The sequence below is a fragment of the Nonomuraea marmarensis genome (assembly GCF_043197025.1).
Taxonomy (GTDB): domain Bacteria; phylum Actinomycetota; class Actinomycetes; order Streptosporangiales; family Streptosporangiaceae; genus Nonomuraea; species Nonomuraea marmarensis.
The window spans coordinates 1-56665 of record NZ_JBICRM010000010.1 but is presented as its reverse complement, the minus strand read 5'-3'; the positions used below and the strand labels follow the sequence as shown (position 1 = coordinate 56665).

Sequence of the window (56665 nt, the reverse complement as noted above, 5' to 3'; positions counted from 1 at the left end):
AACCCACCACCAAGCCGACGGCGATCGCCAGGAGCGCACGGTTGCGCAGGCGGCGAAAGCGCGGTTGTTGCAGCAGGCTACGCACGGACGCGCGCTCGACGGGCGCGTACGTGGAGGTGGGCGCCGAAGGCTTCGCGGCGGCGGTCTGCTCACTTTCTGGCCGGTCGCTCACCCAGATTGGTGACGCGTTGTGACCGTCTTCTCGCTGGATGTCGGAGTCCACGTAACTCACCGTAGCTCGGAGATCGGATCGATTCCTAGTGTTGCCCTGTCCATAGTTTTATGGCCCAGCTCATCGTGTTCCACGCGTGTTTTCAGGGTATGTCTTACGTTCTCTAGAGATCCGCACGCCCGATCCCCGCAAAAGATCTTAACCTGGTGCCGGCCGGGGCTCGACCCCGCCTGTCTGGCGGGGACATTTCCGAAGAGGCCTGGCGGACACTCCCAGAGGGGTCTGGCCGGACCAGCCAACGAGGATTACGTTCTTGTTGTGAACAGCGCGGCGGAGATTCTGCTCTTTCTCATCGGCGTGTCCTTGGGGCTGTTCGTGCTGATCAGCCTGTTGGTCATGGTGCCGGGGCGCGGCGCGGCACGCCGGATCGAGTCGGGCCCGGTGTGGCTGGGCGGGCCGTCCAGGAGCGAGCGTGGCGTAAGCACGTCGGGCCTGGTGCTGGCCGACCGGGTGGCGCACTGGGCGGACATTCCCGAGCACGACTGGGTGGCGGCGGCCGAGACGGCGGAGCCCGGCAGGCGCGTCGGCGGGGCTTCGGCGGGATGGTGAGGTGACGATGCGAGGACTGACCACCGCACAGGCTGACGACGTCAGGAAGGCCCTGCTCACCGCCGAACGGCGGAGCGGGCTGAGGTTCGGCCTGTTCCTCGGGGAGCCGGTGGGCGCACGGCGCCATTTCGCCGAACGCCTGCATGCCGCCCTGGGCGAGGAGGCCGACAACGCCGTGGTCGTCTTCGTGGACGTCACGGGCCGGGCCCTGGAGATCGTCACGGGCGAGAGCGCCAAGCGGCGGCTGACGGACAGCGCGTGCCGCCTGACGGCGATGTCGATGGCGACGGCGTTCAGCGTGGGGGACCTGGTGGGCGGCCTCCTGTACGGCATCGCCGCCCTCGGCGAACAAGCCACCGCCCGCCGCTGACCGCACCCGCCCGGTTCGGACGGTAGGTCAGAGCCGTTCGAGGAGGCCGGCGATGTGTTCGCTGACTCCACCGATCAAGGTAGCGGGCTCGATCGGCGCGGCGGCGATCGCCGAGAACAGCGCGGGCAGCCCCGGCAGCGGGAACCCGTCGTCCTTCAGCGCCGACGAGCCGACCGCGTTCTTGTCGAGCCCCGCCCGGCTGCGTTCCCAGGCGTCCAGCACTTCCTCCGGCGACGGCACCCCGAACCCGTGTCCCACCGGAGCCGCGTGGCGCAGCCGTACGAGAGGGGTTTCGGCGAAGGCCAGCGCCGTGCGGGCGCGCAGTTGGAGGTCGGCGCGCGGCTCCGGCGAGATCCAGTCCATGGCCGTGCACGGGTTGCGGCACGTGGCGACGCAGACGCCGAGCGCGCCGGCCACCTGGCTGTGCTGCCGGTCGAAGTACGCGCGCCAGCCCTCGGCCGGCTCCGTCGACACGCGCAACGTCCGGTTGGTGGCGGACTGTTCGGACTTGGTGTGGTCGCACTCACGATCGCCGATCACACCGAACCGGCTCCCCGTCGCACTCAGCCCGTCGGGCCACCGGGCAGGATCCCCGGCGTGCCCGAGGTGGGGCTCGAAGGCCAGCAGCGGGAGGTATTCGCTGGCGATGTGCACCGCCGCGATCATCGTGCTCAGCTCGCGCCGGTGCCACCGTACGGCGATCACTTCCAGCAGCAGCCCGTACGCGGGCCGCAGCGACTCGAGCGCCCCCCGCGGCTGCTCGCGCGGCGTCTGCGGCATGTGGCAGGCCCGCGCGCGCCGCCGCAGGTCGGAGGGCACGCCCTTCGCCTCGGCAGCGAAGTCCTCGGCATCGAGCGAGAGCAGCCGCTGCCCGAACTCGCACACCTCGGCGATCTCCGTCGCCGGTGCGAGCGCACCGAGGTCGGCGAAGGCGTAGCGGCGGGCAAGGGCGATGAGCAGGTCCCGAGTCGTATCCACGCGATGACTTTCTCACGATCGGCGAGCAGTTGAGCACATTGGGCCCACTATGCGCAGCGGCTCGGACGCACTACGGGCATGGGGCCCGGATGCACTGGATGTCGCTGGTCGGCTTGCCGACGGTGGGCTCCGAAGTGGGCTCCTCGGGGCCCGGCGTGGTCGGCTCTTCGGTGGGCGGATCCGGCTCCGAGGTGGTGGGTGTGGCGCTGGGCGTCCTGGTCGGCGCGGTGGTGGCCGTCGCGCTGGGGCTCGGCACGCGCGTGGCGCGCGTCGGCCGCGTGCTGGGCACCCGCTTGGTCGGCGACGCGGACGGCTTCCTGGCGGTGGCCGACGGCGTGGGGGAGGCCGTAACGGCGGTCTCACTGACCGTCGGCGCCACCTCGCTGGTCGTGGGCTCGGCCGGGCGCAACCACACCGAGCCCGCCACGGCCGCCGACACGACCACGGCGGCGGCCATGGTGAGCACCGCCCGCAGCGTACGGCGCCGCCGCGGCGTGGGCAGCGTGCCGGGGGAGGCCATCGCCTTGCGCGCGGCCTCGGCCATCTGCGCGGCCGTCGCCCAGCGCGCGTCGGGCGTCTTCTCCAGCGCCCGCGCCACCACCTGCCGCGGCCCCGGGGGCACGTCGTCAGGCAGGCGTGGGATGGGGGAGTTGAGGTGCTTGAAGATGATCTGTACGGGGGTGTCGCCCTGGAATGGCAACTGCCCGGTCAGGCACTCGTAGGCCACCACGCCCAGGGCGTAGACGTCGACCGCGGGCGTCACGTCACTGGAGGTGGCCATCTCGGGAGCGCAGTAGCCGGCCGAGCAGAGCATCGTGCCCGTGGCCGTGAGGTGACCGGCGGACGCCGAGTGGGCGATGCCGAAGTCGGTGAGCGCCACGCCTCCGTCCGGCCTGATCATGAGGTTTGCCGGCTTGACGTCGCGGTGGACGATGCCCTGCGCGTGCGCCGCGGCCAGCGCGTCGCCGACCTCCGCGACCAGCCGCATGGTGGCCGCGGAGCCGAGCGGGCCGCGTCGCAGGACGCGGTCGAGCGACTCGCCCCGCACGTATTCCATGACCAGGAAGCTCACCTGGCGGCCTTCGACCTCGCAGACGCCGTAGTCGTAGACGTCGACCACGCCGGGATGCCTGAGGGTGGCCATGGCCCTGGCTTCGTTCTGGAAGCGCTGGGTGAACTTGGGGTTTTCGGTGAGCGCGGGCATGAGCACCTTGACCGCGACCGCCCGCCCGAGCACCGTGTCGTCGGCACGCCACACCTCGCCCATGCCGCCGCCGCCGAGGCGGTCGGACAGCACGTAGCGGTCGTTGAGGGTGGTCCCCGCGCCTAGCACGTCCTTGAGGCTAACACCGCAGCCCAGATGCAATCGCCAAGTCGCTCAATCGGCGAAATCGGCGAAAACGGGGGAGAGGCGCGGCCAGTGCTCGGCCGTACAGAGGACGGGCGGGCGGTCGAGTGCGGTGGCGGGCAGCGTCACCTCCCGCCCGCCGGGCAGGGCGGCTCCGGTCCAGACGTCGACCCACTCACCTTCAGGGAGGTAAACCGTAACCTCCGAAATATCAGGCTCTGTCACGGGGGCGACGAGCAGCGCGTCGCCGAGCTTGTACTGGAGGGGATGCCGCCAGACGTTCGGATCGTGCGGGTGGTCGAAGAACAGGCCGCGCATGAGCGGTTTGCCGCCGATGGCCGCGCGGGCCTGCTCGGCCAGGTACGGCACCAGCCGCTCCCGCAGCTCGACCAGCCGCCTGAACACCGGGATGACCCGCTCGTCACCGGTTTGAGCGGCGATGTTCCATGGCGTGCGATCCCTGATGGGCGTGCGATGGTGGTTGAACTCGGAGTGGTACTGCATGATCGGCATGAACGCCGAAGCCCCCGCCGCCCGCAGATACAGCTCCGCGCCCGGCACCTCGCCGGAGAACCCGGCCAGGTCCCAGCCCCAATAGACGATCCCGCAGGCGGAAGCGGTGATCCCGGCCCTGATCGACGACCTGAACGCCTCCCACGTCGAATCCTCGTCTCCCGCCCAGAACGCGCCGTGCGGCTGCGACCCGGTGAACCCCGCCCGGCTGAACGTCACCGGCGGCTTGCCGCACGACCGGAGCAGATCGCCGAAGGCCCGGGCGTAGTGGACGGGGAACAGCCCGTTGCCCGCCGCGCCGTCGCGCCCGTCGGCGTAGCGCAGGTCGTGGCCCCAGGCGTGCTCGCCGCCGTCCGTCTTGAACCCGTCGATGCCCACCTCCTCGACCAGGTAGCGCCGCTTGGCCGTCCACCAGTCGCGTACCTCCTGGGCGGACAGGTCGGGCATGAGCGCGAGCGGGAACCACCAGCCCCGGTTGCGGTAGGGCCGGCCGTCGGGCTCGCGCACTCCGTAGCCGCGTTCGACGAGTTGCCTGGCGTCCACGGCGGCCTGGTGCCGGGGATGGGGGCGCGTCTTCTGCAGCGGGATCTGCCAGAGCAGCACCTTGACGTCCCTGCGGTGCAGTTCGTCCACCATGCCCTTGGGGTCGGGCCAGGGCCCGTCCTGCGGGAAGGTGTAGTCGGCCAGCCGGTGCGGCTCCTCGGACTGCTGGTATTCCGCCCCTCTGAACGCCGTGAACGTCGTCTCGTCGCTCCACGCCTCGATGACCAGTGCGCCCAGGGGGATGCCGTGCTCGCGGTGCCGGTCCATCTCGGCCAGCACCCGCTCCTGCGTGTTCCACTCGTTGCCGCTGGCCCACAGCCGGAACACCCACGACGGCAGCTCGGCCGGCCGCCCGACGTCGCCGAGGAAGCCTTGCAGGACGTCGGCGGGCCCGTCGCCGTCGTAGAACCGCACGCCCAGCTCGCCGCCCGGCCCGACCTCCGCCTCGATCAGCACCCTGCCGGGCTCGGACGCCCCGACGTCGTACCAGGTGCGCCGCGAGGTCTCCACGTGCCACCCCCAGCTCGCCGCCCCGCCCACGACCAGCGCGAACGGCATCGGCAGGTACGTGCGCCCGTGCCGCCCCTGCCCCTTGTACTGCTCGAACACGACCGCGTCGAGCTCCCGGCCGCGCTGGTCCACGGCGTCGAACCGCTCGCCGAACCCGACCGCGTGCTCGTCCGGCCCGAGCGCCACCTCGAACCGCACCCGCAGCACGCCGTCACCGTCGGCCAGCCACCGCACGCTCCCCGGCACGACCCGGTCGGCGCCGCCGACGTTCAGCTTCCCGCCGACGTCCGACCACCTCGCCGCCGACACCTCGAACCACCTGCTGGTACGGCTCGCGCCATCGGTCATGGAGGCACGAAAGCGGTAGGCGTAGCGGTGCCCGGCACGCAGAACGGGCGTTCGCACACTCCAGGACCCGGCGGCGGCCCGAGCGGCTCGCGCCTGAGCAGTGGCGAGATGCCCCCCGCCGACTCCCGCACCTGCACTGGCATTGGCACCCGCACCTGCACCCGCATCCGTGTCGCGCCTGGCCAGCGGCAGTTCGACCGGTGCGCCCTCGTCGGCGGTCCACTCGCACACCACCGCCACGACGTTCGCCGAGGCCCGGACCCGCAGCTCCACCGCCTCCCCGTCCATTGGTCTGGCGGGCACCCGCTGGTCCTCGGTCGTGGCGTAGGGGTGCCCCGACCCGTGCGGCCGATGCCGGATCATGCCCGCACCCCCAGTTCGCCGGCCAGGATCAGGTACATCCCGTGCGACCACAACAGCGGCGTCGCCACGGGTCCCCAGCGGTCCAGCCACTCCTGGAGCCGTTCGGGAGCCAGCAGCAGGTCGGACACCTGCTCGGGCAGGTCCCCGTCGGGCGTCGCCTGCGCGGCCATCCACTCCAGGTAGCGCAGGGCTTCGTCAGGCCGCCCGGCCCTGGCGTGGTTCCAGCCGAGGAACCCGGCCAGCAAAACCCACCGCCCCCCGCCGTAGAAGGTGTCGGCGAGGTAGCGGTGCACGCCGCCGTCCCTGGCGAGCTGCCGTTCGACCGCGGTCACCGTCGCCGCCCCGACCGGGTGACCGGCCGGGTAGAGCCCGAACGGCTCCACGCACGCGAGCAGGTCGGCGTCCACGGCCTCACTGCCGAGCCACTTGGTCAACCGCCCGGAGACCAGCCCCTCGCGCTCCACCAGCGCCGCGATGCCCTCGACCGCCTCGGCGGCCGCCGCCGACTCCGGCGCGCTCAGCGCCCCGAGAGCGAGGGCTGCGCCCAGGCCGGCGTGGATCGCGCCGAGCGTGGCCACGTGCCGCTGCTCGACGTGCTCCTCCCACCAGTCGTAGCAGGGCAGGTGCCAGAACGCCGTCAGGTAACGGGCTGCGGTTCTGACGCCCTTCTCCGGCACCGCACTCCCGTGCCTCACAGCGTGCTCGCGCAGCGCCCAGAGCCACGTTCCGTACCCGTCGAGCTGGAAGTCCCACCAGTCGTCGTTCCCGTCCGCCCCGTCCAGGGTGAAGCGGGTCGGCAACATCTCGGCGACCGGGATGACCTCACCCCGGGCGGCCCGCGAGACGAGCGTGTCCACCTGCCCCGCCCGGTCCCCGACCACGCGGGCGCTCCAGGCGTGGAAGGCGTCCGCCCCGGCCACGTCACCGTGCCTGCTCACCCCCTCGGCGATGAACGCCCCGTCCCGCAACCACGAGTAGCCGCGGTAGGCGGAGAAGGTGGGCGAGGCCGGATAGGCCCCGGTGGGGGACTGCAAGCTCTTGATCACGTCGAGGCTGTGCGCGACGAGGGACAACGAATCTCTCCTGAGTACGTAGATATGGCTAGCCGAGCAGGGCGTCGACGTCGGAGGCGGCGGCCTTGAGCGCGTCCTCGACGGATTGGCGCCCGGCGGCGGCCTCGCCGAGCTGCTTGGTCACCGCGTCCTGCATCTCCTGCTGGCGCTTGATGACCGGCGGCAGCGCGATCGACTCCAGCGAGTCGAACACGGCCTGCCGGTTCGCCGGCTTCGGGTCCTTGAGGTAGCCGGAGAGCACCTGCTGGTCGGAGACCGGCGGCAACTCCCAGGACGACTCGATGCGGGTGGTGGCGGCGGTGCCGGAGGAGGACAGGAAGCGGGCCCATGCCCAGGCCTCCTTGCCGTGCTTGGTGGTGGCGGAGGCGGCCACGGCGTTGTGGAAGACCGCGCTGGCCTTGTTGGCGTCGCCGGGCTCGACGACCACGTCCCACTCGAACGGCACGTCCTTCAGCCCCGCGAACTGCCAGATGCCGTTGTGCCACATGGCGAGCTTGCCGGACTTGAAGAGGTTCGTGTCGTAGTCGGCGGTGCCGCCGATCTCGGCCTCGGTGGGCATCGTCTTGCCCACCTTGGAGACCAGCCACTCGGCGGCCTTGACCCCCGCCGGGCTGTTGAACGTGGACTTCTTGCCGTCGGCCGACAGGAACTCGCCGCCCGCCTGCTTGAGCGTCTTGTAGAACTCGAAGAACTGCACCGGCTGGAAGTCGCCGTACACGCCCTTCTTCTTGTCCGTCAGCTTGGCGGCCGCGGCCTGCTCGTCGGCCCACGTCCAGTCCGCGGTCGGCTCGGCCACCCCGGCCTGCTTGAGCAGGTCCTTGTTGTACAGGAGCACGACCGTGGAGAAGGAGGCGGGCAGGGCGTACTGCTTGCCGTCGCGGTTGAACGCGTTGAGGGACTCCTTGGCGTACACCGAGGTGTCGCCGTCGCCCGCCACCGTGCCGAGGTCGAGGAGGGATCCGGCGCTGGCGTAGGTGACGAAGTTCTCGTAGTTGAGCTCGAACGCGTCGGGCGCGGTGCCGCCGGCGATGCTGGTCTGGAGCTTGGTGAAGTACTCGTCGAAGGGGGCGGTCTCGACGACCACGTCCACCTTCGGGTTCTCCTTCTCGAAGGCCTTCTCGATCTTGTCGAGATCCTTGACGTGGTCGGGGGCCGCCGAGAACGTGAAGTACCGCAGGGTGATCTTGCCGTCATCGCTGGTCGTGCCCCTCGTGGCGGAGCCCTGGGAGCAGGCGGTGGCGAGCAGTGCGACGGCTACGACGGTGGCGATGGGGAAATGTCTGGACATGGGGGGATTCCTTTACTTGAGCCCGCTCTGCGCGACGCTGGCGATGACGTGCTTCTGCGCGAAGACGTAGAGGATGAGGATCGGTACGACGCTGATCACCGAGCCCGCCATGACCACGTCCCATTCGGTGGTGAACTGGCCGTGCAGCGTGGCCAGGCCCAGCGGGAGCGTCATGAACTCGGGTGACTTGATGATGATCAGCGGCCAGAGGTAGCTGTTCCAGCTGGCCATGAAACCGAAGATGGCGAACGTGGCCAGCGCGGGGCGGATGAGCGGCAGCACCACGTACAGGAAGATCCTGAAATGTCCGGCCCCGTCCAGCACGGCCGCCTCGTCGAACTCCCGCGGCACCTGGTTGATCGCCTGCCGCAGCAGGAAGACCCCGAACGCCGAGGCGATGGTCGGCGCGAGCAACGCGAAGTACGTGTCCACGAGCCCGAACGTGCGCATCTCGATGAACAGCGGCACGACCAGCACCGGCAGCGGCATCATCAGCGTCGCCAGGTAGACCGCGAACAACGCGCCCCTGCCGGGGAACGGCAGCCGGGCGAACGCGTAGGCCGCCATCGCGCTCGTGACGAGTTGCAACGTGGTCGAGGCGGCGCCGATCCAGGCGCTGTTGAGCACGATCCGCCAGAACGGCAGCGTCTCCAGGAGCTTGCCGTACGCGTCCAGGCCGGCGCCGTCGGGCGTGAAGTCGGGCGGCACGGCCAGCACCGCGTCGCTCGGCGTGATCGAGGTGATCACCGCCCAGGCGAACGGGAACAACATCACCAGCGCGCCCAGGCCGACCAGCAGGTAGCGGAGTGCTTTACCCATAAGTCACCCACCGCCTCTGGCCGCGGATCTGCACGATCGTCACCAGCAGGACGAGGGCGAACAGCAGCCAGGACAACGCCGAGGCGGCGCCGGCCCTGCCGTACCTGAACGTGAGGTCGTAGATCTGCGACACGACGACCTGCGTCGCCCCGCCGGGACCGCCACCTGTCATGATCTTGACCTGGTCGAAGACCTGGAAGCCGTTGATCAGCGAGATCACGACCACGAAGAAGGTCGAAGGGGACAGCAGCGGCAGCGTGATGTGCCGGAACCTGCGCCACGCCGTGGCGCCGTCCACCATCGCCGCCTCCTGGTACTCGCGGGGGATCGCCTGCAGGCCCGCCAGCAGGATGATCATCACGAAGCCCAGGTCCTTCCAGGCCGAGGCGAGGATGATCGACGGCATCGCCCAGTCCGGATCGGTCCACCAGCCGGGACCGCTGACCCCGATCAGGCCCAGCGCCCAGTTGACGATGCCGCTGGCCGGGTTGAGCAGCCACTTCCACATCAGCGCGACGACCACCCAGCTGGTGATCACCGGCAGGAAGTACACGCCGCGCAGCAGGCTGCGGCCCCGCATCGCCCGGTTGAGCAGCACGGCCAGGCCGAGCCCGCCCAGGTAGACCAGCGGCAGGTAGCCGGCGATGAAGTAGAGCGTGTGCAGGAACGCGGCCCTGGTCTCGGGATCGCCGATCAGCTCGGCGTAGTTGCCCAGGCCGACCCACCGCATCTCGGTGATCAGGTCCCACTCGTGCAGGCTGGTCCAGAGCGAGCCGATCATGGGGATGAGCGTGTAGAGCGTCAGCGGGACGAGGCTGGGCAGCAGGAACACCGCCACGGTCCCGGCGTACCGCCAGCCTTTGCGCGGCCTGACCCGCCTCTGCGTGGCCCGCGCCTCGGGCGGGGCCGCGGTGAGCGTCATCTGCTCGGCTCCTCGCTGGTACGGCGGCTCACGGCTGGGCCCCGATGAGGCGGGCGCGCACCAGGCGGCCCTGCTCCCCCGCGGCCCCCGCGGCGTCGAACGGGGTGGCCAGCACGAGGGCTGCCGCCCCCTGGGCCCAGCTGGTGTCGTCCCAGCTCTCCACCTCGACCGAGATGTCGCGCCTGCCCGGGTAGAGCTGCGCCCTGAGCGCCGGCTCGAAGCCGTCCCGCCACAACGGCCAGTCGGCCGTGCCCTCGCCGAGCACGACCACGACCTCGGGGTCCACGACGTTGATCAGCCCGGCGGTGGCCCGCCCCAGGATCGCGCCCGCCTGGGCGAACACCGCCCGCGCCACTGGATCCCCGTCCGCGCCGGCCCGCCCGAGCGCGGCCACCGCGCCCAGCGGATCGCGCTGGTCGCCGCCGTCAGGCGCGCCGCCATCACGTGTGTCCCCATCACGTGCGGTGGCGTCCTGTGCGGCCGCGAGCAGGCCCGCGGAGCCGACGAACGCCTCCAGGCATCCCCGGGCGCCGCACCCGCACTCCGGCCCGTCCGGATCCACCGGCAGATGGCCGAACTCGCCCGCGCCGCCCCTCGCCCCCCGGTAAACCCGCCCGTCCGCGACGATCGCCGCGCCGACGCCGCGCCCGATGGTCACCACGAGGAAGTCCCGGTGCGTACGCCCCCGCCCGTACAGCCGTTCGGCCGCCGCCAGCGCGTTCACGTCGTTCTCGACCAGCACGGGCAGCGCGAGCCGCCGTCGCAGCCGTTCGCCGACCGGCATGGCCTGCCAGCCGAGCGTCGGCGCGTTCACCGTGCCCACCGCCTGGTCGTCCACGCTGCCCGGCACCCCGACCCCGACCCCCAGCAGCGGCGGGACCTCCTCACCGGCCGAGCTGCTCGACACCACCGACTCGACCGCGGCGGCCAGCTCGTCGAGCGCGTCCCGCGCGGAGGGGTCGAACGGCAGCTCCCACGACCCCAGCACCTCCCCGTCGAGCCGCACGTCGACGATCACCAGGTGATCGGCCGTCACCTTCACGCCCAGCGCCCGCCCGGCGCTCCCCACGAGCCCGAGCCGCTGCGCCGGCCGCCCGCCACGCGACGGCTTGAGGTCGAGCTCCGCCAGCATCCCGTGGCTCATGAGCTCGCGGGTGAGCTGCGTGACGGTGGCCGGGCTGAGGTCGAGCTCACGGGCGATCTCGCTCCTGCTCAGCGGCCCGACCGTGCCCAGCAGGGCCAGGATCGCCGTTCTGGTGAGGTCGCCGCGGTCAGTGCCTGCCATGAATGAGGACTTTCTTTAGACATAAAGTTAGTCCCGAAAGAATGAGCCCGGAGTGACCCGGCTGTCAAGACCCGGAAACCTCCGGGAAACGCGAGAGGCCCCCGCCAGGTGTGGCGGGGGCCTCTGAAAGGCGAACGTCAGGCGGACTCGGCGTCCTTCTCCCGGTTGCGCAGCGCGCGGCTGACGCCGTCCGCGCCCTCCAGGATCAGCCGGCGCAGCGCCTGCGGCGGCTGGGACTCGGCCAGGTAGTCCTGCGCGGCCTGCACGGTCTCATGCTCGATGAGCAGCGCGGGGAAGCACCCCACCGCGAAGCTCCCGGCCTGGTCGAACGTCCACTTCTCGTAGAGCGGCCCCACCACCTCGAAGTACTTCTCCCGGAACGGCGCCAGCAACTCGGGATGGCGCGGATCCTGGAACCCGCCGATCGTCGTACGCGCGATGTGGTTGGCCAGCTCGCCCCCCACGATCCGCTCCCAGGCGGCGGCCTTGGCCTCGGCCGTCGGGATCGCGGCCCGGCACTGCGCCGCCGACCGCTCACCCGTCGCCGTGGGGTCGCGCTCCAGCTCCGCGTCGATGTCGGCCTCGGCCAGCCTGCCCCCGGACACCAGCGCGTGCACCAGCGTCCAGCGCAGGTCGGCGTCCACGGTCAGCCCCTCGGGCACCGCCGAGCCGTTCAGGATGCCCTCAAGCAGCGCCAGGTCCTCCGCGGAGATGGCCACCGGCGCGAACGCCTGCAGGAAGGCCAGCTGCCGGTCCGAACCCGCCGCGGCCGAGCCGAGCAGCGAGCGCAGCTCCGCGGCCAGCAGCGCCAGGCCCTCGGGCTGCCACGCGGGATCTGCGTACTGCTGCACGGCCATGCGCGCCTGCCGCAGCACCGTCTGCAGGACCGTGATGTCGGAGACCGTGCCCGCACCCGAGACGACCAGCCTGACGTAGTCGCGCGTGGACATCTCGCCGTCGCGGGTCATGTCCCAGGCCGCCGACCAGCACAGGGCGCGCGGCAGCGAGTCGGCGAACTTGGCGATGCCGCCGTTGACCAGCGTACGCAGCGAGTCCTCGTCGAGGCGGATCTTGGCGTAGGTCAGGTCGTCGTCGTTGAGCAGCACCAGGTCCGGCTGCTCCGCATCGGCGAGCTCCGCCACGTTCGTACGGGCGCCGACCACGTCCAGCTCGACCCGCCTGGTCCGGGTCAGCACGCCGTCGGCCAGCGAGTAGAGGCCGATCGCGACCCGGTGCGAGCGCAGCGTCGGGTAGTCGGCGGGCGCCTCCTGCAGCACCTCGAAACTCGTGAACCGGCCCTCGGACACCTCGAAGGAGGGCCGCAGCGTGTTGACCCAGGAGGTCTCCAGCCACTCCTTCGACCAAGAGGACAGGTCGCGCCCCGAGGTCCGCTCCAGAGCGTTGAGCAGGTCCTTCAGCTCGGTGTTGCCCCAGGCGTGCTCGGCGAAGTAGTCCCGCACGCCGGCCAGGAAGTTGTCCAGGCCGACGTAGGCCACGAGCTGCTTGAGCACCGAGGCGCCCTTGGCGTACGTGATGCCGTCGAAGTTGACCTCGACCGCCTGCATGTCCGGGATGTCCGCGGCGATGGGGTGCGTGGAGGGGAGCTGGTCCTGACGGTAGGCCCAGGCCTTCTCCACGTTCGCGAACGTGGTCCACGCCTTGCCCCACCGGGTGACCTCGGCCTGGGCGAGCACGGACATGTAGGTGGCGAACGACTCGTTCAGCCACAGGTCGTCCCACCAGCGCATGGTGACCAGGTCGCCGAACCACATGTGCGCCATCTCGTGCAGGATCGTCTCCGCGCGCCGCTCGACCACCGCGTCGGTGACCCGGGAGCGGAAGACGTAGTCCTCCAGGTAGGTCACGCAGCCCGCGTTCTCCATGGCGCCGGCGTTGAACTCGGGCACGAAGAGCTGGTCGTACTTGCCGAACGGGTAGCGCACCCCGAACACCCGGTGGAAGAAGTCGAAGCCCTGCCGGGTGACCTCGAGGATGTTGCCGGCGTCGAGGTGCTCGGCCAGCGAGGCCCGGCAGTAGATGCCCAGCGGAATGCCGTCGTGCTCCGAGGTCACCTTGTGATAGGGCCCTGCCACCAATGCAGTGATATAGGTCGACATGACGGGCGTGGCGGGGAACTCCCAGCGCTTGGCTCCCGGCCCCTGCTCCGCCGCATCGGAGGCCTGGGCGTTGGAGACGACCTCCCAGTCGCCGGGGGCCAGCACGGTGAGCTGGAACGTGGCCTTGAGGTCGGGCTGGTCGAAACAGGCGTACATGCGGTGCGCGTCGGCCGTCTCGAACTGGCTGTGCAGGTAGACCCGCTGGTCCACCGGGTCGACGAAGCGGTGCAGGCCCTCGCCCGTGCGCATGTAGGCGCAGCCGGCGTCCACCCGCAGCACGTTGGACTCGGCCAGCGAGGGGAGCGGGAAGCGCCCCTTGTCGCCGTCGTAGCCGCCCACGTCGAGGTCCTCGCCGTTGAGCGTGACCCGGCGCACCTGCGCGCCGTGCAGGTCGATGAACGTGGACGCCCCCGGGCGCGTGCTGGTGAAGCGGACCGTCGTGACGCTCTCGAAGCGCTCGTCTCCCTCCGTCAGGTCGAGTGCGACCTCGTACGACTCGACGTTCAACAGCCGGGCGCGCTCGCGAGCCTCGTCCCGGGTCAGGTTGCCTGCCAAGTTGCGCTCCTTTTCAGCACTTCGTCGGGGTTGTCCGTATCCTGCCATGCCGGGAATAGGACCCGAACCCCCTCAGGTTATGGCCAGACGTGACTCAAAAGATTCCCGTGGACCTGTGGTTCGATCCTGCCTGCCCATTTGCGTGGGTAACGTCACGATGGCTGCTCGAAGTCGAGAAGGTTCGGCCCATCGAGCCCCGCTGGCGCATCATGTCGCTCTCGGTCCTCAACGAGGACAAGGATGTCCCGGACGAATACCGTCAGGGCATCGCCAAGGCCATGAAGACCGTCAGGGTGGTGGCCGCGGCCGCCGCCAAGCACGGCGACCAGGCCGTCGGTCCCCTCTACACCGAGCTCGGCACGCGCCTGCACAACGAGGGCCTGGGCAAGGAGCCCGAGCGTCAGCGCGAGACCATCGAGGCCGCGCTCGAGGCCGCGGGGCTCGACAAGAGTCTCGCCGACGCCATGGAGTCCGAGGAGTACGACGAGGCCATCCGCGCCTCGCACAACGAGGGCATCGACCTCGTCGGCCAGGAGGTGGGCACGCCGGTCATCCGCGTCGGCGCCAACGCCTTCTTCGGACCCGTGATCACCAAGATCATCAGGGGTGAGGACGCGGGCAAGCTCTGGGACGGCGTGCTGGCCGTCACCGCGTTCGACGACTTCTTCGAGTTGAAGCGCTCCCGTACCAAGAGGCCGCAGTTCGACTGACCAATCGTCGTACTCTGGCTGAAAGAAGACCCGTGGCGGTGGAGAAGGCTCATCCCCACTCGGGATGAGCCCTCGCATGCCACCAGGGGCGCTGACAGGATGGTGGCTATGCGTCAGCTGTATATCGGCGGCTCCTGGACCGCTTCGGCGTCGGAGGAGCCCATCGAGGTCGCCAACCCGGCCACGGAAGAGATCATCGACCGAGTTCCCGCAGGCTCTCCCGACGATGTCGAGGCAGCCGCCACCGCCGCTCGAAGAGCCTTCCCAGCCTGGTCGGAGACGGCTGCCGCGGAGCGCGGCAAGCTCCTCGGCGACGCGGCGGAGCTGCTGAAACAGCGCTCCGACGAGATCGCCAAGACCATCGCGACCGACATGGGCTCGCCGCTGGGCTTCGCGCTCAAGGTGCAGACGCTCATGCCCGCCACCGTCCTGTCCTCCTACGCCCGGCTCGCCGAGAGCCACCCCCGTGAGTCGCGCGTCGGCAACTCGCTGGTGGTCAAGGAACCCGTCGGGGTGGTCGCCGCGATCACGCCGTGGAACTACCCGCTGCACCAGATCATCTGCAAGGTCGGTCCCGCGCTGGCCGCCGGGTGCACCGTCGTGCTCAAGCCGAGCGAGGTGGCGCCGCTGGCGGCGTACGCGCTGGCGCAGATCTTCGACGAGGTGGGCCTGCCCCCCGGAGTGTTCAACCTGGTCAGCGGGCGTGGCCCGGTCGTCGGCGAGGCCATGGCCGCCCACCCCGAGGTGGACATGGTCTCCTTCACCGGCTCCACGGCCGCGGGCCGCAGGGTCGCCTCGCTCGCGGCCGAGTCCGTCAAGAGAGTCGCGCTCGAACTCGGGGGCAAGTCGGCGAATATCATCCTTCCCGACGCCGACCTGGCCCTGGCCGTCAAGGTCGGCGTGGCCAACTGCTTCGTCAACGCCGGCCAGACCTGCTCGGCGTGGACCCGCATGATCGTCCACCGCGACCAGTACGACGACGCCGTCCGCCTGGCTGTCGAAGCGGCACGCGGCTACACCGTCGGCGACCCCTTCGACGAGTCGACCAGGATCGGCCCGCTGGTGTCGGCGACCCAGCGCGAGCGCGTGATCCACTACATCAACCGGGGCCAGGAAGAGGGCGCCAGGCTGGTGGCGGGCGGCACGGAGCGGCCGCACGAGCGGGGCTACTACGTGGAGCCCACGGTGTTCGCGGGGGTGGAGCCGGGGATGACGATCGAGCGGGAGGAGATCTTCGGGCCGGTCCTGTCGCTGATCCCGTACACGAGCGAGGACAAGGCCGTCCAGATCGCCAACGACACCAAATACGGCCTGGCCGGCGCCGTCTGGGCGGGCACCGAGGAGCGCGCGCTCGCGGTCGCCCGCAGGCTGCGCACCGGCCAGGTCGCCGTCAACGGCGGCAGGTTCAACCCGCTGGCGCCCTTCGGCGGCTACAAGCAGTCGGGGGTGGGCCGCGAGCTCGGCGAATACGGGCTGGAGGAGTTCCTCGAGATCAAGGCCCTGCAGCTGTAGCCCTAGATGATCATCCCGCCGGTGGCGTTGACGTTGTGCCCGGTGACCCACCGCCCGTCCGGGCCCGCCAGGAAGGCGACCACGGCGGCGATGTCGTCGGGCCGGCCCAGCCGCTGCAGCGCGGTGAACGCCGGCGTCCGCTCCAGTGCCTCCGGCGGGTTGGCGCCGCGCAACATGTCGGTGTCGGTGGCGCCGGAGGAGACCACGTTCGCGGTGATCCCGCGCCCGCCCAGCTCCCGCGCCGCGACCTTGGCGAACTGCTCCATGGCCGCCTTGCTGCCGCAGTAGAGAGCCAGGGTCGGCGCGGGCACCTGGGTGTTGAGCGTGGAGATGCTGATGATCCGCCCGCCGTCGCGCATCACCCGCCCCGCCCACTGCGTGGCCAGGAACACGGCCCGCGTGTTCACCGCGAACACCCGCTCGTAGTCCTCGTCGGTGACGTCGGCGATGAGCTTCTGCGCCTCGGCGGTCGCGGCGTTGTTGACGAGGATGTCCAGCCCGGGCAGCCGCGCCTCCGCCTCGGCGAACAACCGCTCCAGATCCGCCTTGCTCGCCAGATCAGCCTGTACGGCCCGCGCCCCGGTCTCCTTGGCGACCTGCTGGGCCGCCTCGGCGGAGTGCTCGTAACAGAAGACGACCTCGGCCCCGTCGCCGGTCAGTCGCTCCACGATGGCCTTTCCGATGCCCCTGGAGCCTCCGGTGACCAGTGCGCCCTTTCCTGAAAGTACGCTCATACGGCTCAACCTATGCTCTCAGCATGATCTTGCGGGCTTCGTTCCTGGGCAGGCGGTCGACATAGAGCTTGCCGTCGAGGTGCTCGGTCTCGTGCTGGAAGCACCGCGCCAGCGAGCCGCGGGCCTTGATCCGCACCGGCCGCTCCAGCCGGTCGAGCCCCTCGACGGTCACGCCCGCGGCCCGGGCGACCGGGGCGTAGATCGGCCGGCTCGTCTGCTTGTCCGGCACCGACAGGCAGCCCTCCTCGTCGAGCACCTCCTCGGGGTCGTCGACGGTCAGCCGCGGATTGACCAGGTGGCCCTTGCGCCCGTTGATGTCGTAGACGAACAGCCGCCGCGACACGCCGATCTGCGGGCCGGCCAGCCCCACGCCGTCGACCGCGTACATCGCCTGGAACATCTCGTCGATCAGCCGGCGCAGCTCGCGGTCGAAGTCCGTCACGGGCTCGGCGGGCGTGCGCAGGACCGGATCGCCGATGACGCGGATCTCACGCATGGATCTCTACTTTCGTAAGGACTGGAGAACGGTAGGAGTCCTTACTCTAGCCAGCGAGCCCGATCGGCGGCGCTGTGGAAGACTGGGCAGGTGCGTGTCTACATCGGTGCCGACCATGCCGGCTATGAGCTCAAAAACCACCTCGTGTCCTGGCTGAAGGATCATGGTCACGAGGTGACCGACTGCGGTCCCTTCGTCTACGACGCCGAGGACGACTATCCCGCGTTCGTGTTGCGGGCCGCCGAGGGCGTCGCGGGAGACCCGGGCAGCCTGGGGATCGTGATCGGCGGCTCCGGCAACGGCGAGCAGATCGCGGCCAACAAGGTGCGCGGCATCCGCGCGGCCCTGGCCTGGAGCGAGGAGACGGCCGGCCTGGCGCGCGAGCACAACAACGCCAACGTGGTCAGCGTCGGCGCCCGCATGCACTCCACCGAGGACGCCACCCGGTTCGTGGAGGTCTTCCTGACCACGTCCTTCTCCGGCAGCGAACGCCACAGCAGGCGCATCGCGCAGCTGGCCACCTACGAGACGATCGGCCAGCTGCCCTCGCTTCCTTAGCCCTTGCGCTTGGGGTCGCGTCTGGGCATCTCGTCGCGCAGGGGCCGCCGGTCAGCGGCCTCCTGCTGCTCCTTCGACGGCTTCGACACGTCGCGGGCACGCATCGCGACGGTCGCGGTGATCTGCAGGCTTTGCAGCGCCATGCCTCCGACCCTACGCCTAGAACGTCAGGCCCGCCCACGGCTTCGGGCTCCACGACAGGGCGGTGGCCAGCGAGCGCACCGCGCCGGGCGAGTGCTCGCGCAGCAGGCCCGCCGCCAGCGACTCCAGGAGCAGGCCGTCGCCCAGGTACGCCGAGCCGAGCGCGTTCACCGGGACCGTCAGGTCGGGCTGGTCCTCGACGGGCTTGCACTCCGCGCCCGTCGGGTCGGCGGTGAGCCGCCAGCGCCTGGCGTTCCACGGGCACACGTCGTCCTCGACCTCGATCACCACGTCCACGGCCGCCGAATAGGCCCGCGAGGTCAGCGCCCGGTCCACCTCGACCAGGCGTACCCAGAGCTCGTCCGACCAACTGGCGCGCAACTGGCGCTGGTCGGCCAGCAGCGCGATCAGCGGGTCGTCCACCGGCCTGGTGCCCGCGTCGATCTTGGAGACCAGGTCGCGGTCCAGCAGGCTGCGCCAGAGCAGGGCGTAGGCCGCGGGGTCGGCCGCCTCCAGCTCGTAGAGCTTCAGCTCCCCGTCGGGGACGCCGTTGCCGTCCCAGGACGACTTGATGCGGAACAGGGCGTAGCCGCGCACTCCGGCGCCGTCCTCGGCGAGCACCGAGCGCAGCGGCCCGGCCCCGCGCTGGTCGGCCTCCTCGTCGGCCAGCACGCCGTCCCACGCGTGCGGCTTACGCTCGTAGCGTCCCGGGCGCCGGGTCACGACGGTGGCGAACAGCTTCTCCAGATCCGCCCGTACGTCGGCGGGCTTGGCCACCCTGAGCCTGAGCGACGGGTCCTGGGGGGCGTTCGCGACGAAGGCCGAGGCGTGTTTGTTGATGCGGAACGACAACTCGTGCGCGGCCCTGCCGTACCCGTACCTGCTGTAGATCGGCGCTTCCGAGGCGTAGAGGGCGGCGACGGACTCGCCGCGCTCGCGGATGTCGGCGAGTTGCCTGCGCATGAGCGCGGACAGCACGCCGCGGCGGCGGTGCGATGGCAGCACGCTGACGCTCGTCACGCCCCCGACCGGGAGCTGCCCGCCGGGAACCGTCATGGTGAGGCTGAGTACGGCGGTGACGCCCGCGATGTCGTCGCCGTCGAACGCGGCGAGCGTGCGGTCGAACTCGGTTTCGGCCTTGAACCGGGCTCCCTGCTGTGGATGCGGCGTCCAGCCGAACCCTTCTTCGAGGACCCGGAGGAAGGCCGGCCACTCGGATTCGTCAATCGGGCGGATCGGATACGTCATCCGTCCACGGTAGGAGCGGGCAAAGGGGGAGGGCCACCCATTATCCGTGCTTAATGATCAAGGCGTTGGTCAAGTGGGCTGCCCAAACACGGGTCAGACCGATACAGTCAGGCGCATCATGAGTTCCCGTCCGGCGCCGCTGATCCCGCCACGGGTCCGCGCGGTCCTGGTGCGGGTGCCGTTTCTCGTCTCTGCTGTCCGATTTGTCCGCAGGGGGCCGCTGGCCCGCGACCGCAACCTGCTCATCACGCTGGCCGCGCTCGCGCTCGTCATCGGGTTCCTGGCCGCGAAGGTCTCGACCGAGTGGTTCTCGCCCTCGCTGCTCATCCTGGTCACCCTGCTCGGCGGGCTCCAGCTACGGCTGGCCAGCCTGGTCAAGCTGCTGGTGGCGGTGGGCGCCGCGCTCGGCTATATAGCGATCACGCTGGGCCTGGGCCGCATCGGGCTCGGGCTCACCGTGACGATCGGCTTCACCACCGTGCTCGCCGTCCTCATGGCCCGCACCAGGGGCAAGCTGGGCGTGCAGGGGCTGCGCGGCGACGCGATGCTGCTGGAGTTGCGCGACCGGCTCAAGAGCCAGGGCGAGTTGCCCCCGCTGCCCAAGGACTGGGGCGGCAAGGTGGTGCTCAAGCAGGCGGGCGGGTCCTCGTTCGGCGGCGACTTCCTGGTCTCCATGCGCGACGGCGACTCCGTCGAGATCGCCCTGGTCGACGTGTCGGGCAAAGGGGTCGACGCGGGCACCAGGGCGCTGCTGCTGTCCGGCACGTTCGGCGGGCTGCTCGGCTCGGTCGACGACTTCCTGCCCGCCTGCAACGCCTACCTGCACCGCCAGCGTGGCGACGAGGGCTTCGTGACGGCGGTGCACGTGCGCCTCGACCTGGCGACGGGTGACTACACGATCACCTCGGCCGGGCATCCGCCGGTGGTGAAGCTCGACGCGGGCACCGGCAACTGGCAGGTCGCCTCCGCCAAGGGCGTGGTCCTCGGCGTGGTGCCCGACCTGCACTGCGAGCCCGACAGCGGCACCCTGCGCAAGGGCGACGCGCTGCTGCTCTACACCGACGGCCTGATCGAGCAGCCCGGCCGCGACATCGACGCCGGGCTCGACCGGCTGCTCGGGGAGGCCGAGCGGCTGCTGCCCTCCGGGTTCCGCGACGGGGCGAGGGCGCTGGTCAACGCCATGTCCTCCGGGCACAACGACGACTGCGCGCTGGTGTTGATCTGGCGCCCATAGTGACGTTTCACACGGGTCGGGTCGTGATTTCCGTCACTGGCAGCGGGCTCTGACCTGCTGAGATCCTCTAGGGGTTCGGGCCCCGGCGGAGCGGCGCGGCTCCACCGGGGCCCGTCACGCTCAGAGCCACCCGCTGTCGCTGGCGATGCGCACGGCGTCGAGGCGGTTGCGGGCGCCGGTCTTGCACATGATCCGCGACAGATGATTGCGTACGGTGCCGACCGACAGGAAGAGCTGATCCGCGATCTCCCTCGACCGGGCGCCGCCCGCCGCGATCCGCAGCACGTCGAGCTCCCGCCTGGTCAGCGGGTTGGTCGCGCACTGGAGGGCGGCCGCCGCCAGCTTCGCCTCGATGGCCCTGCGCCCGGCCGCGACCTGGCGCACCCCCTCCGTGAGGCGCTCGGGCGGCACGCACAGGCTCATGAACCCGAGCGCCGGCCCGGCCAGTGCCGCGCGCACCTGCCCGGGATTGGGCGACGCCGACAGGATGAGCACGCCGCAGCTCGGCGCCTGCTCGGCGAGCTGAGCGGCGACCGGCAACCCCGGCAGGTCGAGGTCGACGACGGCCACGTCGGGCCCGCTGGACAACGCCGCCGGCACCGCCTCCTCCGCGCATCCGACCTCGGCGACCACGCGCAGGTCGGGCTCGGCGCCAAAGGTGGCGAGCAGGCCGCAGCGCACCAAGGGCAGGTGCTCGGCGATCAGTATCTGGATCAAGACGTCCCCCTCCGTCGCCACTTAGAGTCATTGTTTGATTGCACATTGTCAACGGCAACCAAAAGGCGAGCAAGCCGTGAGGTACGGCGAGTTCGACTAGTCTGGGTCTGTCGAAGCTTTCGCCAACCCCGACCTTCTGCCGTGGAGCGCGCATAGATGAACTGGCTCTATCTCGTGGGGATCGTCGTCTTCTTGCTGGGGTTGATGTTCTCCATCGCGTTGCACGAGATCGGCCACCTGCTGCCCGCCAAGCTCTTTGGCGTCAGGGTGACCCAATACATGGTCGGCTTCGGCACCACCGCCTGGTCGCGGCGCAAGGGCGAGACCGAATACGGCATCAAGTGGATCCCGCTGGGCGGCTACATCCGCATGATCGGCATGCTGCCGCCGCGTCCCGGCGACGACCCCACCAAGCTCAGGAGCACGGCGACCGGGCCGTTCCAGGGCCTCATCGAGTCCGCCCGCGACGCCGCGCAGGAAGAGGTGCGGCCGGGCGACGAGGACCGCGTCTTCTACCGCAAGAAGTGGTGGCAGAAGGTCATCATCATGTCCGGCGGCCCGGCGATGAACTTCGTGCTCTCGTTCATCTTCTTCACCATCCTGCTGGTCGGCATCGGCCTGCCGACCTGGGCCCCGGTCGTGTCGCCCGAGACCGACACGTGCGTGATCCCCATCTCGCAGCAGCGCAACGACTGCAAGCCCACCGACAAGCCCACCCCGGCGGCCCAGGCGGGCATGAAGCCGGGCGACCGCATGGTCTCCTTCGACGGCAAGAAGATCGCCTCCTGGGACGACGCCACCCGCCTGATCCGCTCCCACGGCCCCGGCCCCGTCGCGCTCGACATCGTCCGCGATGGCAAGCCGATGACGCTCGACGTCACGCTCATCGCCCAGGACCGGCCCAACCTCGAGGACCCGCAGAAGATCGACAAGAACGTCGGCTTCCTCGGCGTCCTGCCCACCGAGGTCATGCAGCAGCAGAGCGTCGGCCAGGTCCTCGGCTACATGGGCGAGCTCACGGGCAGGGTGGCGGGCTCGCTGATCAACCTGCCGCAGAAGATGGTCGGCATCTGGGACGCGGCCTTCTCCGGCGAGGCCCGCGACCCCGAGGGCCCGGTAGGCGTCGTCGGCGCGGGCCGCATGGGCGGCGAGATCCTCGCCTCCGACCTGTCCAACGAGAAGAAGATCGCCATCTTCGTCAACCTGCTGGCCGGGTTCAACCTCGCGATCGGCATGTTCAACCTCATCCCGCTGCTGCCACTGGACGGCGGCCACATCGCGGGCGGCCTGTGGGAGGGCATCAAGCGGGCCTACGCCAGGATCATGCGGCGGCCGGAGCCTGGTTACGTGGACATCGCGAAGGTGCTGCCGCTGACGTACGCGGTGGCGTTCGTGATGATCATCATGGCGGGCCTGCTCGTCTACGCCGACCTGGTCAACCCGCTCACGCTGACGGGCTGACGCCGCGGTGGACGCCCTGGCGCGGCTGCGCGAGCTCTGCCTGGCCCTGCCGGAGACCACCGAACGGCTCAGCCACGGGGAGCCGACGTGGTTCGTCAGGGACAAGAAGACGTTCGTGATGTTCGCCGACCACCATCACGACGACCGGCTGGCGTTCTGGTGCGCGGCTCCTCCGGGGGCGCAGGAGGAGTTGGTGGGGGAGGATCCCGAGCGCTTCTTCAGGCCACCGTACGTGGGGCACAGGGGGTGGCTCGGGGTCTATCTGGACGTGGCGGGGGTGGACTGGGCGGAGATGGCCGAGATCGTGGCCGACGCCTACCGCCAGATCGCCCCCAAGTCCCTCATCGCCCGGATGCCCTGACCATGGACGTTCAGGGTTGGTGGAAGGGGCGTCCGAGGGCAGTTGGACACCCCACCCTACGTGGCTGGCTTCCTTGCGAGGCCGGCCAGCAGGTCCTTGATTTCGGTCGCGTCGTACGAGTCGCGCTTGAAGGGGCCGATGATCAGCGGGCCGTCGTCGCGGAGGTCGGGTAGCCGGCCGTGGCTGCCCCGCACCGGTGCCGGGTCGCGCGGCACCACCGACATCGTGTAGCGGAAGCCCAGTGTCTTCTTGGCCAGCGCTGCGGCGGCACGAAGTTTGACGAATGGATCCTTCGGGTCCATGAACAGTTCGGCGGGGTCGTAGCCGGGTTTGCGGTGGATTTCCACGAGCCTGGCGAAATCCGGGGCCCGGTCGTCGGAGAGCCAGTAGTAGTAGGTGAACCAGGCATCAGGCTCCGCGACCGCGACGAGCTCACCGGCGCGCTCGTGGTCGAGTCCGTACTTCGCCTTGCCGGCGTGGTCGAGCACCTCGTCCACGCCGCTCAGCTCGGCGACGACCTCGCGGGCGCGGCCGAGGTCGGCGGGGTCGCGTACGTACACGTGAGCCACCTGGTGGTCGGCGACGGCGAAGGCCCGGGACGCCCACGGGTCGAGGTATTCCATCCCGGCCTGGGTGTAGACCTCCAGGAGGCCGGCGGCGCGCAGCGCCCGGTTGATGTCGACCGGGCGGGACGCCGGGGTGATGCCGTATTCCGACAGCACGACCACCTCGGCGTCCTCGGCGAGCAACGGGGCCAGCGCGGCGTCGACGGCGCGGGCCGCCGCGATCGCCTCGGGTCCGGCGGGGCCGTACCGCTGCAGGTCGTAGTCGAGGTGCGGCACATAGACCAGCAGCAGGTCGGGACGTTCGCGCGCCAGGATGTGGCGGGCCGCGCCGATGATCCATTCGGACGAGGCGATCCCCGCGGTGGGGCCCCAATAGTTGAACAGCGGAAACGGTCCGAGCGCGGCTTCCAGGTCGTCGTGGAGTGCGGGCGGACGGGTGTAGCAGTCGGGCGACTTGCGGCCGTCGGCATGGTAGATGGGGCGAGGGGTGACGAGCAGATCGGTGGACGCACCCATCGCGTACCACCAGCAGACGTTGGCGGTGCGCAGGCCGGGTACGGCGGTCCACAGCTGGTCGCCCTGGATGAGCGCGTTGTGCTGACGCCACAGCAGCACCTCGCCGAGGTCACGGAAATACCACCCGTTGCCGACGATGCCGTGCTCGCGGGGCGGCGTGCCGGTCAGCAGGGTGGCCTGCATCGAGCAGGTGACGGCCGGGAGCACGGGCCGGAGCGCGGCCGCCGCGCCCACCTTCGCCACGTTCGGCATGTGCGCCAGCAGGCGGGGGGTCAGCCCCACCACGTTGATCACGACCAGCGGTGCCATCACTGCTCCTTCATTCCGAGCGAGGTCAGCCGGCCTCGCATCCAGTCGAGCTCGGCGGCGATGCCGGCGGCGATGTCCGGCGGCGCATCGGGGAGCACGTTCCAGGTGTAGGTCTCCACCTCCACGTGCCTGGTCAGCGGGGCGGCGCCGCCGAGGAGCGTGTGCACCAGGCCACGCAGGTAGGGTGCGCTGGTGGTGAGCGGAGGCGGCGGGTCGGCGTGCAGCGGGACGTGGAAGTGCACCCGCCAGCTCGCTTCCGCGGACATGCCGCCGGCGAGGGCCTCTCCCAGGTCGTCGGCGAATCCGGTGGCAGAGCGCGTCTGGTGCAGGAACCGGGGCTCGTCGAACGCCGCGAGCGCCTGCTGCGCTCCCGGTGGGGCCTCCAGGGCGCACGACGCCTGGAGCTTCACGATCGGCAGCCCTGTGCCGGCACCTGCGCCGGGTTCCTCGAACCCCACGGCCATGTGGCAGGCGTCCAGGCAAAGGCCGAGGTAGTCGTGGTCCACGTCGTTCAGCAGGGCGATCGCCTGGGGTGTCGTCTCGATGATGCAGCCGGGCTCCGGCTCGAAGCCCAGCCGGATCACCTTGCCGGTACGGCCGGCCAGTGCGCGCAGCCCCTGGGCGACCTTGTCGAGGTTGGCCATGACCGCTGTCGCCTTGTCCCTGGTCCATCCGGTTCGCCAGGCGAGGGGCAGCGTCGAGATCGTCCCCTCGGTGACGTCGTCCGGCAGCAGCGCGGCCAGGATCTCGGCCAGCCCGAGCGTGTAGCGCAGCCGCTCCGCGTCGGCCCAGTCAGGGGTGTAGACACGGTACTTCACGATCTCGTCGTGGAAGCCGCGGTAGGGGAACCCGTTGAGGGTCACGACCTCCAGTCCGAGCGCGGTCAGTTGCCTGCGCAGCGCGGCGAGTTCGTCGCGCCGGGCGAGCAGATCTGTTGCGGCCTGCTGGGGCAGCCAGAGGCCGAGGCCGAGCCGTTCGGCGCCGAGGAGTTCTCTGACCCGCACCGCGATGCCGGAGAGCTGGCGGTGAATGCCGGGGAGGTCCTCTGCGGGGTGCACGTTGGTGCAGTAGGACAGGTGGACCGTCGAGCCGTCCGGATGGCGCAGCCGCATGGTCAGCCCCGCTTGATGGTGTTGCCGGCGTAGTCGGGCCCCGCCGTGCCGGTCTCGAGGCTGAGCCGGCCGCTCTGCCCGTAGCAGGCCACCGGATTGCGCCAGAGCACCTGCTCCACGTCGTCCTCGCCGAAGCCGGCCGCGAGCATGGCGTCGCCGACTGCGCGCGTCTTCAGCGGATCACTGCGTCCCCAGTCCGCGGCCGAGTTCACGAGCATTCTGGAGGTGCCGTACTGCTTGAGGACGGCCACCATCCGGTCCGGGTCCATCTTGGTGTCGGGGTAGATCGAGAACCCCATCCAGCAGCCCGAGTCCGCGACCATGCCGACGGTCAGCTCGTTGAGGTGGTCGATGAGAACCCTCTCGGGCGCCATCCCCGCGGCCCGCACCACGTCGAGCGTCCGGCGGGTGCCGGCGGCCTTGTCCCGATGCGGCGTGTGCACCAGGACGGGAAGATCGTTCTCCTGCGCCATGGCGAGCTGGGCCTCGAAGGCGTGTTCCTCCTCGGCCGTCATCGAGTCGTAGCCGACCTCGCCGACCGCGACGACGGAGTCCTTCAGCAGGTATCGCGGCAACTCGGCCAGCACCCCCGCGCACCGCGGGTCGTTCGCCTCCTTCGGATTGAGGGCGAGCGCGCAGTGGTGGCGGATGCCGTACTGGGCGGCGCGGTAGGGCTCCCAGCCGAGCAGTGCGTCGAAGTAGTCGAGGAAGCTGCCCACGCTGGTGCGGGGCTGGCCCAGCCAGAAGGCGGGCTCGACCACCGCTCGCACTCCTGCGGCGTGCATGCGCTGGTAGTCGTCGGTGGTCCGGGAGGTCATGTGGATGTGCGGGTCGAAGATGCGCATTCAGATCCTCTCCATGACGTCGTGCGGGACGGGCCGGCCGGCCGCCCGCAGCTCCGCCGCGTAGTCCGACAGCATCTGGGCGAGTTCGGCGTCGAACCGGCGGTCCAGGTCGGCCACCGAGGCCAGCGGGATCGACATGAAGACGCACTTGAGCACTCCCTGGCGGAAGGAGTGGTCGTCAAGCCACGCCGATCCGTAAGGGCCGAGGGCCGCGGCGACCAGCCGGGCGTCGTTGGTACGCAGCGCGTCCTCCACCAGCCCGACCGCCGCCGCGCCGAGATCGAGCTCGGGCAGCGCCGACAGGATCGCCAGCCGCTCGCCGGTGTCGCCGCGCTCGTACAGGCTGCGGATCAGCGGGTGGTCGCCGTGCACTGCTCGGAGCAGCGCGCTCCGAGCAGCGGGGCCGCCCAGCCGTTCGGCCTGCGGGAAGAGCAGATGGATCGCGTCCGGGTCATCCTTCACCCGCTGTACGGCCTGCGCCAGCCACTTCTGTGCCGGCTCGCTCATGTGCCCTCCTCAGGAAATCGATCGATCGGCGGGCGACCTGCGGGGCCGCGTGGCTGTGCCGGGCCAGCTCCACGGCTACGAGTCCGGAGTAGCCGCGCAGCTCGGTGAGCACCGGAACGAAGTCGATCTCACCCTCGCCGAATTCCAGGTGCTCGTGGACCCTCCGGCGCATGTCCTCGATCTGCACGTGCACGGTGTACGGCAGCGCTCGCCGGACGCATGCGGAAACGTCCTCCCGCTCCACGCAGTGGCAGTGCCCGATGTCGAGGGTGAGGCCGAACCGGGGATGGGCGCCGAGCATCCCGCGCAGCCGCTCGAAACCGTCCAGATCCGCGACGAGCATCCCGGGTTCCGGCTCGAACCCCAGGGTGACACCGGTCCGGTCCGCCTCGTCGAGGAGCCGCTCGCACTGGCCGGCCAGCCGTGCGTACGCCTCCTCCTCGGTCATGCCGTCCGGCCTGACCCCGCTCCACAGGTGCACCACCGGGGCTCCCAGGTCGGCGGCGATCCGCATCGCCGTCGTCAGGAACTCCGCCCTCCGGCCGGCACCGTCGCTGATGAGCGTCGGATGGTGCTTGCGCCAGGGATCCAGGGTGTAGCGCCCGCCCGTCTCGACGACGGCCGCGAGGCCAAGGCGTCCGAGTAGTCCGGCGATCCGGGACACCTCGGCGGCCAGGCCAGGGGAATAGGGGTCCAGATGACCCCGGTCGAGCGTGATCGCCGCACCGGCGTAACCCAGGTCGGACAGGACCTCGAGCGCCTCGGCGAGCCGGTGGTCGGCGAAACCGTTGGTGCAGTAAGCCCAGTTCACGGTGTCGCTCATGATGTCGCCAGCCGGGACGAGAGCCACCTGCCCAGGGGCAGCGAACACAGCAGCGCACCCGCCGCCGCGAACCGTCCGTTCCCCGCGAGCGCCGCCGCCTGGAGCGGGATCAGGCCGAGGATGCTCAGACGGACGGCGTGCCGCACGTTTTCGGGATCGGGGTTGACCCGTAACCCCGCCTGGACGGGGAGGGTCGAGGCGAGATAGCCGGCGATGAGGACACCGGCGCCCATCCGGGCGGCGGCTCCGCTGCGCAGACTGGACGCGGCCGCCAGACCGGCCGCCGCGGTAGTGGCGGCGAGCGCGCGCTCGGCGGTCCCGGGTGTCGCGCCCGTCACCTCGGCTCGGCCGAGGATGCTGATCCCGTAGGTGTGTACGCCGACCGCCAGCGCCATCGGCACGGCGGATCTCCCCTCTGCTCCGGCACCCAGCAGCACGTCGAGGACGCGGCAGACCGCCATCGAGGCGGGGCCCGCCGCCGTCCGCTTGAGGCCCAGGTCATAGGCCCACACCGCGCCGGCCAGCAGACCGGCGACGGTGAGGCCGCGGCGTCCCCCGGCGATGGCGGCCACGCCCAGGCCGGCACCGGTGAGAGCGGTCGCGAGCCCGAGTGCGGTGCCTGGGCGGACCCTGCCGGACGGGATCGGGCGCTCCGGTCGCTCGATCGCGTCGGCCTCGTGATCGGCCCAGTCGTTGAGTGCCATGCCCGACCAGTACACGAGCACCGATGCCACGGCCAGGCCGGGGTTCGGGCACCGTCCCGCGGCGGCCGCTCCCGCCATGGTGTCGCCGGGCACCGACAGCGCGGCCGGCGCCCGCACCAGCTCCAGCATCGCCCTCACGACAGCTCCTCGGCGAAGGCGCGCAGCCGGGCGTACTGGGCGGCCAGAGCGTGCTCGTCGGTGCCCAACGGGTTCTTGAAGAAATAGCCGAGCTCGGGAAGCGCCCCGCGCCGTCCCTTCTCGTGCGCGCGGGCGACCAACCTTGCCAGATCCAGGACGAGGGGGGCCGCCAGCGCCGAATCGCAGCCCTGCCAGGTGAATTGCAGCGTCATCCGCACGCCGAGGAAGCCCTCGAAGGTCACGTGGTCCCAGGCGGTCTTCCACTCTCCGAGATCCGGGACGTAGTCGATGTGCGTCTGCCCCTCGACGGGCTCTCCCAAGACTCCGGCGACGACCTGGTCCTTGGAGAGCTGCTTGCTCGACCTGGTGGCCGGGTCGGAGAGTGTCGCCCCGTCGCCCCCGCCGAGCAGGTTGAGCCCGGACCAGGAGCGCACGCGCAGCGCCCGGTCGGCGAACATGGGCGCGAGTGCGCTCTTGACCAAGGTCTCGCCGGTCTTCCCGTCGCGTCCCGCGTACGGTACCTCCCGTAAGGCAGCGAGTTCCGCCAGCGCGGGCAGGGTCGGCCCGGTGGAGGGTGTGAACTCCACATAGCCGCATCCGGCATGGAACGCCGCATAGGCGTACAAGGCACTGGGCGGTAGGACATCGCCCCCCGTCGCGAGCAGCTCCTCGAGGTCGGCCAGCCTCTCGAACTCCGGACGCGGGTCGGCCGGAGGTTCGGTCGACGACACGTTGACGACGACCACTCTGGCCAGCCGGTGCCGGGCGCGGAAGTCGGCGATGTCTCCGATCAGGCGGGCCGCGGCCGCGGCCTGCCCGCCGTCGCCAGGGACGTGGCCAGGCCGGATTTCGGCGTCGGCGGCGTCCAGATCCGAAGCGATCAGCCCTGGCAGGTCCGGCGGAATGACCCCTGCCCTGCTCAGCTGTTCGGCGCGTTTGCGTAATGAGATCCCGGTGATGTCATGGCCGCCGAAGATCAGGCCGGCGAGCGGGACCAGCTGCCCGGGAAAGCCTGAGGACTCGGTCACACATCCCTGCGAGGGCGCAAGCCCCGCTCTGATTGCCAGGGCGCCGGCAGCCGCGGCAGTCGCCACGGATCCCCGTGCCCCGATGAGCCATACACCGACCTTGTCCATGGAAGCTCCTACGTGTCGGGCTCCATCCCGAATGCGAAGTACATCCGGTGTGTCAGTAACCGCGATGCTAAGAGCGACTTTTATCGACGGTCAAGCAGAAGTTGATCGTTGCTCGTCAAAACGTGTGCCGCTTAGGACCGTCACCACTTGGTCCACCCCCCCGGCACCGGCCATGTTCGATCGTCACCATCGCCGCGCCGGACACGCCGACGCGGTCGCGGCTCGCGGATGCGGTCGGCGTACCCGGTCGCTCGTTGGGCGCCGCCCAGGAGACACGCAGACCTTTGGCCAGATATAAGCGGAAGTCTTGACATATCGCCAAAAATGGCGCGTACTTCCATCGGAAGTCAACCTAACTGCTGTCCCCAACCCGCAGTGATACACGATCTGACCCTCACCCTCCCAACGCACTCCTCTTCCTGACCGGCTCGACCACGTCGTCCACGTCGGCTCGCTTCCGGCACCACGAGCAGCTGCGCCCTGCCCTCACGCAACGGGGCGCCGTCACCGATTGGGGAACCATGACCGAGGTAGGCAGAGGCATGCCCAAAAGCCTGTTCTCCCGGCGTGCCTTCACCACGTCTGCGGCGTTCGCCGCGTTAGCACCATTAGTCGCATCAAGCCAGGTCAGGGCACTAGTCGACAACCCTATGAACAAGCCGGGCGGCAAGGACAACGTCCGCCGCATCACCCTCTACGCCGAGCAACTGCCGGACGGTCAGCTGGGTTACGGCCTGGAGCCCGGCAAGGCCACGATCCCCGGCCCCCTCATCGAAATGGTCGAGGGCGAGACCCTCGAGATCGAGATGGTCAACAACCTGGACGTGACGGCCAGCCTGCATGTGCATGGGGTGGACTACGACACGGCCAGCGACGGCACGAGGATGAACGACAGCGTGCTGGAACCGGGAGGCCGGCGTACCTACGTCTGGCGCACCCACGCCCCGGGCCGGCGCCCGGGCGGCATCATCGAACCCGGAAGCGCGGGCTACTGGCACTACCACGACCACGTCGTAGGGACCGATCACGGCACCGGCGGCATCCGGCGGGGGCTCTATGGGCCGCTGGTGGTGCGCCGGAAGGGCGACGTCATACCGGACAAGCAGTTCACCGTCGTCTTCAACGACATGTCGATCAACAACCGACCGGCCCATGAGGCACCCGAATTCGTCGCGAAACTCGGCGAGCGGGTGGAGTTCATCGTGATCACGCACGGTGACTTCTTCCACACGTTTCATCTCCACGGGCATCGCTGGGCCGACAACCGCACCGGTCTGCTGGAAAGCCCGCAGGACCCGAGCCGGATCATCGACACCAAGATCACGGGACCCGCCGAGTCGTTCGGCTTCCAGGTGATCGCCGGCGACCGCGTCGGCCCCGGAGCGTGGATGTACCACTGCCACGTCCAGAGCCACTCCGACATGGGGATGGCCGGCGTGTTCATGGTGACCGACGCGGCCGGGAACATGCCGGATCACTCCATGGACACGCATCACTGACGCGAGCCATGAGTCGCCGCCAGGCAGGACATGTGATCGGCAAGACATCGAAAGGCGATCACGAGGTGGCGCCACGTCCGGCAGCGGCGAGGCCGGTCACCACCGCGGATGACCTCAACACCCTCACTAAGTTTGCCAACCCCCCGAGCTGAAGGAGCCAACGATGGGTCGAAGAGGCCTTTTCGTGCAGCCCCGACCACCCGCCAGGCGCCGCGTACTGATCATGATGTCGGGCGCCGCCCTGATGCTGGGACTGGCGGCTCCGGCCGCCATACCGGCACAGGCCGCCGCCACATCGGCACCGGCCCCGGCTATACCGGCACAGGCCGAGGCCGGCGCCCCAGCACCGACCGGCGACACCTCGGTCAACGTGCTCGTCTTCCACGGCCCGGCCGCCCAGCAGGACGACCCGGTCGAGCAGGCCACGGCGGCCATCAAAGAGCTGGGCGAGAAGAACGGCTTCTCCGTCGACAAGTCGGAGGATCCGGCCGTCTTCACCGCCGACACCTTGGCACGCTATCGCGGCGTGCTCTTCCTGTCCGCGAAGGGCGCGGCCCTGAACGACGGCCAGCTGGCCGCGTTGCAGGCGTACATCAGGGATGGCGGCGGATTCGTCGGAGTCCACGACGCCGCCCGCGCCCAGGCGGACTCGGCCTGGTTCACCGAGCTGATCGGCTCCCGCCCCGCCGGCAGCCTCCCCAACCCGGAGAAGGTGGTGGAGAGTACGGCGAGCGGGGAGAACCCGCCGAACGAGACCAGAGACAAGCTGTTCGACGGGAGTAACGACACCAAGTGGTTGACCCGGACGCCGACCGGGTGGGTGCAAGCGAAGATCGAAAAGCCGATCGCGGTGGCCCACTACGCGTTGACGTCGGCCAACGACTTCCCCGGCCGTGACCCGAAGGACTGGACCCTGCAGGGCTCACCGGACGGGACGAGCTGGACGGACCTGGACAAGCGCAGTGGGGAGAGTTTCCCCCAGCGGTTCCAGACCAAGGAATACACGTTCGGCAACACCACGGCGTACCAGTACTACCGGCTCAACATCACCGCGAACAGCGGCGAGCCCCTGACCCAGTTGGCCGAGCTGCGGCTGTTCGGCCCCACCACCGGACCTCCCCCGGAGAGCCAGGAACAGCAGGCCGTCGTAGACCTCATCGACCGCGGGCACCCGGCGAACAAGGGCTTGCCCTTCACCTTGACGCGGACCGACACGTGGATGAACTGGAGCCCCAACCCGCTGGGCAAGGTCCATACGGTGGCGCAGGTCGAGGAAAACACCTATGACCCGGGGCTGAACGGCCACGGCGCGTTCCACCCGATCTCCTGGTGCCGCGACTACGACGGCGGCCGGTCGTTCTACACCGGCATGGGCGGCACCAAGGCGAGCTATACCAGCGACAAGCAGTTCCAAAGCCACCTCAGCGGCGCCATCAGGTGGGCGACCGGTCTGGTCCGCGGGGACTGCCAGGCGACCATCGCGTCGAACTACACCACCGAGCGGCTGACCGGGCAGAACAAGCCAGGGCAACTCGACCAGGTCGGCGAGCCCCACGGCCTGACCGTCGCACCGGACGGCAAGGTGTTCTACATCGGCAAGGCGGCCTGCCCCACCGGCCCGATCGTCGACTGGAACGACCCCAAGGTCGGCCTCGGCTGCGGCACCATCCACCAGTGGGACCCGAAGGCCAAGCAGGTCAAGCTCCTGACCACGCTCCCTGTCATGGGCAACCGCGGCAGCGGCGACGAGCTGGTCAAGAACGAGGAAGGTCTGGTCGGCATCACGCTCGACCCCAAATTCGCGGAGAACGGCTGGGTCTACGTCTACTGGATGCCGCACGAGTCGATCGACAGGGACAAGCGGATCGGCCGGCGAACGGTCTCCCGGTTCACCTACGACGCCGCGCAGCAGTCGATCGACCAGAGCACCCGCAAGGACCTGCTGCACTGGGACACCCAGATCCACAGCTGCTGCCACGCGGGCGGAGCCATGACCTTCGACGAGGACGGCAACCTCTACATCGGCTCCGGTGACAACAACTCCTCCGGCGGCTCGGGCGGTTACTCAGGCAACAACTGGACCCAGGACTACAAGGGAATCTCGTTCCAGGACGCCCGCCGTACAGCGGGCAACACCAACGACCTCAACGGCAAGATCATCCGTATCCACCCGGAGCCCGACGGCACCTACACGATTCCCAAGGGAAACCTGTTCACCGGTGAGGAAGGGGGAGGCGGCAAGACCCGCCCGGAGATCTGGGTGATGGGTGTCCGCAACATCGCGCGGTTCGCCTGGGACAACGTGAACAACTGGCTGACCGCCGGTTGGGTCGGTCCGGACGCCGGCGGCCCGAGCGAGACGTGGGGTCCGGCGAAGTACGAGACCGCGACGATTCTCACGTCCGCCGGTAACCAGGGCTGGCCGTACTGCATGGGCAACAAGCAGCCCTACCGCGACCGGAGCAACGTCGACGCCACTCAGCCCGCCGACTGGTACGACTGCGACCAGCTGAAGAACACCTCGCCGCGCAACACGGGCCTCGTCGACATCCCGCCGGCGCGCGCCAACATGATCTGGTACTCGCCGCAGGGCGGCGGCCCGGTCTACCCGAAGCGGGACGACGGCAGCGGTCTGCCCACGTACAAGCAGGGCGACGAGACCTTCACCGAGCCCTACCTCCGGGGCGGCGGCCAGGCGATCATGTCGGGGCCGACCTATCACCGCTCCCAGGTCGACACCGACAGCGGTGTGGCGTGGCCGGCGTACTGGGACAACAAGTGGTTCATCGGTGATGAGTCCAACGGCAACAACCGCGTCGCCGTGACCGTCGACCCGAAGACCGTCCCTGACGCGGGCCGGCCGGCCTTCGGTGAGGATCTGCGCAGCATCGTCCAGACCGGCGGCGGCAGCACCCAGCTCCAGTCGTGGATGGACGCCAAGTTCGGTCCGGACGGCGCGCTCTACCTGCTCGACTACGGCAGCGGCTTCTTCAGCCTCCAGTCCAACCAGAAGCTGATCCGCATCAGCTACCACGGTGGCCCGGCGACGCCGAACCCGAGCGACGCCGTGGCGCGTCCCGTCCGGCAGAGCACGCCCAAGACGGTGGCCTTCTCCAGCACGAAGGCCGGCGGCGTGTCGTGGGAGTGGGACTTCGGTGACGGCAGCAAGCCGTCGAAGGCGGCCAACCCGACGCACACCTACGCGAACTTCGGCACCTACAAGGCGACGCTGAAGGTCACCTACGCCAACGGCGAGGTGGCCACCGGCACGATCGACGTCAAGGTCGATTGCCCGGCGCCTGACGCCCGGTCGACGGTCTGGCTGCTCGACAGCGACACCGGCGTGGCCAACCGCGTGGTCGGCGGCGGTTGCACGATCAACGACCTGATCGACGACGAGCGCGCCTGGTCGAACCACGGTCAGTTCGTGAGCCACCTCAACGACGTGGTGAACCAGTCCCGCAAGGACGGCGTCATCAGCGACAGTGAGGCGGCCACGCTCAAGCAGGCGGGCGCCCAGTCCGAGATCGGCAAGACGAACGGGTACGAGACCATCTTCGATGGGACGGCGCAGTCCCTCCAGGGATGGTCCCAGGCTCCCTCCGGACAGTTCACCCTCCAGCGGGACGGCACGATCCGCGCTTCGGGCGGTCTCGGGATGTTGTGGTACTCCAAGAAGGCGTACGCCGACTTCTCCCTGAGACTGCAGTTCCGTGACGTCGCGCCCGAAGGGTTCCGCGCCAACAGCGGAGTCTTCGTGCGGTTCCCGGACCCCAGAACCCCGCTGGACCAACGTCCCACCGGAAGCTGTGGGACGGTCGGGTCGGCCCGTACGTCCCCCGCCTGGGTCGCGATCTTCTGCGGTCAGGAGATCCAGATCTACGACGGCGACACGGGGGAGCCGCAGAAGACCGGCTCCGTCTACAACTTCGCGCCCAATGGCCTGGACAAGGCCGGGGTCACCCCGAAGGGCACGTGGAACGACTACGAGGTCCGGGTGGCCGGGCAGCACTACACGATCATCCGCAACGGCAAGGTGATCAACGAGTTCGACAACACACCGGGTAAATCGTCGTCCCGCGCCGGCGACCCGCCCACGGATCTGCGCCAGTTCATCAGCGGGTTCGTCGGGTTGCAGAACCACAGCAACAACGACCTGATCGAATTCCGCAACATCCGGGTGCGCGAACTCTAGGCCGGTACATCGGGCGGGGGAGCATTCCCCCGCCCGGCATCCCATCCAGGTGACCCCAGCCGGAACGCAGACTGTGAGAGGTGCAACGAGACATGCATGTCGGATCTCTTCCCGCCCTTCTGATCAGGACCTTACGGAGGGCGCTCAAAGCCGCTACCACGGCGCCGGGCTTGGCCGTGGTGCTGCTGGGCGTGGCGCTTCCGGCGCTCTTTCTGTCGTCGGTCCAGGCAGCCGCGCAGCCCCGAGTGCAGCTGACCGCTCAGGCGGCGGACCAGGTGCTCACCTGGACCGCCGACGACAGCATGACCGCGTACAAGTCGGCGCCGAGCACGGCGACGGCAGGACCCGCCACCATCGTCTTCGAGAACAGCGCGGCGACCGGCAACACCACAGGTATGACGCACACCCTGACCTTCGACATCTCCACCCCCGGCTACAACCACGACGTCAACCTCAACATCATCGCCAGCCCCTTCGACGCCGGCGGCGGCCGGCACGAGGTGCAGGTGAACCTCACTCCCGGAAAGTACCGCTTCTTCTGCGCGATTCCCGGTCACCAGATGGTCGGGGAGCTCGTGGTCACGGATGGTGGCGGTACGGACACGACCGCGCCGCAGGTGTCGGCGCAGGTGGCGGGAGACCAGGACGCGAGCGGCAACTACGTGGGCTCCGCGACGGTGACGATCTCGGCGAGCGACACCGAGTCCGGGGTGGACACGGTGGAGTACTCGCTCGACAACGGGGCTTTCACGGCGTACTCGGCTCCGGTGTCGGTCAATCAGGCGGGCGCGCACACGGTGCGATACCGGGCCACCGACAAGGCCGGAAACACCTCGCCAGTGGGCTCGGTGACGTTCACCGTGGTGACTCCACAGGAGGAGGACACCACTCCGCCGCAGGTGACGGCGCAGGTGGCAGGGGAGAAGGACGGGGACGGCAACTACGTGGGCTCCGCGACGGTGACGATCTCGGCGAGCGACACCGAGTCCGGGGTGGACACGGTGGAGTACTCGCTCGACGGCCAGCCGTTCGCGGTGTACACGCAGCCGCTCACGGTCGGCCAGCCCGGCACGCACACCATGACCTACCGGGCCACCGACAAGGCCGGAAACACCTCCGGTGTCGGTACGGCCACGTTCATGGTCATCAAGGACACGTCGGGCACGGAATGCCCAAAGCCGGGCAAGGGTAGCAGCTGCAAGGAGAAGTGAAAGCGTCAGCCGGCGGGCGGCCTCAATCCATTCGCGGCCAGAGGCCGCCCGCCCGCGGGAGCCGAATACGGTGGCCTCCTCTGTCAGTCGACGACGATGGCGCCCGGAGGCAGCGGCGTCGCGCCGTTGGTGTCGGTGACCGTCACCGTGAACTTCTTCGGCGCGCTGATATTGCCGGCGGCGTCGATGGCGCGGTACGCGATCTCGTGGCGGCCGTAGCCGGGCTTGAAGTCCGGGTAGAGCTGTTCGAACGGCGCCTTGGTGAGGCCGCCGCTGCCGAGGTTGCCGTAGGCGATCTCCTTGATGACCGTGCCGGCCGGGGTGAACCGGTACGGCGTGCCCTCGGGCGCGTCCGGCCAGCCGTGATAGTTGAACCAGCCGTCGCCGTCGAGCTGGAACTCGATGACGACGTAGCCTTCCTGGTCGTCGGTCGCCTCCAGCCCCATCTCGAACCACTCTCGGAACTTGTAGTGTGGCGGGCGGGCACGGGTGCCGGGGGCCACCGAGACCGGCTCGGACAGCTCGAAGGTCACCTTGGGCGCGGCGTTGTCGATGGTCCAGGTGAGCGTGTCGGCCGGGGCGCCGGGCACCTTGGGGTCGGACACGGTCGCCTTCAGTTCGTAGGTGCCGGGTGCCAGGCGCAGCGTTTCGAGATCGAGGTTGCGGCTGTTGTGCGGGTTCGGCAGCGCCTTACCGTCGAGGGTCCAGGTGACGTTCAGGACACGGTCGCGCGGGTGGGTGGTCTCGACGTAGACGACGTCCTGACCGCCGACGGCGTGGGTGGTCGCCGTCGACGACGTGAACTCGGCGGCGGACGGGGCGGGCGGCGTCGACGACGTGGACTCGGCGGCGGACGGGGCGGGCGGCTGCTCGACGATCGTCCACTCGCGGGTCTGGGTGAGCGCGCCGCCGTCGGCCACGGCGGGGTCACGCACGTCCTCGGTGTCGTCGGACACCGTGACGGTGACGGTGTCGCCCACCCGCACGCGGTGCGCCTCGAGGTCGAAGTTCCGGCTGTTCCCGGTCTTCTTGACGGTCTTGCCGTTGACCGCCCAGGTGACGGTGAGCTCGTGGTACAGCGGGTGCATCGTCTCGACCCAGAGCACGTCCGGCCGATACACCGGCTCGTCGGTGGGCGTGGAGTGCAGAGCCAACTGCGCGACGTCGCGCCGGCCGGAGATCCGCTCGATCATCCGCTCGCGGCCGACCTGATCGAAGTGGTAGCCGATCCAGCGCATGATCGAGTGCTCGCTCGGCCGCCACACGTTGGACGAGCGGGTCAGGCCGCTCTCGTACCGGTCGATGACGCCGCCGGACAGGCTCTCCTCGCCCAGCCAGCGGTACCACTTGGCCTGCTGCTTCCGCATCTCCTTCACGGTCAGCCGGGTGTGGTGGATCGACGTCGGCTCGGTGTCCGGGTGCGGGCCGCCGGGGACGTTACGGGTGCTGTACGGGTATTCGTCCTGGAGGCCGCCCAGCGAGTGGCCCAGCTCGTGCGGGCTGACCAGCGGGCCCTGCGGCGCCTGCCCGGTCGTCGTGGCGTTGCGCCCGCCGATGCCGCCGTACGTGCTGGTGTTGGCGATGGTCAGGGTCTGCCGGTTCTCGGCCGTCACCCCCGGGATCATCGAGACGTACTGTTCCAGCGCTTGCTGGCCGCCGGTGCCGAACGTGACGCCGCGGGCGTTCGGGCCGGCCGGGCAGGTCGACGCATACTGAAGCTTCAGCGGCGTGTCGCGGCGGACATTGCCGTCGTCGGGGTCGCAGCTGATGCCGGACACCCCCGACACGATCTCGATCATGTACACGTTGAAATAGTCGCGGTAGCTGCGGAACGGCTCGATGCTCCACTGCACGTTGAGGTGCTTGTTGACGTCGTCGCGGAACTGCTGCATCTCCTCGGCGGTGTAGCCGTCGCCTAAGATGATCAGGTTCAGCCGGTCCCCCGGCGGGCCGGTCACCTGCAGCGGCACCACCGTCGCTGACCCGACCTCCTCCGACGCCGCGATCGCCGGGACCGCTCCCGTCAGCAGCGTGCCCGCCAGACCGACCGCCATCACGGCGGCCGGGATCTTCCGCTTGGCCATGGTCACCTCACCCTCGCTTGCGGGAGACGGCCAGCCGCGCGGAGTGCGAGCCTCGGTCACCCCACAGGGACGGTAGCCACGATGCATGCGGACAGCACCGGACAGATGACGGATATTCGGGCACCCTTTTCCATCTTCTGCAGGAACCGGAGGCGCTGCGGTTACGCTGCTCGACGTGCTGATCCTGCCGCCGATGGCGACGTGATCAAGGTGCTCAGGAGAACTCATTTGTCCCCTGGAGGCGTTCAGAGGGACGGTCGAACGATCAGGGCCCGGTCCTCGATCGTGAGAACCAGGCCCTCTGCCTGAGGCAACTCTGTCGGGGCGACAGGATTTGAACCTGCGACTTCTTGCTCCCAAAGCAAGCGCGCTGCCAAGCTGCGCCACGCCCCGTCTCGCCCGGTGCGCATGCGGTCCGTGACTCCGGTACGCTTACGCCCTGACGACCGGATGAAGTCTAGACCAGACTTCGACCGGTTCGCGCGGACGTAGCTCAATGGTAGAGCCCTAGTCTTCCAAACTAGCTACGCGGGTTCGATTCCCGTCGTCCGCTCCACACGACGAAAGGCCAGGTCATCCGCGTAGGATGCCTGGCCTTCGCGGTCCCGGCCTATACTCGCGAAATGGCTCCTGAAAGGATCTTCGGTTTCCCCACCCGGTTCGAAGGCGATCCCGATCGGGTGGCCGTCCTCCTCCCCGGCGGGGGCTACATGCCGGCCCGCCCCCTCCTCCACTACGCCCGGGCGGTGCTCAAGCAGCACGGCTGGTCCGTGCAGGAGATCTGGTGGGAGCCGCCGACCACTCCCGGCATCGAGGATCGGGCTGAGTGGGTCCTGGACCAGGCGCGCCGGGCCCTCGACGCAGAGAAGGCCCAGCAGCTGCTCCTGGTCGGCAAGTCGCTCGGCACGTTCGCCGCGCCGCTGGCCGCCGAGCGGGGACTGCCCGCGATCTGGCTCACCCCGCTGCTCACGATGGAGACCGTCGTCGAGGGACTCCGCCGCAGCGAGGCTCCCACGCTGCTGGTGGGCGGCACCGCCGACCGGTTGTGGGACAGCGAGACCGCACGGACCCTGGACCACCCGTACGTCGAGATCCCGGGTGCCGACCATGGCCTGGAGACCGGCGACCCGGTCGAGTCGGTCGAGATGCTCAAAGAAGTGACCACGGCCATGTCCCGTTTCGTGGCGGGACTGCGTCCGTAGCCGATGCGTGCGCGACCGATCTCCCATGACGTCCTCGTCGAGGAGCTGGCCGAGCTGATCGCCGGGCGGCAGGGGTGGGTGCGGGTGGCCGTCGACGGGGCGCCGCCCGCCCGCCCGGAGCGGCTCGCGGACGCGCTCGTCGCGCCCCTCAGGCTGCGCGGCCGGCCCGTGCTGCGGGTGTCGGCCGGCGATTTCCTGCGGCCCGCGTCGCTGCGGCTGGAGCACGGCAGGACCGACCCGGACGCCTTGTACGAGGACTGGCTCGACACCAAGGCGCTCAGAAGGGAAGTGCTGGAGCCCCTGGACCCGGGCGGATCCGGACGGGTGTTGCCGGCGTTGTGGGACAGCCGGGTCGATCGGGCGTACCGGGTGCCGTACGAGGAGTTGCCCCCGGGCGGCGTGCTGATGGTCGACGGGACGTTGCTGCTGGGGCGGGGACTGGCGTTCGAGGTGAGCGTGCACGTGTGGTTGTCGCCGGGGGCGCTGGAGCGCGGGACCCCCGAAGACGAGCGGTGGCGGCTGCCCGCCTACGAGCGGTACGAGCGGGAGTCGCGGCCGCAGCAGACGGCCGACGTCGTGATCAGGGCCGATCATCCGGATCGCCCGGCGCTGCTGCTTGGGGAGTGACCGAGGCGGGTAACCGGCGCAGACTGGGACGATGATCCCCAGCAACTGGTACAACATCGTTCCTGATCTGCCCGCCCCGCCCCCTCCGCCGCTGCATCCCGGCACGCGGCAGCCCATAGGACCTGACGACCTGGCCCCGCTCTTTCCGATGGAGCTGATCGGTCAGGAGGTGAGCGGGGAGCGGTTCGTGCCGATACCGCAGGAGGTGCTCGACGTCTACCGGCTCTGGCGGCCGACGCCGCTGATCCGGGCGCGCAGGCTGGAGAAGTCGCTCGACACGCCGGCCAGGATCTACTACAAGTACGAGGGCGTCTCACCCGCCGGGTCCCACAAGCCGAACACGGCCGTGCCTCAGGCGTACTACAACGCCCGCGAAGGCGTGCGGCTGCTCACCACCGAGACGGGCGCAGGGCAGTGGGGGTCGGCCCTGGCGTTCGCCTGCTCCCAGTTCGGCGTGGAATGCCAGATCTGGATGGTACGCGCCTCCTACGACCAGAAGCCGTACCGGCGCTCGCTCATGCACGTGTACGGCGCCACCGTGCACGCCAGCCCGTCCCCCGTGACCGGCTCCGGCAGCAAGGTGCTGGCCGACGACCCCGACTCGCCCGGCAGCCTGGGCATCGCGATCAGCGAGGCCGTCGAGGTGGCCGCCGCGACGCCGGACGCCCGCTACGCGCTCGGCTCGGTGCTCAACCACGTGCTCATGCACCAGACCGTGATCGGCGAGGAGGCGCTCGACCAGCTCCCCGAGATGCCGGACCTGGTCATCGGCTGCACCGGAGGCGGCTCGAACTTCGCCGGCCTCACCTTCCCGTTCCTCCGCGAGAAGCTGGCGGGCAGGATCCAGACGGTGTTCCGGGCGGTCGAGCCGACCGCGTGCCCGTCGTTCACGCGCGGCGTCTACGCCTACGACTTCGGCGACACCGCGGGGCTCACGCCGCTGCTCAAGATGCACACGCTCGGGCACGGGTTCGTACCCGACCCGATCCACGCGGGCGGCCTGCGCTATCACGGCATGTCGCCGCTGCTGTCGCACATGTACGAGCTGGGCCTGTTCGAGGCGGTCACCCGCCCCCAGAACGAATGCTTCGAGGCCGGCGTGCGCTTCGCCAGGACGGAGGGCATCGTGCCCGCGCCCGAGCCCACGCACGCGCTGGCCGAGACCATCGCCGAGGCCCTGCGCTGCAAGGAGAGCGGCGAGGAGAAGGTCATCCTGACCGCGCTCTGCGGCCACGGCCACTTCGACCTGGCCGCCTACGACCGCTACCTGGCCGGGCAACTCGAGGACTACACGCTCCCGCAGGACCGCATCGACCAGGCTCTGACCGAACTGCCGGGGTGAACCGGGGTGGCCGCCTGAAAACCGGCGGCCACCCGTCAACGCGCCGTGGGACGCTTGCCGTGGTTCGCCTTCTTCTTCTTGCGTGCCTTGCCCTTGCGTGAGCGCCTGGCCATAAGCTCGCCTCCGGTGATCGGGTGAGCCCTCAACGTCTCTCGCCTGCCCCGACTCGCGCAACCCATCCGCTCGAACTAACATTCCCCAACAAATCCGTGTCATAATTTGGTGGAATCTGTTGGAAGGAGCGGGCGTGCTCGCACAGCAGCGTCAGCAGACGATCCTCGAACGCGTGCGCAGCAGCGGCGGCGTCCGCGTCGCCGACCTCGTACGCGAGCTCGGCGTCTCAGACATGACCATCCGCCGCGACCTCGAGGTGCTGGCCGAGCGAGGGCTGCTGGAGAAGGTGCACGGCGGCGCGACCGCACTCGGCCCCGGCTCGACCGAGGAGCCGGGATTCACCGCCAAGTCCGCCCGCCAGCAGCAGGAGAAAGAGGCCATCGCGCGGCACGCCGCCCGCCTCGTACGTCCTGGCACGGCCGTGGCGCTGTCCGCGGGGACCACCACGTGGGCGCTGGCCCACCACCTGATCGGCGTGCCCGAGCTGACCGTGATCACCAACTCGATCCCGGTCGCCGAGGTCTTCCACCGCAACCCACGCGTCGACCGCACCGTCGTGCTGACCGGCGGCGTGCGCACGCCGTCCGACGCCCTGGTCGGCCCGGTGGCCGTGGCCGCGATCCGCCGCCTGCACGTCGACACGCTCTTCCTCGGCGTGCACGGGATGAGCGTGCGCGCCGGGTTCACCACGCCCAACCTGCTCGAGTCCGAGACCGACAGGGAGCTGGTGACGGCCGCGCACCGGTTGGTCATCCCCGCCGACCACACCAAGTGGAACACGGTCGGCATCAGCACCATCGCCGAGCTGACCGAGGCCGACGTGGTCATCAGCGACGCCGGGCTGCCCGACGACGCACGCATTGAGCTGGCCGAACGGGCCGGAGAACTGATCATCGCGGAGGGCTCGCCTTGAAGCGCACCATCACCCACCTGGCCGACGGACGAGAGCTGATCTACTTCGACCGGCGGGACGACGCCGACAGGAGCGCGATCGACCGGCGGACGCTCGAACCCCGGCCGGTGGCCTCCGAGCTGCGTTACGATCCGCTGACCGAGGAGTGGATCGCGATGGCGGGGCACCGGCAGACGCGGACGTTCCAGCCGACGGGCTCGGCCAACGAGTGCCCGTTGTGCCCGTCGTCGGACACGCGTTCGACGGAGGTCCCGGCGTACGACTATGACGTGGTGGTGTTCGAGAACCGCTTCCCCTCTTTTTCCGGAAATTTCGGGACTTATCAGGACGTGGGCGGCTTGAGTGATGTACGGCCGGGAGTGGGGCGGTGTGAGGTGGTGTGCTTCACCTCTGAGCATTCCTCCTCCTTCTCCAAGCTCTCCGACGACCAGGTGGGCCTGGTCATGGAGGCGTGGGCCGACCGCACGGCCGAGTTGTCCGGGATCGAGGGCGTGGAGCAGGTGTTCTGCTTCGAGAACCGGGGAGAGGAGATCGGCATCACGCTCGCCCACCCGCACGGCCAGATCTACGCCTACCCGTACGTCACGCCCAAGACCAAGCTCCAACTCGGGGCCGCCAAGCGCTACTCGGGGAACCTCTTCGCCGACGTGCTGGCCGCCGAACGGGCCGCGGGGACGCGGGTGGTGGCCTCGAACGAGCTGTGGACGGCCTTCGTGCCCGCCGCCGCGCGCTGGCCGTTCGAGGTGCACGTGTACCCGCATCGGCAGGTGCCCGACCTCGCGGCGCTGTCGGAGGAGGAACGTGCTGCGTTCGCCCCGCTCTACACCTCCGTCCTGCGGGCGTTCGACGACCTGTTCGGCGTGGTGATGCCGTACATCTCGGCCTGGCACCAGGCGCCCGTGCGCCAGGACCGGGAGCTGGCGTACCTGCACCTGGAGCTGTTCAGCATCAGGCGCGCGCCCGGGAAGCTGAAATACCTGGCGGGCTCGGAGTCGGCGATGGGCGCCTTCGTCAACGACGTGCTGCCGGAGGAGGCCGCACGCATGCTTCGATCACAAGTAGATCACTAATGGATTTCTAGTTAAGGTCGCATTACTCGTGATCTACCACTAATATCCCCTTATGCACCGGCCGTAACAGCCGTTGCACGCCTAATCCCGGGCGAGTTGCCCGGGAGCCGGGGACCCATTGCACCTGGGGTGAGTCCACTTCGGTGGTAGGGAGCAGCTCCCATGCCCGAACCCGTCAGCTAACCCGGCCGGCAGAGGGAGAGGAAACATCTACGTGGCGGTTTCGTCCCCCGCGACTCTTGCCATCGGTCTCATCACCGCCACCGTCGTCGCCTTCCTTCCGGCGACCGCGGCGTCGGCCGCTCCCAAGCCGACGGAAGCCGAGCTCCGCGCCCAGCTCAAGCAGCTCAACAGCAAGGTCGACAAGCTCATCGAGAAGTACAACCTCAAGCGCGTGGAGCTGGCCAAGGCACAGGAGGCGGCCAAGTCGGCCAAGGACCGCCTGGCCACCGCCGAGCAGACGCTGGCGACGGCCGAGCAGCGCGTCGGCGAGATCGCCAGGATGCGCTACCAGAACGCCGACCCCTCGATGCCCGGCATCCTGCTGCCCGAGAACGGCAGCGGCGCGGCCTTGCTGGAGCAGCTGACGGCCGAGCAGCAGGCCGTCGTGCAGGGCGTGGCCAAGGCCCGCGACGACAAGCAGAAGGCCTCCGACGAGGCCGCCGCGCTCGCGTCCCAGATCCGTACGGACACGGACGATGTGGCCGGGCAGCGCGACGATGCCCAGGACGTCATCAAGGACATCCAGAAGAAGCTCCAGGACCTGGTGCCGTTCGGGCCCGGCCGCAACGGCAACGGCAGCTGGGCCCCCGAACTGCCCTCCGGCTCGGACAACATCACGCCCCGCACGCAGCTGATGCGGGCGGAGGTGCGGAAGAACTTCGCGCTGCCGTACGAGGTGGGCTGCTTCCGCGCGGGCTCCAGCGGCGAACACCCGCTCGGGCGGGCCTGCGACTTCATGATGAGCACCGGTGGCTCGATGCCCAGCGCCGCCCACAACGCCCTCGGCGACCGGATCGCGGAGTGGGCCATCAAGAACAAGGACAAGCTCGGCGTCAAGTACGTGATCTGGAAGCAGCGCATCAACCAGGGCTCGGGCTGGAGCGCGATGTCGGACCGGGGCAGCATCACCGAGAACCACTACGACCACGTGCACATCTCGATGTTCTGAGGCGATCAAGGGCCCGGGTGTAGATAGGTACACCCCTGTCAGGCACCTAGATCGATTCTCCCCGGCGATCCCCACGCCTAGCGTCGGAGGCACGACGCTCAGGGGAGGCTGAAGATCATGACTACCGCACCGCACACGACCGCCGCAGGACGCCTGCTCAACGTCGCCCTGTGGATCCTCCAGGTGGCAGTGGCGGGCTTCTTCGTGATGTCGGCCATGGGCAAGTTCGCGAACGCGGAGCCGTCCGCCTCGACGTTCGAGGCGATCGGGTTCGGAGACTGGTTCAGAAACCTGGTGGGCGTGCTGGAGGTGGCGGGGGCCGTGGCGTTGTTCGTGCCCCGGCTCGCGGGTCTGGCCGGGCTGGCGTTCGCCGGCCTGACGGTCTGCGCGACGCTGACCGAGCTGTTCGTATCAGGTGGCGGCGTGGTGTTGCCACTGGTCCTGCTGGCGCTCTCCGCCGTGATCGCCTGGGGCCGCAGGGCGAGCACGGCCCGGCTGTGGGCACTCGTCGGGGGCAACTGACACGGACATGCTGGAGTGGTGGAGCTCTTCAAGGACGATCCGATGTCCCGCCCTCTCACCTATCCCGGCCGGATCCCGTCGACCTCCGGCATCCTGGTCGACGACGCGTACGTGCCGCTGAGCGCCGAGGAGAGCGTCCCGCCCGGCGAGTGGCGGGCCGAGGACGAGCCGCTGGCGGCGCTGCTGGCCCGCCTCGACTGCCCGCCGTTGCGGGCGCGCCACCTGGTCGTCGCCGTGGGCTCCAACGCCGCGCCCAGCCAGGTACGCAGGAAGTTCCTCGACCATGGGGTACGCCCGATCGTCCCCATGACGCTCGCCGACGTGCCGGGCATAGCCCCAGGCGTCTCCGCCCACGTGAGCAGATGGGGCTACGTACCGGCCGCGCCGATCGAGACCCCCGGCGAGACCTCCAGGCTGTTCGTGCTCTGGCTCGACGAACTCCAGCTCGCGGCCCTGGACCTCACCGAGCCCAACTACCACCGCCGCACGATCGCCGTCGACGGCACCCGGGCGTTCGTCTACACGGGAAAGCACGGCTGCCTGACAGACCCCGAGGGCCGCCCTCGCCGCCTGCGACCCCAGAGAGCCCTGATCCAGGACCTCCTGGACGAATCCCCCCGGCTACGCCACCTGTGCGGGAACACCCCGGACGACTTCGTGGACAACGTCAGGGACGAGACCGTACGCGAGGCGGTCTACCGCCTCTTCCAGGCCGACCTCCGGACTGAGGCGCCTGCCGGGCCGGATAAGGTCGGACCTCGTGATTGACACCCGCGTTCCCCCACCTCTCACCGGCGACGAGCTGACCGTCCTGACCAATTGGCTCGAATGGCACCGCGGCACCCTCGCCGTCAAATGCGCCGGCCTGTCGGACGACCAGCTGCGCCTGCGCTCCGTGCCGCCCTCGACCCTGTCCCTGCTCGGCCTGGTCAGGCACCTGGCACACGTCGAACGCGCCTGGTTCCGCCGGGTGCTGAACGGCGAGGACCTCCCCAAGCTCTGGGACAAGGACCGCGACAACGACGCCGACTTCAACGAGGTCGACACCGCCTCCGTCGAGGAGGCCTTCGCCACCTGGCAGGCCGAGATCGAGTGTGCCCGCGCCATCTCGGCCGCCAAACCCCTGGACGCCGTCGGCGACCGCAACGGGCAGGACTGCACGCACCGCTGGATCCTCGTCCACATGATCGAGGAGTACGCCAGGCACAACGGCCACGCGGACCTGCTACGCGAGCGTATCGACGGCGTCACGGGCGAATAACGGCCCTGAGCCAGCACCCCAGCCGCCGATACCGCTCCAGCGCCGCCTCCATAGGCAGCGTCGCAGCAGCCCGTGCTCGGCCGGCACGCCCGGATATTCGCGTCACAAGCGATCGTCGGTCAACGCTTTGACCACGGAGCCGGCCCACGGGGCGCACGTAACGGCGGCTCGCCACGCGCCGGTCAGCGGCCGTTCTCCTGGAGGTCCTCAGGCACGTGCGGCGGGTGGCGGCCTGCTCGGCCCTGCCGTAAAAGATGGGGATCTTGATCTAGGCGTCGGCGCGGAAGAGCGCCCAGACGGCCTTGCCGCCACGAGCCAGGGGGTCCCAGCCCCAGCACTGGCTGTAGGTTTCGACGATGTAAAGGCCGCGCCCGTTCTCGGAGATGAAATCGGGCTCCTTGGGCCGCGGCACCTCGTCGCTAGGGTCGGCCACCGCGAGCAGCACGTGCGGCGCGACCCGCATCAGCAGCAGCTCGATCTCCCGCCGCCCCGGCGTGTACATCGCGTACCTGACGGCGTTCGTGACCAGCTCCGACACCACCAGCGCGGCGTCGTCACTCAGCTCGTGCAACCCCCACCGCCGCAGCGTCGAGCGGGTCACGTCCCTGGCCGTCTTCACGGAGTCGGCTTGAAAGGGTAAAGGGCACGAGGTCGCGTACGGCTTCCCGCCTGTGAGAAGGTGGTCGAAGCCCACTTCCCGGGTGATCTGCAGGCAATCGGCAGTGGCCAGAGGATCCTCCACCATGCCGCCGATACCTCCCCGTTCAGCCTTGGTTAGTGCATGTATGGCCGAATATGCACTAAGCCATCATGGGTCACGATCGCTGCAGCTGCAAGACCCAAATGCACGTGCAGTTGCATTGTGCAACAGCAAGCGGCGTTTTGGGGCATAGGTATCCGAATCGGACACGAGGTTGAGACCTTGTCATACCCGGCAATGTGGTGTCACTGTGTGTGCGGACCTTGATAGGAGGCAAAGTGACGCAGAACCAGCCGGGTTCCGGGCCGACGGCGCTGCGCATCCTCCTGGGCTCCCAACTGCGCAAGCTCAGGGAAGCGAAGAACGTCACTCGTGAGGAGGCGGGCCACCTCATCCGGGGCTCGGAATCCAAGATCAGCCGCATGGAGCTGGGCCGAGTGGGGTTCAAAGAACGCGACGTGGCGGACCTGCTGACCCTGTACGGGGTCGTGGATCATCAGGCCCGCTCCGCCGTACTCGAGCTGGTCGCCACCGCCAACGAGCCTGGCTGGTGGCACCGGTTCAACGATGTCCTGCCCACGTGGTTCCAGGCGTACGTCGGCCTTGAAGAGGCCGCCGCCAGGATCAGGACCTACGAAGTCCAGTTCGTGCCAGGACTGTTGCAGACCAAGGAGTACGCAAGGGCTGTGGTGACCGCCGGATCGGCGGGCATCGGAGCGGAGGAGATCGCCAGGAGGGTGGATCTCCGGCTGGAGCGCCAGCGGATGTTCGATCGGCCGGACGGGCCGATCTTCTGGGCGGTGATCGACGAGGCCGCCCTGCGGCGGCCGATAGGCGGCGCCGAGGTGATGCGGGCCCAGATCGAACACCTCATCGATCTGATGCGCCAGCCGAGCATCACGATCCAGATCATGCCGTTCAGCTTCGGCGGGCACAGCGCGGAGGGCGGGGCGTTCAGCATCCTGCGCTTCCCCGACGCCGACCTGCCCGACGTGGTGTACGTCGAGCAGCTCGCCAGTGCCCTCTACCTGGACAAGCGTGAGGACGTGGACCGATACACCGAGGTGATCGAGCGGCTCTGCGCCGTGAGCACCACCCCGGACGAGACCATCGAGCTGTTGCGGTCGATAGCGGAGGAGTTCTGACGACTGGTCGCGGATGATCGCAGGCGAAGTTCTGGCGGTGGCGGCGTCGTTGTTGGGTACACATCTGCCCTAGACTGGCCATCGGCGTTGGATCCCGCCGTAGCGGAGCATGCCCAACACCGCTCATGTGGGCGCGGCGCGTGAGCCGTACCGATGGACGCGCCTGCGATCACTCGTAGCTTGATCAAGGAGACCATTCCCGTGAAGACCGCTGTCGAGGAGCTCAGCCCGACCCGGGTCAAGCTCACTGTCGAGGTGCCGTTCGACGAGCTGCGCCCGAGCATGGATGCGGCGTACAAGAAGGTCGCGCAGCAGGTGCGCGTCCCCGGGTTCCGGCCTGGCAAGGTTCCGGCCCGCATCATCGAGCAGCGCTTCGGCCGGGCGGTAGTGCTGGAGGAGACCCTCAACGACGCGGTGCCCAAGCTGTACGGCCAGGCCGTCGACGAGGTCGACGTGTTCCCGGTCAGCCAGCCCGACATCGAGGTCACGAAGATCGACGACGGTGAGCAGATCGAGTTCACCGCCGAGGTCGACATCCGGCCCAACTTCGACGTCCCCGACTACGCGGGCGCCGAGATCACCGTCGACTCCGCCGAGGTCTCCGACGAGGACGTGGACGCCCAGCTCGACGGGCTGCGCCAGCGCTTCGCGACGCTGACCGGCGTCGAGCGGCCCGCGGCCAGCGGCGACTTCGTCGTCATGGACCTGCGCGCCGAGATCGACGGCAGGAACATCGAGGAGCAGCAGGCCAGCGAGGTCTCCTACGAGGTCGGCGCCGGCTCCGTGCTGCAGGGCCTCGACGCCGCGCTCGAGGGCATGTCCGCGGGCGAGGAGAAGAGCTTCAAGACCGAGCTGGTCGGCGGCGAGAACGCCGGCGAAGAGGCCGACGTGATCATCAACGTCAAGTCGGTCAAGGAGAAGGTTCTGCCCGAGCTGGACGACGAGTTCGCCCAGCTCGCCAGCGAGTTCGACACGCTCGACGAGCTCAAGACCAGCATCCGCGAGCAGTCCCGCCGCAACAAGCTGATCGACCAGGTCGTGCAGGCCCGCGAGAAGGCTCTCGACGCGCTGCTCGACCAGATCGACATCCCGCTCCCGGACAGCGCGCTCAAGGCCGAGGTCGACGCCCGCAAGCACAACCTCGACCACCAGGTGGCCGAGAGCGGCCTGAGCCGCGACGCCTTCTTCCGCCTCTACCAGACGACGGAGGAGGAGCGCTTCGCCGAGTTCGAGACCAACTCCGCCAAGGCGCTCAAGGTCGGCTTCGTGCTCGACAAGATCGTCAAGGCCGAGGAGCTTGGCGTCTCCGAGCAGGAGCTGACCAACTTCGTGGTCCGCCGCGCCATGGAGATGGGCGTGCAGCCCAACGAGCTGGCCCAGCACCTCGCCGACAACGACCAGCTCACGCTGGCCATGGTCGAGATCGTCCGCGACAAGGCCAAGTCCGTGCTCGGCGACGCCGCCAAGGTCGTCGACACCGAGGGCAACGAGGTCGACCTCAAGGCGATCTACACCGAGATCAACGGCGAAGAGGTCGTCGAGGAAGAGCCCGCCACCGACAAGGCCGAGGCGTAACCTCCCTCAAACCGCCCGAAAGCCCCTGAGCCAGCCCGGCCCAGGGGCTTTCGGCCTCTCTACGGCCTTCTGAGGGCACCACGGCCTGCTCCCAGTCCCGGCCTTCCGGCTGCGGGGGCGCGGGTAAGCGGGCGTCCGGAGTCTCCGGCGAGTGCCGCGGGGCGCTCAGGCGGCTTGTGGCGACCCTGAAGGCCGTCGGGGCTCACTTTGTGAGGCTCGGGCTCCTGGGCTCGCCAGGGGGCGCCCTGATGGCCGTGCGCGCGGTGGCTCCGACCACTCCGGAACAGAGCGGCGCAAGAGCCGCACCTGCGCCGTCAGCGAACAGTACGGGGGACCGGGCATGACCTGTGTGCAACGCGCGTTAGGGTCACAAGCAAAGCCAATCGATTACGACGCATCGGAAGGTGACGCTGTGACCAGCCCGCCGACCTTCTATCAGCCTGAGTCGCGAGGCCGTGAGAACGGCTCGTCCTTCCGGCTTGAGGACCAGCTTTACCAGCGCCTCCTCCGGGAGCGCATCATCGTGCTCGGGCAGGAGGTCAACGACGAGATCGCCAACCGCATCTGTGCGGAGTTGCTGTTGCTCGCGGCCGACGACCCCGACCGCGACATCACGCTCTACATCAACTCGCCTGGTGGCTCGGTGAGTGCCGGCATGGCGATTTACGACATGATGGAATACGTGCCTAATGACGTATCCACGGTTGTGATGGGTATGGCCGCATCCATGGGGCAGTTCCTGCTGTCCGCGGGCACCCATGGCAAGCGATACGGCCTTCCGCACGCCCGTGTCATGATGCACCAGCCGTCCGGCGGCATCGGCGGCACCGCGGCCGACATCGCCATCCAGGCAGAGCAGATGCTCTACGTGAAAAAGACGCTGGCCGAGCGGATCGCCCACCACACGGGCCAGCCGCTGGAGCAGATCGAGGCCGATTCCGACCGCGACCGCTGGTTCACGGCCGAGGAAGCCAAGGACTACGGCTTCATCGACCACGTGGTGCGCAGCGCACGGCAGGTGCCCACGCAGGGCCCGGTCTCTTAGGGGAGCTGACATGAACATCGAAAGCCGTTACGTTCTCCCCTCCTTCGTCGAGCGCACGTCTTACGGCGTGAAGGAGATGAACCCGTACAACAAGCTCTTCGAGGACCGCATCATCTTCCTCGGAGTGCAGATCGACGACGCGTCGGCCAACGACGTGATGGCCCAGCTGCTGACGCTGGAGTCGCTCGACCCCGACCGTGACATCAGCATCTACATCAACTCGCCCGGCGGCTCCTTCACCGCCATGACGGCGATTTACGACACGATGCAGTTCGTCCGGCCGGAGATCCAGACCGTCTGCCTCGGCCAGGCCGCGTCCGCCGCGGCCGTGCTGCTGGCCGGCGGCACCCCGGGCAAGCGGTTCGCGCTGCCCAACGCCCGGGTGCTGATCCACCAGCCGTCCACCGAGGGCGGCGGCCAGGGCAGCGACATCGAGATCCAAGCTCGCGAGATCCTTCGCATGCGCTCTCTCCTCGAGGAGATCGTGGCGAGGCACTCGGGCAAGTCCTCCGCCGAAGTCCGCAAAGACATCGAACGCGACAAAATTCTCAACGCGGATGAGGCGAAGGCGTATGGTCTGATCGATGACATCATCCCGTCCAGGAAGAAACGAGCTCAGGCCGTGGCTTCCTAGACGAGACGTGACGCACCGGGGCGCTGCCCAATAGGGCACGTTCCGGTGCGACTCGCCGCTAGGGGGCTCACTGAGGGCCCAGAAGACGGTAACGTCGAAACCTGAGCGGTTCGGCCTAGTCCGGAGGATGTCCGGAGACACTGCTCGCGGGAGCAGGGCGGTCCCACGCAAAGGAGTATCTGGGGTGGCACGCATCGGCGACGGGGGAGACCTGCTGAAGTGCTCTTTCTGCGGAAAGAGTCAGAAGCAAGTCAAGAAGCTCATTGCCGGTCCAGGCGTCTACATCTGCGATGAGTGCATCGATCTCTGCAACGAGATCATCGAGGAGGAGCTCTCCGAGTCCTCCGAGCTCAAGTGGGACAACCTGCCCAAGCCGAGGGAGATCTACGAGTTCCTCGACGCCTACGTCATCGGTCAGGACCAGGCGAAGAAGGCCCTCTCGGTGGCGGTGTACAACCACTACAAGCGGGTGCAGTCCGGAGACCGGGGCAGAGACGACGGCCTCGAGCTGGCCAAGAGCAACATCTTGTTGCTCGGGCCGACCGGTTCGGGCAAGACGCTGCTGGCGCAGACCCTGGCGAAGATGCTCAACGTGCCCTTCGCCATCGCCGACGCCACCGCGCTGACCGAGGCGGGATACGTCGGCGAGGATGTGGAGAACATCCTCCTCAAGCTCATCCAGGCCGCCGACTACGACGTCAAGAAGGCCGAGACCGGCATCATCTACATCGACGAGGTCGACAAGATCGCCCGTAAGAGCGAAAACCCGTCGATCACGCGTGATGTCTCGGGTGAGGGCGTGCAACAGGCGTTGCTGAAGATACTGGAGGGCACCACGGCGAGCGTGCCCCCGCAGGGCGGCCGCAAGCACCCGCACCAGGAGTTCATCCAGATCGACACGACCAACGTGCTGTTCATCTGCGGTGGCGCCTTCGCCGGTCTGGAAAAGATCATCGAGTCGCGCATCGGGAAGAAGGGCATCGGCTTCAACGCCATCATCCGGTCGAAGGAAGAGGTCGACACGGCCGACATCTTCGCCGACGTGATGCCCGAGGACCTGCTGAAGTTCGGCATGATCCCGGAGTTCGTCGGCCGCCTGCCGGTCATCACCTCGGTGCACAACCTCGACCGCGAGGCGCTCATCCAGATCCTCACCGAGCCGCGCAACGCGCTGGTCAAGCAATACCGCAAGCTGCTGGAGCTCGACGGCGTGGAGCTGGAGTTCACCGACGGCGCCCTCGAGGCCATCGCCGACCAGGCCATCCTGCGCGGCACCGGCGCCCGCGGGTTGCGCGCCATCCTGGAGGAGGTGCTCCAGTCCGTCATGTACGAAGTGCCCTCCAGGCAGGACGTCGCCCGCGTGGTCATCACCCGCGAGTCGGTCCTCGAGCACGCGATCCCGACGCTCGTACCACGCGATCAGCTTGCCGCGAAGCAGCAGCGCACACCACGCGAAAAGTCGGCCTGAGCCGCTCTTTCCGCTCACCGGGCGCCCTGTGGCTTCGAGCCACGGGGCGTTTTCGGCATAATGAGCGGCCCTTGGCCCTCTGGGTCATGGGGCGCCGCCCTCCTCCGCCTCCCTAGAATTGGTCACTGTGACAACGCCAGAGCTGCCTACCCAATACACACCGGCCGACGTCGAGACCCGTAGCTACGAGCGCTGGGTGTCCGAAGGCTACTTCCACGCCGATCCGGGCAGCTCGCGCGTGCCGTACAGCATCGTTCTCCCTCCGCCCAACGTGACGGGTGTCCTGCACATCGGGCACGCGCTCGACCACTCCATCCAGGACGCGCTGACGCGCCGCGCCCGCATGCGCGGGCTCGAGACGCTCTGGTTGCCCGGCATGGACCACGCCGGGATCGCCACCCAGAATGTCGTCGAGCGCGAGCTGGCCCGGCAGGGCATGTCGCGGCACGACCTGGGGCGCGAGGCGTTCGTCGAGCGGGTCTGGGAGTGGAAGGAGGAGTCCGGCGGCCGGATCCTCGGCCAGATGCGCAAGCTCGGCGACGGCGTCGACTGGTCGCGCGAGCGGTTCACCATGGACCCGGGGCTCTCGCGGGCCGTGCAGACGATCTTCAAGAGGCTGTTCGACGACGGGCTGATCTACCGCGCCGAGCGCATCATCAACTGGTGCCCGCGCTGCCTGACCGCGCTGTCCGACATCGAGGTGGAGCACAGCGAGGACGAGGGCGAGCTGATCTCGATCCGCTACTCCGACGAGATCGTGGTGGCCACCACCCGGGCCGAGACCATGCTCGGCGACACGGCCGTGGCCGTCCACCCCTCCGACGAGCGCTACGCCCACCTGGTCGGCACGCTGGTGGAGCTGCCGCTCACCGGCCGCATGATCCCCGTGGTCGCCGACGAGCACGTCGATCCGTCGTTCGGCACCGGCGCGGTCAAGGTGACCCCCGCCCACGACCCCAACGACTTCGAGATCGGGCGGCGACATTCGCTGCCGTCGCTCACCGTCATGGACGAGCGCGGCGTGATCACGGCCCACGGGCCCTTCCAGGGGCTCGACCGCTTCGAGGCGCGCCCCGCCGTGGTCGCCGCGCTGCGCGCGGAGGGCCGGATCGTCGCCGAGAAGCGCCCCTACGTGCATTCCGTCGGCCACTGCTCACGCTGCAAGACCGTGGTCGAGCCCAGGCTGTCGCTGCAGTGGTTCGTCAACGTCGCGCCGCTGGCCAAGGCCGCCGGCGACGCCGTTCGCGACGGGCGCACCCGCATCCACCCGCCCGAGCTGGCCAAGCGCTACTTCGACTGGGTCGACGACATGCACGATTGGTGCATCTCCCGCCAGCTCTGGTGGGGCCATCGCATCCCGGTCTGGTACGGCCCAGGCGGCGAGGTCGTGTGCGTGGGCCCCGACGAGGAGCCGCCCACCGGCTACACGCAGGACGCCGATGTCCTCGACACGTGGTTCTCCTCCGCGCTGTGGCCGTTCTCGACGCTTGGCTGGCCGGACGAGACGCCTGAGCTGGCGCACTTCTACCCGACCTCCGTGCTGGTCACCGGATACGACATCCTGTTCTTCTGGGTGGCGCGGATGATGATGTTCGGGCTCTACGCCATGGACGGCGAGCCGCCGTTCCGCGTCGTCGCGCTGCACGGCATGGTCCGCGACCAGTACGGCAAGAAGATGTCCAAGTCGTTCGGCAACGTGGTCGACCCGCTCGACTGGATCGACCGCTTCGGCGCCGACGCCACCCGCTTCACCCTGCTGCGCGGCGCCAACCCGGGCGCGGACGTCGCGGTGAGCGAGGAGTGGGCGGCGGGTTCCCGCAACTTCTGCAACAAGATCTGGAACGCCACCAGGTTCGCCCTGATGAACGGCGCCGCGGTCGGATCGCTCGACGGGCTCGATCTGACGGCAGCCGACCGGTGGATCCTGTCGCGCCTGCAGACCGTCGTCACGGCCGCCGACGACGCGTTCGAGGAGTTCGAGTTCGCCAAGGCGTCCGACCTGCTCTACCACTTCGCGTGGGACGAGGTCTGCGACTGGTACCTGGAGCTGGCCAAGATCCAGCTCGGGGAGGGGCTGGAGCACACTCGGCTGGTGCTCGGCCACGTGCTCGACGCGTTGTTGCGGCTGCTGCATCCGCTGGTGCCGTTCGTGAGCGAGGAGTTGTGGCGGGCCGTCACCGGCGGTGAGTCGATCGTCGTGGCGCCCTGGCCGGTGGCCGACGCCCGTTACTCGGACGCCGCGGCCGAGGCCGAGATCGACGCGTTGCAGGAGCTGGTGACGGAGGTCCGCAGGTTCCGCTCGGATCAGGGGCTCAAGCCCGGCCAGAAGGTGGCCGCGCGTCTCGGGCTCACCGGCACACCGCTGGCCGGCCAGGAGGCGGCGATTCGCGCGCTGCTGCGCCTGACGGAGCCGCCGGAGTCGTTCGACGCCACGGCCCGGTTCTCGGTGGGGGCGGTGACCGTGGAGATCGACACCGCGGGCGCCATCGACGTCGTGGCCGAGCGCAAGCGGCTGGAGAAGGATCTGGCGGCCGCGCGCAAGGAGGCCGCGCAGGCGGCGGCCAAGCTGGGCAACGAGCAGTTCATGGCCAAGGCGCCAGAAGACGTGGTGGCCAAGGTCAGGGGCCGGGCCGAGCAGGCGTCCGCCGACATTGCGCGGCTGGAGGCTCAGCTCGCCGGGCTCGGTGTTTGAAGCGTACGCACGCGGGGAAGGTCCATTCGTTACCTAACTATGGACCTTGAACGCCGTTGAGGCTGCTACAGTTTTCAACGCGGGGCTGGTTAGCTCTGACATCCCTCTGATCGATCCCGGCTTTCGGGCTGCTCTGACCTTGCGGTTGGACAAGCGGCGAAAGTTGGAGTAAGTTAGCAGGGTTGCCTCGAAGAGGGGCAAGTCCGGAATCTACCGGATCGGGCGGTTTGACAAGGATCGTCCGGATCTGGTAACATGAAAGAAATGAAGTGTTAGCCTCCTCGCTGGGGTCCGGGAAGGATTCCGGTGGGGATGTACGTGTCCGTTTCTTGAGAACTCAACAGTGTGTTAAAAGCCAGTGCATGTTTTACATGTATGACCCCGTCATTGGTTTGACGGATTCCTTTTTGGTTGGGATGTGATTCCCTCCAGACATTGTTTGGAGAGTTTGATCCTGGCTCAGGACGAACGCTGGCGGCGTGCTTAACACATGCAAGTCGAGCGGAAAGGCCCTTCGGGGTACTCGAGCGGCGAACGGGTGAGTAACACGTGAG

The 56665-nt window shown here is 69.1% G+C and carries 51 protein-coding genes, 2 tRNA genes, 1 rRNA gene and 1 riboswitch (1 of these 55 cut by a window edge); of the genes, 28 read left to right on the top strand and 26 right to left on the bottom strand.

What is annotated here, in order from left to right; all coding sequences use genetic code 11:
- Positions 1-223, bottom strand: the 5' portion of a protein-coding gene (locus ACFLIM_RS18415) for a nuclease-related domain-containing protein (RefSeq protein ID WP_393166924.1). It extends 605 nt beyond the left edge of the window; 223 of the gene's 828 nt are visible here — the first part of the coding sequence; it begins with the start codon at positions 221-223; the stop codon falls past the left edge of the window.
- 267 nt (positions 224-490) lie between these two features.
- Between ACFLIM_RS18415 and ACFLIM_RS18410 the strand changes: the two genes are divergently transcribed.
- Together ACFLIM_RS18410 and ACFLIM_RS18405 are read left to right on the top strand one after the other, a co-directional pair.
- Positions 491-781: a hypothetical protein gene (locus tag ACFLIM_RS18410; RefSeq protein ID WP_393166921.1), complete on the top strand. Its 291-nt coding sequence runs from the start codon at positions 491-493 to the stop codon at positions 779-781.
- A 7-nt stretch (positions 782-788) separates the two neighbouring features.
- Complete coding sequence (locus ACFLIM_RS18405) at positions 789-1151, top strand: DUF5130 family protein (RefSeq protein ID WP_393166918.1); 363 nt, start codon at positions 789-791, stop codon at positions 1149-1151.
- Positions 1152-1178: 27 nt separating this feature from the next.
- On the opposite strand, the gene ACFLIM_RS18400 is transcribed toward ACFLIM_RS18405, so the two are convergent.
- From ACFLIM_RS18400 to pepN, 9 genes are all read right to left on the bottom strand, one after another.
- The gene (locus tag ACFLIM_RS18400) at positions 1179-2129 is read right to left on the bottom strand and encodes a hypothetical protein (protein WP_393166916.1); all 951 of its coding nucleotides are present in this window, start codon (positions 2127-2129) and stop codon (positions 1179-1181) included.
- A 70-nt stretch (positions 2130-2199) separates the two neighbouring features.
- Positions 2200-3462 carry a serine/threonine-protein kinase gene (locus ACFLIM_RS18395; protein ID WP_393166914.1) on the bottom strand — a complete coding sequence of 421 codons (1263 nt, stop codon included), beginning with the start codon at positions 3460-3462 and terminating at the stop codon, positions 2200-2202.
- Between the two features lie 45 nt (positions 3463-3507).
- Positions 3508-5754, bottom strand: a complete 2247-nt coding sequence (locus ACFLIM_RS18390; RefSeq protein WP_393166912.1) for a glycoside hydrolase family 31 protein — start codon at positions 5752-5754, stop codon at positions 3508-3510.
- Positions 5751-6827, bottom strand: coding sequence for a glycoside hydrolase family 15 protein (locus tag ACFLIM_RS18385; RefSeq protein ID WP_393166911.1), 1077 nt, complete (start codon positions 6825-6827; stop codon positions 5751-5753). Before ACFLIM_RS18385 ends, ACFLIM_RS18390 begins: the two co-directional genes overlap by 4 nt.
- A 28-nt stretch (positions 6828-6855) precedes the next feature.
- Positions 6856-8115: a sugar ABC transporter substrate-binding protein gene (locus tag ACFLIM_RS18380; protein ID WP_393166910.1), complete on the bottom strand. Its 1260-nt coding sequence runs from the start codon at positions 8113-8115 to the stop codon at positions 6856-6858.
- A 12-nt stretch (positions 8116-8127) separates the two neighbouring features.
- The gene (locus tag ACFLIM_RS18375) at positions 8128-8934 is read right to left on the bottom strand and encodes a carbohydrate ABC transporter permease (RefSeq protein ID WP_393166908.1); all 807 of its coding nucleotides are present in this window, start codon (positions 8932-8934) and stop codon (positions 8128-8130) included.
- Positions 8927-9856 (bottom strand): carbohydrate ABC transporter permease, encoded by a 930-nt coding sequence (locus tag ACFLIM_RS18370; RefSeq protein WP_393166906.1) that lies wholly within the window; start codon positions 9854-9856, stop codon positions 8927-8929. The genes ACFLIM_RS18375 and ACFLIM_RS18370 overlap by 8 nt, the downstream gene beginning before the upstream one ends.
- A 28-nt stretch (positions 9857-9884) precedes the next feature.
- Positions 9885-11141 (bottom strand): ROK family protein, encoded by a 1257-nt coding sequence (locus ACFLIM_RS18365; RefSeq protein WP_393166904.1) that lies wholly within the window; start codon positions 11139-11141, stop codon positions 9885-9887.
- Positions 11142-11278: 137 nt separating this feature from the next.
- Positions 11279-13813, bottom strand: a complete 2535-nt coding sequence (gene pepN, locus ACFLIM_RS18360; protein ID WP_393166902.1) for an aminopeptidase N — start codon at positions 13811-13813, stop codon at positions 11279-11281.
- An 89-nt stretch (positions 13814-13902) separates the two neighbouring features.
- Here pepN and ACFLIM_RS18355 point away from each other — a divergent pair, with 89 nt between their 5' ends.
- A complete protein-coding gene (locus ACFLIM_RS18355) occupies positions 13903-14523 on the top strand; it encodes a mycothiol-dependent nitroreductase Rv2466c family protein (RefSeq protein ID WP_393166900.1) in 621 nt (206 codons plus the stop codon).
- 108 nt (positions 14524-14631) lie between these two features.
- Positions 14632-16035 carry an aldehyde dehydrogenase family protein gene (locus tag ACFLIM_RS18350; protein WP_393166899.1) on the top strand — a complete coding sequence of 468 codons (1404 nt, stop codon included), beginning with the start codon at positions 14632-14634 and terminating at the stop codon, positions 16033-16035.
- A 2-nt stretch (positions 16036-16037) separates the two neighbouring features.
- On the opposite strand, the gene ACFLIM_RS18345 is transcribed toward ACFLIM_RS18350, so the two are convergent.
- Positions 16038-16769, bottom strand: a complete 732-nt coding sequence (locus ACFLIM_RS18345; protein ID WP_393166898.1) for an SDR family oxidoreductase — start codon at positions 16767-16769, stop codon at positions 16038-16040.
- A gap of 10 nt (positions 16770-16779) precedes the next feature.
- Positions 16780-17265: a peptide deformylase gene (gene def, locus ACFLIM_RS18340; protein WP_393166895.1), complete on the bottom strand. Its 486-nt coding sequence runs from the start codon at positions 17263-17265 to the stop codon at positions 16780-16782.
- Positions 17266-17355: 90 nt separating this feature from the next.
- Here def and ACFLIM_RS18335 point away from each other — a divergent pair, with 90 nt between their 5' ends.
- Positions 17356-17823 carry a ribose-5-phosphate isomerase gene (locus tag ACFLIM_RS18335; RefSeq protein WP_393166893.1) on the top strand — a complete coding sequence of 156 codons (468 nt, stop codon included), beginning with the start codon at positions 17356-17358 and terminating at the stop codon, positions 17821-17823.
- Here ACFLIM_RS18335 and ACFLIM_RS18330 read toward each other — a convergent pair.
- Positions 17820-17966, bottom strand: a complete 147-nt coding sequence (locus ACFLIM_RS18330) for a hypothetical protein (RefSeq protein ID WP_393166891.1) — start codon at positions 17964-17966, stop codon at positions 17820-17822. The genes ACFLIM_RS18335 and ACFLIM_RS18330 overlap by 4 nt on opposite strands.
- A gap of 16 nt (positions 17967-17982) precedes the next feature.
- A complete protein-coding gene (locus ACFLIM_RS18325) occupies positions 17983-19212 on the bottom strand; it encodes a GNAT family N-acetyltransferase (RefSeq protein WP_393166888.1) in 1230 nt (409 codons plus the stop codon).
- A 118-nt stretch (positions 19213-19330) separates the two neighbouring features.
- Here ACFLIM_RS18325 and ACFLIM_RS18320 point away from each other — a divergent pair, with 118 nt between their 5' ends.
- On the top strand, positions 19331-20446 hold the full coding sequence (locus ACFLIM_RS18320) for a PP2C family protein-serine/threonine phosphatase (RefSeq protein ID WP_393166885.1): 1116 nt from the start codon (positions 19331-19333) through the stop codon (positions 20444-20446).
- Positions 20447-20566: 120 nt separating this feature from the next.
- Here the strand turns inward: ACFLIM_RS18320 and ACFLIM_RS18315 are convergent, their stop codons facing one another.
- The gene (locus ACFLIM_RS18315) at positions 20567-21163 is read right to left on the bottom strand and encodes a response regulator transcription factor (protein WP_393166882.1); all 597 of its coding nucleotides are present in this window, start codon (positions 21161-21163) and stop codon (positions 20567-20569) included.
- 156 nt (positions 21164-21319) lie between these two features.
- On the opposite strand from ACFLIM_RS18315, the gene ACFLIM_RS18310 reads away from it, so the two are divergent.
- Together ACFLIM_RS18310 and ACFLIM_RS18305 are read left to right on the top strand one after the other, a co-directional pair.
- Complete coding sequence (locus tag ACFLIM_RS18310) at positions 21320-22624, top strand: M50 family metallopeptidase (protein WP_393166879.1); 1305 nt, start codon at positions 21320-21322, stop codon at positions 22622-22624.
- 7 nt (positions 22625-22631) lie between these two features.
- On the top strand, positions 22632-22985 hold the full coding sequence (locus tag ACFLIM_RS18305) for an MmcQ/YjbR family DNA-binding protein (RefSeq protein ID WP_393166877.1): 354 nt from the start codon (positions 22632-22634) through the stop codon (positions 22983-22985).
- A 56-nt stretch (positions 22986-23041) separates the two neighbouring features.
- Here ACFLIM_RS18305 and ACFLIM_RS18300 read toward each other — a convergent pair whose 3' ends face one another.
- Genes ACFLIM_RS18300 through ACFLIM_RS18270 form a run of 7 tightly spaced genes read right to left on the bottom strand, consistent with a single transcriptional unit; the run spans position 23042 to position 29641 of the window.
- On the bottom strand, positions 23042-24376 hold the full coding sequence (locus ACFLIM_RS18300) for an alkaline phosphatase family protein (RefSeq protein ID WP_393166874.1): 1335 nt from the start codon (positions 24374-24376) through the stop codon (positions 23042-23044).
- Complete coding sequence (gene eboE, locus ACFLIM_RS18295; protein WP_393166871.1) at positions 24376-25488, bottom strand: metabolite traffic protein EboE; 1113 nt, start codon at positions 25486-25488, stop codon at positions 24376-24378. The genes ACFLIM_RS18300 and eboE overlap by 1 nt, the downstream gene beginning before the upstream one ends.
- A 2-nt stretch (positions 25489-25490) precedes the next feature.
- Positions 25491-26333: a TatD family hydrolase gene (locus ACFLIM_RS18290; protein WP_393166869.1), complete on the bottom strand. Its 843-nt coding sequence runs from the start codon at positions 26331-26333 to the stop codon at positions 25491-25493.
- Positions 26334-26840 (bottom strand): EboA domain-containing protein, encoded by a 507-nt coding sequence (locus ACFLIM_RS18285; protein WP_393166867.1) that lies wholly within the window; start codon positions 26838-26840, stop codon positions 26334-26336.
- Complete coding sequence (locus ACFLIM_RS18280) at positions 26785-27663, bottom strand: sugar phosphate isomerase/epimerase family protein (protein ID WP_393166865.1); 879 nt, start codon at positions 27661-27663, stop codon at positions 26785-26787. The genes ACFLIM_RS18285 and ACFLIM_RS18280 overlap by 56 nt, the downstream gene beginning before the upstream one ends.
- Positions 27660-28496, bottom strand: a complete 837-nt coding sequence (locus tag ACFLIM_RS18275; RefSeq protein WP_393167356.1) for an SCO3242 family prenyltransferase — start codon at positions 28494-28496, stop codon at positions 27660-27662. Before ACFLIM_RS18275 ends, ACFLIM_RS18280 begins: the two co-directional genes overlap by 4 nt.
- A gap of 5 nt (positions 28497-28501) precedes the next feature.
- The gene (locus ACFLIM_RS18270; protein WP_393166862.1) at positions 28502-29641 is read right to left on the bottom strand and encodes an inositol-3-phosphate synthase; all 1140 of its coding nucleotides are present in this window, start codon (positions 29639-29641) and stop codon (positions 28502-28504) included.
- 650 nt (positions 29642-30291) lie between these two features.
- Between ACFLIM_RS18270 and ACFLIM_RS18265 the strand changes: the two genes are divergently transcribed.
- The 3 genes from ACFLIM_RS18265 to ACFLIM_RS18255 all read left to right on the top strand — a co-directional run bounded on the left by ACFLIM_RS18265 (position 30292) and on the right by ACFLIM_RS18255 (position 36546).
- Complete coding sequence (locus tag ACFLIM_RS18265; RefSeq protein ID WP_393166860.1) at positions 30292-31140, top strand: multicopper oxidase domain-containing protein; 849 nt, start codon at positions 30292-30294, stop codon at positions 31138-31140.
- Between the two features lie 163 nt (positions 31141-31303).
- Positions 31304-35335, top strand: a complete 4032-nt coding sequence (locus ACFLIM_RS18260; RefSeq protein ID WP_393166858.1) for a ThuA domain-containing protein — start codon at positions 31304-31306, stop codon at positions 35333-35335.
- A 92-nt stretch (positions 35336-35427) separates the two neighbouring features.
- Positions 35428-36546 carry an OmpL47-type beta-barrel domain-containing protein gene (locus tag ACFLIM_RS18255; protein ID WP_393166856.1) on the top strand — a complete coding sequence of 373 codons (1119 nt, stop codon included), beginning with the start codon at positions 35428-35430 and terminating at the stop codon, positions 36544-36546.
- A gap of 83 nt (positions 36547-36629) precedes the next feature.
- Here the strand turns inward: ACFLIM_RS18255 and ACFLIM_RS18250 are convergent, their stop codons facing one another.
- Together ACFLIM_RS18250 and ACFLIM_RS18245 are read right to left on the bottom strand one after the other, a co-directional pair.
- Positions 36630-38630, bottom strand: coding sequence for a M64 family metallopeptidase (locus ACFLIM_RS18250; protein ID WP_393166854.1), 2001 nt, complete (start codon positions 38628-38630; stop codon positions 36630-36632).
- Positions 38631-38949: 319 nt separating this feature from the next.
- A tRNA-Pro gene (locus tag ACFLIM_RS18245) sits at positions 38950-39023 on the bottom strand.
- 89 nt (positions 39024-39112) lie between these two features.
- On the opposite strand from ACFLIM_RS18245, the gene ACFLIM_RS18240 reads away from it, so the two are divergent.
- From ACFLIM_RS18240 to ACFLIM_RS18225, 4 genes are all read left to right on the top strand, one after another.
- A tRNA-Gly gene (locus ACFLIM_RS18240) sits at positions 39113-39186 on the top strand.
- Positions 39187-39253: 67 nt separating this feature from the next.
- Entirely contained in the window at positions 39254-39832 is a 579-nt protein-coding gene (locus ACFLIM_RS18235; RefSeq protein WP_393166852.1) for an alpha/beta hydrolase, read from the top strand.
- Between the two features lie 3 nt (positions 39833-39835).
- A complete protein-coding gene (locus ACFLIM_RS18230; protein ID WP_393166850.1) occupies positions 39836-40459 on the top strand; it encodes a uridine kinase in 624 nt (207 codons plus the stop codon).
- Positions 40460-40490: 31 nt separating this feature from the next.
- On the top strand, positions 40491-41801 hold the full coding sequence (locus ACFLIM_RS18225; protein WP_393166847.1) for a TrpB-like pyridoxal phosphate-dependent enzyme: 1311 nt from the start codon (positions 40491-40493) through the stop codon (positions 41799-41801).
- Positions 41802-41836: 35 nt separating this feature from the next.
- On the opposite strand, the gene ACFLIM_RS18220 is transcribed toward ACFLIM_RS18225, so the two are convergent.
- A complete protein-coding gene (locus ACFLIM_RS18220) occupies positions 41837-41914 on the bottom strand; it encodes a 50S ribosomal protein bL37 (RefSeq protein WP_376776135.1) in 78 nt (25 codons plus the stop codon).
- Positions 41915-42048: 134 nt separating this feature from the next.
- Between ACFLIM_RS18220 and ACFLIM_RS18215 the strand changes: the two genes are divergently transcribed.
- From ACFLIM_RS18215 to ACFLIM_RS18190, 6 genes are all read left to right on the top strand, one after another.
- Positions 42049-42828 carry a DeoR/GlpR family DNA-binding transcription regulator gene (locus tag ACFLIM_RS18215; protein ID WP_393166845.1) on the top strand — a complete coding sequence of 260 codons (780 nt, stop codon included), beginning with the start codon at positions 42049-42051 and terminating at the stop codon, positions 42826-42828.
- Positions 42825-43898 (top strand): galactose-1-phosphate uridylyltransferase, encoded by a 1074-nt coding sequence (gene galT / locus ACFLIM_RS18210; protein WP_393166840.1) that lies wholly within the window; start codon positions 42825-42827, stop codon positions 43896-43898. The genes ACFLIM_RS18215 and galT overlap by 4 nt, the downstream gene beginning before the upstream one ends.
- 68 nt (positions 43899-43966) lie before the next feature.
- Positions 43967-44106: riboswitch (cyclic di-AMP (ydaO/yuaA leader) on the top strand.
- A 6-nt stretch (positions 44107-44112) separates the two neighbouring features.
- Complete coding sequence (locus tag ACFLIM_RS18205) at positions 44113-45069, top strand: coiled-coil domain-containing protein (protein WP_393166837.1); 957 nt, start codon at positions 44113-44115, stop codon at positions 45067-45069.
- A gap of 117 nt (positions 45070-45186) precedes the next feature.
- The gene (locus tag ACFLIM_RS18200) at positions 45187-45591 is read left to right on the top strand and encodes a DoxX family protein (RefSeq protein WP_393166835.1); all 405 of its coding nucleotides are present in this window, start codon (positions 45187-45189) and stop codon (positions 45589-45591) included.
- A 42-nt stretch (positions 45592-45633) separates the two neighbouring features.
- Positions 45634-46359, top strand: coding sequence for a hypothetical protein (locus ACFLIM_RS18195; RefSeq protein ID WP_393166833.1), 726 nt, complete (start codon positions 45634-45636; stop codon positions 46357-46359).
- On the top strand, positions 46352-46852 hold the full coding sequence (locus ACFLIM_RS18190; protein ID WP_393166831.1) for a DinB family protein: 501 nt from the start codon (positions 46352-46354) through the stop codon (positions 46850-46852). The genes ACFLIM_RS18195 and ACFLIM_RS18190 overlap by 8 nt, the downstream gene beginning before the upstream one ends.
- A 268-nt stretch (positions 46853-47120) precedes the next feature.
- On the opposite strand, the gene ACFLIM_RS18185 is transcribed toward ACFLIM_RS18190, so the two are convergent.
- Positions 47121-47597, bottom strand: coding sequence for an ATP-binding protein (locus tag ACFLIM_RS18185; protein ID WP_393166829.1), 477 nt, complete (start codon positions 47595-47597; stop codon positions 47121-47123).
- A gap of 233 nt (positions 47598-47830) precedes the next feature.
- On the opposite strand from ACFLIM_RS18185, the gene ACFLIM_RS18180 reads away from it, so the two are divergent.
- The 7 genes from ACFLIM_RS18180 to ACFLIM_RS18150 all read left to right on the top strand — a co-directional run.
- Positions 47831-48697, top strand: a complete 867-nt coding sequence (locus tag ACFLIM_RS18180) for a helix-turn-helix domain-containing protein (RefSeq protein ID WP_393166827.1) — start codon at positions 47831-47833, stop codon at positions 48695-48697.
- A 201-nt stretch (positions 48698-48898) separates the two neighbouring features.
- On the top strand, positions 48899-50272 hold the full coding sequence (gene tig / locus ACFLIM_RS18175) for a trigger factor (protein WP_393166825.1): 1374 nt from the start codon (positions 48899-48901) through the stop codon (positions 50270-50272).
- A 412-nt stretch (positions 50273-50684) separates the two neighbouring features.
- Positions 50685-51317 carry a ClpP family protease gene (locus tag ACFLIM_RS18170; RefSeq protein WP_132595635.1) on the top strand — a complete coding sequence of 211 codons (633 nt, stop codon included), beginning with the start codon at positions 50685-50687 and terminating at the stop codon, positions 51315-51317.
- Between the two features lie 10 nt (positions 51318-51327).
- Positions 51328-51951, top strand: a complete 624-nt coding sequence (locus tag ACFLIM_RS18165) for an ATP-dependent Clp protease proteolytic subunit (RefSeq protein ID WP_393166822.1) — start codon at positions 51328-51330, stop codon at positions 51949-51951.
- A gap of 184 nt (positions 51952-52135) precedes the next feature.
- Complete coding sequence (gene clpX / locus ACFLIM_RS18160; protein ID WP_393166820.1) at positions 52136-53419, top strand: ATP-dependent Clp protease ATP-binding subunit ClpX; 1284 nt, start codon at positions 52136-52138, stop codon at positions 53417-53419.
- A 118-nt stretch (positions 53420-53537) separates the two neighbouring features.
- Positions 53538-56111 carry a valine--tRNA ligase gene (locus tag ACFLIM_RS18155; RefSeq protein WP_393166818.1) on the top strand — a complete coding sequence of 858 codons (2574 nt, stop codon included), beginning with the start codon at positions 53538-53540 and terminating at the stop codon, positions 56109-56111.
- Between the two features lie 436 nt (positions 56112-56547).
- Positions 56548-56665, top strand: a 16S ribosomal RNA gene (locus tag ACFLIM_RS18150); the annotation flags it as partial.

What these genes read in the sequence shown, in the direction of transcription:
- ACFLIM_RS18405 (WP_393166918.1), top strand. Translation starts at nt 789, where the DNA reads ATGCGAGGACTGACCACCGCACAGGCTGACGACGTCAGGAAGGCCCTG.
- ACFLIM_RS18390 (WP_393166912.1), bottom strand. Translation starts at nt 5,754, where the DNA reads ATGATCCGGCATCGGCCGCACGGGTCGGGGCACCCCTACGCCACGACC.
- ACFLIM_RS18380 (WP_393166910.1), bottom strand. Translation starts at nt 8,115, where the DNA reads ATGTCCAGACATTTCCCCATCGCCACCGTCGTAGCCGTCGCACTGCTC.
- ACFLIM_RS18375 (WP_393166908.1), bottom strand. Translation starts at nt 8,934, where the DNA reads ATGGGTAAAGCACTCCGCTACCTGCTGGTCGGCCTGGGCGCGCTGGTG.
- ACFLIM_RS18370 (WP_393166906.1), bottom strand. Translation starts at nt 9,856, where the DNA reads ATGACGCTCACCGCGGCCCCGCCCGAGGCGCGGGCCACGCAGAGGCGG.
- ACFLIM_RS18365 (WP_393166904.1), bottom strand. Translation starts at nt 11,141, where the DNA reads ATGGCAGGCACTGACCGCGGCGACCTCACCAGAACGGCGATCCTGGCC.
- ACFLIM_RS18350 (WP_393166899.1), top strand. Translation starts at nt 14,632, where the DNA reads ATGCGTCAGCTGTATATCGGCGGCTCCTGGACCGCTTCGGCGTCGGAG.
- ACFLIM_RS18345 (WP_393166898.1), bottom strand. Translation starts at nt 16,769, where the DNA reads ATGAGCGTACTTTCAGGAAAGGGCGCACTGGTCACCGGAGGCTCCAGG.
- def (WP_393166895.1), bottom strand. Translation starts at nt 17,265, where the DNA reads ATGCGTGAGATCCGCGTCATCGGCGATCCGGTCCTGCGCACGCCCGCC.
- ACFLIM_RS18330 (WP_393166891.1), bottom strand. Translation starts at nt 17,966, where the DNA reads ATGGCGCTGCAAAGCCTGCAGATCACCGCGACCGTCGCGATGCGTGCC.
- ACFLIM_RS18325 (WP_393166888.1), bottom strand. Translation starts at nt 19,212, where the DNA reads ATGACGTATCCGATCCGCCCGATTGACGAATCCGAGTGGCCGGCCTTC.
- ACFLIM_RS18320 (WP_393166885.1), top strand. Translation starts at nt 19,331, where the DNA reads ATGAGTTCCCGTCCGGCGCCGCTGATCCCGCCACGGGTCCGCGCGGTC.
- ACFLIM_RS18310 (WP_393166879.1), top strand. Translation starts at nt 21,320, where the DNA reads ATGAACTGGCTCTATCTCGTGGGGATCGTCGTCTTCTTGCTGGGGTTG.
- ACFLIM_RS18300 (WP_393166874.1), bottom strand. Translation starts at nt 24,376, where the DNA reads ATGGCACCGCTGGTCGTGATCAACGTGGTGGGGCTGACCCCCCGCCTG.
- eboE (WP_393166871.1), bottom strand. Translation starts at nt 25,488, where the DNA reads ATGCGGCTGCGCCATCCGGACGGCTCGACGGTCCACCTGTCCTACTGC.
- ACFLIM_RS18290 (WP_393166869.1), bottom strand. Translation starts at nt 26,333, where the DNA reads ATGCGCATCTTCGACCCGCACATCCACATGACCTCCCGGACCACCGAC.
- ACFLIM_RS18285 (WP_393166867.1), bottom strand. Translation starts at nt 26,840, where the DNA reads ATGAGCGAGCCGGCACAGAAGTGGCTGGCGCAGGCCGTACAGCGGGTG.
- ACFLIM_RS18280 (WP_393166865.1), bottom strand. Translation starts at nt 27,663, where the DNA reads ATGAGCGACACCGTGAACTGGGCTTACTGCACCAACGGTTTCGCCGAC.
- ACFLIM_RS18275 (WP_393167356.1), bottom strand. Translation starts at nt 28,496, where the DNA reads ATGCTGGAGCTGGTGCGGGCGCCGGCCGCGCTGTCGGTGCCCGGCGAC.
- ACFLIM_RS18270 (WP_393166862.1), bottom strand. Translation starts at nt 29,641, where the DNA reads ATGGACAAGGTCGGTGTATGGCTCATCGGGGCACGGGGATCCGTGGCG.
- ACFLIM_RS18265 (WP_393166860.1), top strand. Translation starts at nt 30,292, where the DNA reads ATGAACAAGCCGGGCGGCAAGGACAACGTCCGCCGCATCACCCTCTAC.
- ACFLIM_RS18260 (WP_393166858.1), top strand. Translation starts at nt 31,304, where the DNA reads ATGGGTCGAAGAGGCCTTTTCGTGCAGCCCCGACCACCCGCCAGGCGC.
- ACFLIM_RS18255 (WP_393166856.1), top strand. Translation starts at nt 35,428, where the DNA reads ATGCATGTCGGATCTCTTCCCGCCCTTCTGATCAGGACCTTACGGAGG.
- ACFLIM_RS18250 (WP_393166854.1), bottom strand. Translation starts at nt 38,630, where the DNA reads ATGGCCAAGCGGAAGATCCCGGCCGCCGTGATGGCGGTCGGTCTGGCG.
- ACFLIM_RS18235 (WP_393166852.1), top strand. Translation starts at nt 39,254, where the DNA reads ATGGCTCCTGAAAGGATCTTCGGTTTCCCCACCCGGTTCGAAGGCGAT.
- ACFLIM_RS18230 (WP_393166850.1), top strand. Translation starts at nt 39,836, where the DNA reads ATGCGTGCGCGACCGATCTCCCATGACGTCCTCGTCGAGGAGCTGGCC.
- ACFLIM_RS18225 (WP_393166847.1), top strand. Translation starts at nt 40,491, where the DNA reads ATGATCCCCAGCAACTGGTACAACATCGTTCCTGATCTGCCCGCCCCG.
- ACFLIM_RS18220 (WP_376776135.1), bottom strand. Translation starts at nt 41,914, where the DNA reads ATGGCCAGGCGCTCACGCAAGGGCAAGGCACGCAAGAAGAAGAAGGCG.
- ACFLIM_RS18200 (WP_393166835.1), top strand. Translation starts at nt 45,187, where the DNA reads ATGACTACCGCACCGCACACGACCGCCGCAGGACGCCTGCTCAACGTC.
- ACFLIM_RS18195 (WP_393166833.1), top strand. Translation starts at nt 45,634, where the DNA reads ATGTCCCGCCCTCTCACCTATCCCGGCCGGATCCCGTCGACCTCCGGC.
- ACFLIM_RS18185 (WP_393166829.1), bottom strand. Translation starts at nt 47,597, where the DNA reads ATGGTGGAGGATCCTCTGGCCACTGCCGATTGCCTGCAGATCACCCGG.
- ACFLIM_RS18165 (WP_393166822.1), top strand. Translation starts at nt 51,328, where the DNA reads ATGAACATCGAAAGCCGTTACGTTCTCCCCTCCTTCGTCGAGCGCACG.